48 protein-coding genes (2 of these 48 cut by a window edge) are annotated in these 57671 nt (G+C 65.6%); 31 read left to right on the top strand and 17 right to left on the bottom strand.

Annotated features, from left to right (window positions below):
* The 3 genes from pcaD to H3H39_RS18720 form a co-directional block, all read left to right on the top strand.
* Nucleotides 1-122: the end of a 3-oxoadipate enol-lactonase gene (gene pcaD, locus H3H39_RS18730; RefSeq protein ID WP_182155315.1), read on the top strand. 658 nt of this gene lie to the left of the window's left edge; 122 of the gene's 780 nt are visible here — the last part of the coding sequence; the start codon falls outside the window, past its left edge; its stop codon occupies nt 120-122.
* A 167-nt stretch (nt 123-289) separates the two neighbouring features.
* Nucleotides 290-1504, top strand: a complete 1215-nt coding sequence (locus H3H39_RS18725) for a benzoate/H(+) symporter BenE family transporter (protein WP_182155484.1) — start codon at nt 290-292, stop codon at nt 1502-1504.
* A 62-nt stretch (nt 1505-1566) separates the two neighbouring features.
* Nucleotides 1567-2925, top strand: a complete 1359-nt coding sequence (locus H3H39_RS18720) for an MFS transporter (protein ID WP_182155313.1) — start codon at nt 1567-1569, stop codon at nt 2923-2925.
* A 71-nt stretch (nt 2926-2996) separates the two neighbouring features.
* On the opposite strand, the gene H3H39_RS18715 is transcribed toward H3H39_RS18720, so the two are convergent.
* Complete coding sequence (locus H3H39_RS18715) at nt 2997-3524, bottom strand: cache domain-containing protein (protein ID WP_375540444.1); 528 nt, start codon at nt 3522-3524, stop codon at nt 2997-2999.
* A 75-nt stretch (nt 3525-3599) separates the two neighbouring features.
* On the opposite strand from H3H39_RS18715, the gene H3H39_RS18710 reads away from it, so the two are divergent.
* Nucleotides 3600-4691, top strand: coding sequence for a porin (locus tag H3H39_RS18710; protein WP_182155309.1), 1092 nt, complete (start codon nt 3600-3602; stop codon nt 4689-4691).
* 46 nt (nt 4692-4737) lie between these two features.
* Here H3H39_RS18710 and H3H39_RS18705 read toward each other — a convergent pair whose 3' ends face one another.
* Nucleotides 4738-5580: an IclR family transcriptional regulator domain-containing protein gene (locus H3H39_RS18705; RefSeq protein ID WP_182155307.1), complete on the bottom strand. Its 843-nt coding sequence runs from the start codon at nt 5578-5580 to the stop codon at nt 4738-4740.
* Between the two features lie 137 nt (nt 5581-5717).
* On the opposite strand from H3H39_RS18705, the gene H3H39_RS18700 reads away from it, so the two are divergent.
* The 3 genes from H3H39_RS18700 to pcaF are packed head-to-tail and all read left to right on the top strand — an operon-like array spanning nt 5718 to nt 8253.
* Nucleotides 5718-6383, top strand: coding sequence for a 3-oxoacid CoA-transferase subunit A (locus H3H39_RS18700; protein ID WP_182155305.1), 666 nt, complete (start codon nt 5718-5720; stop codon nt 6381-6383).
* Nucleotides 6383-7027, top strand: a complete 645-nt coding sequence (locus H3H39_RS18695) for a CoA transferase subunit B (protein WP_182155482.1) — start codon at nt 6383-6385, stop codon at nt 7025-7027. Before H3H39_RS18700 ends, H3H39_RS18695 begins: the two co-directional genes overlap by 1 nt.
* A gap of 11 nt (nt 7028-7038) precedes the next feature.
* On the top strand, nt 7039-8253 hold the full coding sequence (gene pcaF, locus H3H39_RS18690; RefSeq protein ID WP_182155303.1) for a 3-oxoadipyl-CoA thiolase: 1215 nt from the start codon (nt 7039-7041) through the stop codon (nt 8251-8253).
* On the opposite strand, the gene H3H39_RS18685 is transcribed toward pcaF, so the two are convergent.
* Both H3H39_RS18685 and H3H39_RS18680 read right to left on the bottom strand, forming a co-directional pair.
* Nucleotides 8237-9094: a substrate-binding periplasmic protein gene (locus H3H39_RS18685; RefSeq protein ID WP_182155301.1), complete on the bottom strand. Its 858-nt coding sequence runs from the start codon at nt 9092-9094 to the stop codon at nt 8237-8239. The two genes, pcaF and H3H39_RS18685, sit on opposite strands and share 17 nt — an antisense overlap.
* Nucleotides 9095-9201: 107 nt before the next feature.
* Nucleotides 9202-10245: a hypothetical protein gene (locus H3H39_RS18680; RefSeq protein WP_182155299.1), complete on the bottom strand. Its 1044-nt coding sequence runs from the start codon at nt 10243-10245 to the stop codon at nt 9202-9204.
* Between the two features lie 182 nt (nt 10246-10427).
* Here H3H39_RS18680 and H3H39_RS18675 point away from each other — a divergent pair, with 182 nt between their 5' ends.
* Nucleotides 10428-12164: a SulP family inorganic anion transporter gene (locus H3H39_RS18675; protein WP_182155297.1), complete on the top strand. Its 1737-nt coding sequence runs from the start codon at nt 10428-10430 to the stop codon at nt 12162-12164.
* Between the two features lie 127 nt (nt 12165-12291).
* Complete coding sequence (locus tag H3H39_RS18670; RefSeq protein WP_182155295.1) at nt 12292-13164, top strand: EAL domain-containing protein; 873 nt, start codon at nt 12292-12294, stop codon at nt 13162-13164.
* A 31-nt stretch (nt 13165-13195) separates the two neighbouring features.
* Here the strand turns inward: H3H39_RS18670 and pdxR are convergent, their stop codons facing one another.
* Nucleotides 13196-14707, bottom strand: a complete 1512-nt coding sequence (pdxR, locus tag H3H39_RS18665; protein WP_182155293.1) for a MocR-like pyridoxine biosynthesis transcription factor PdxR — start codon at nt 14705-14707, stop codon at nt 13196-13198.
* 117 nt (nt 14708-14824) lie between these two features.
* On the opposite strand from pdxR, the gene H3H39_RS18660 reads away from it, so the two are divergent.
* Both H3H39_RS18660 and H3H39_RS18655 read left to right on the top strand, forming a co-directional pair.
* Nucleotides 14825-15445, top strand: coding sequence for an FMN-binding negative transcriptional regulator (locus tag H3H39_RS18660; RefSeq protein WP_182155291.1), 621 nt, complete (start codon nt 14825-14827; stop codon nt 15443-15445).
* Nucleotides 15446-15605: 160 nt separating this feature from the next.
* Nucleotides 15606-15971, top strand: coding sequence for a VOC family protein (locus tag H3H39_RS18655; protein WP_182155289.1), 366 nt, complete (start codon nt 15606-15608; stop codon nt 15969-15971).
* A 9-nt stretch (nt 15972-15980) separates the two neighbouring features.
* Here H3H39_RS18655 and H3H39_RS18650 read toward each other — a convergent pair whose 3' ends face one another.
* Together H3H39_RS18650 and H3H39_RS18645 are read right to left on the bottom strand one after the other, a co-directional pair.
* Nucleotides 15981-16643 carry a LysE family translocator gene (locus H3H39_RS18650; RefSeq protein WP_182155287.1) on the bottom strand — a complete coding sequence of 221 codons (663 nt, stop codon included), beginning with the start codon at nt 16641-16643 and terminating at the stop codon, nt 15981-15983.
* Nucleotides 16644-16679: 36 nt separating this feature from the next.
* The gene (locus tag H3H39_RS18645; RefSeq protein WP_182155285.1) at nt 16680-17303 is read right to left on the bottom strand and encodes a glutathione S-transferase family protein; all 624 of its coding nucleotides are present in this window, start codon (nt 17301-17303) and stop codon (nt 16680-16682) included.
* Nucleotides 17304-17409: 106 nt separating this feature from the next.
* Here H3H39_RS18645 and H3H39_RS18640 point away from each other — a divergent pair, with 106 nt between their 5' ends.
* Nucleotides 17410-18291: a LysR family transcriptional regulator gene (locus H3H39_RS18640; protein ID WP_182155283.1), complete on the top strand. Its 882-nt coding sequence runs from the start codon at nt 17410-17412 to the stop codon at nt 18289-18291.
* An 18-nt stretch (nt 18292-18309) separates the two neighbouring features.
* Here H3H39_RS18640 and H3H39_RS18635 read toward each other — a convergent pair whose 3' ends face one another.
* Together H3H39_RS18635 and H3H39_RS18630 are read right to left on the bottom strand one after the other, a co-directional pair.
* Nucleotides 18310-18780: a cyanophycin metabolism-associated DUF1854 family protein gene (locus H3H39_RS18635; protein WP_182155281.1), complete on the bottom strand. Its 471-nt coding sequence runs from the start codon at nt 18778-18780 to the stop codon at nt 18310-18312.
* A 9-nt stretch (nt 18781-18789) separates the two neighbouring features.
* Nucleotides 18790-21060, bottom strand: a complete 2271-nt coding sequence (locus H3H39_RS18630) for a cyanophycin metabolism-associated ABC transporter (RefSeq protein WP_182155279.1) — start codon at nt 21058-21060, stop codon at nt 18790-18792.
* A 404-nt stretch (nt 21061-21464) separates the two neighbouring features.
* Between H3H39_RS18630 and H3H39_RS18625 the strand changes: the two genes are divergently transcribed.
* The 6 genes from H3H39_RS18625 to H3H39_RS18600 all read left to right on the top strand — a co-directional run bounded on the left by H3H39_RS18625 (nt 21465) and on the right by H3H39_RS18600 (nt 36693).
* Entirely contained in the window at nt 21465-23630 is a 2166-nt protein-coding gene (locus H3H39_RS18625) for a cyanophycin synthetase (RefSeq protein ID WP_182155277.1), read from the top strand.
* A 127-nt stretch (nt 23631-23757) separates the two neighbouring features.
* Complete coding sequence (gene cphA, locus H3H39_RS18620) at nt 23758-26328, top strand: cyanophycin synthetase (protein WP_182155275.1); 2571 nt, start codon at nt 23758-23760, stop codon at nt 26326-26328.
* 538 nt (nt 26329-26866) lie between these two features.
* Nucleotides 26867-27520, top strand: coding sequence for a phage tail protein (locus tag H3H39_RS18615; RefSeq protein ID WP_182155273.1), 654 nt, complete (start codon nt 26867-26869; stop codon nt 27518-27520).
* Between the two features lie 142 nt (nt 27521-27662).
* The gene (locus H3H39_RS18610) at nt 27663-33860 is read left to right on the top strand and encodes an Ig-like domain-containing protein (RefSeq protein WP_182155271.1); all 6198 of its coding nucleotides are present in this window, start codon (nt 27663-27665) and stop codon (nt 33858-33860) included.
* 141 nt (nt 33861-34001) lie between these two features.
* Nucleotides 34002-35468: a catalase gene (locus tag H3H39_RS18605; protein WP_182155270.1), complete on the top strand. Its 1467-nt coding sequence runs from the start codon at nt 34002-34004 to the stop codon at nt 35466-35468.
* Between the two features lie 100 nt (nt 35469-35568).
* A complete protein-coding gene (locus tag H3H39_RS18600; protein WP_229218127.1) occupies nt 35569-36693 on the top strand; it encodes a patatin-like phospholipase family protein in 1125 nt (374 codons plus the stop codon).
* A gap of 80 nt (nt 36694-36773) precedes the next feature.
* On the opposite strand, the gene H3H39_RS18595 is transcribed toward H3H39_RS18600, so the two are convergent.
* Nucleotides 36774-37664, bottom strand: a complete 891-nt coding sequence (locus H3H39_RS18595) for a LysR substrate-binding domain-containing protein (RefSeq protein WP_182155268.1) — start codon at nt 37662-37664, stop codon at nt 36774-36776.
* 99 nt (nt 37665-37763) lie between these two features.
* On the opposite strand from H3H39_RS18595, the gene scpC reads away from it, so the two are divergent.
* The 9 genes from scpC to pqqD all read left to right on the top strand — a co-directional run bounded on the left by scpC (nt 37764) and on the right by pqqD (nt 45297).
* Nucleotides 37764-39266, top strand: a complete 1503-nt coding sequence (gene scpC, locus H3H39_RS18590; protein WP_182155266.1) for a succinyl-CoA:acetate CoA-transferase ScpC — start codon at nt 37764-37766, stop codon at nt 39264-39266.
* Between the two features lie 168 nt (nt 39267-39434).
* A complete protein-coding gene (locus tag H3H39_RS18585) occupies nt 39435-40556 on the top strand; it encodes a M14 family metallopeptidase (protein WP_182155264.1) in 1122 nt (373 codons plus the stop codon).
* Between the two features lie 2 nt (nt 40557-40558).
* The gene (locus H3H39_RS18580) at nt 40559-41023 is read left to right on the top strand and encodes a CYTH domain-containing protein (protein WP_182155262.1); all 465 of its coding nucleotides are present in this window, start codon (nt 40559-40561) and stop codon (nt 41021-41023) included.
* A gap of 152 nt (nt 41024-41175) precedes the next feature.
* The gene (gene pqqE / locus H3H39_RS18575) at nt 41176-42321 is read left to right on the top strand and encodes a pyrroloquinoline quinone biosynthesis protein PqqE (protein WP_182155260.1); all 1146 of its coding nucleotides are present in this window, start codon (nt 41176-41178) and stop codon (nt 42319-42321) included.
* A gap of 103 nt (nt 42322-42424) precedes the next feature.
* The gene (locus tag H3H39_RS18570) at nt 42425-42931 is read left to right on the top strand and encodes a urate hydroxylase PuuD (protein WP_182155258.1); all 507 of its coding nucleotides are present in this window, start codon (nt 42425-42427) and stop codon (nt 42929-42931) included.
* Complete coding sequence (gene serC, locus H3H39_RS18565; RefSeq protein WP_182155256.1) at nt 42928-44016, top strand: 3-phosphoserine/phosphohydroxythreonine transaminase; 1089 nt, start codon at nt 42928-42930, stop codon at nt 44014-44016. The genes H3H39_RS18570 and serC overlap by 4 nt, the downstream gene beginning before the upstream one ends.
* On the top strand, nt 44013-44777 hold the full coding sequence (locus H3H39_RS18560; protein ID WP_182155255.1) for a dihydroorotate dehydrogenase: 765 nt from the start codon (nt 44013-44015) through the stop codon (nt 44775-44777). Before serC ends, H3H39_RS18560 begins: the two co-directional genes overlap by 4 nt.
* A 107-nt stretch (nt 44778-44884) precedes the next feature.
* Nucleotides 44885-44959, top strand: coding sequence for a pyrroloquinoline quinone precursor peptide PqqA (gene pqqA, locus H3H39_RS28530; RefSeq protein ID WP_182155479.1), 75 nt, complete (start codon nt 44885-44887; stop codon nt 44957-44959).
* Nucleotides 44960-45021: 62 nt separating this feature from the next.
* Nucleotides 45022-45297, top strand: a complete 276-nt coding sequence (pqqD, locus tag H3H39_RS18550) for a pyrroloquinoline quinone biosynthesis peptide chaperone PqqD (protein ID WP_182155253.1) — start codon at nt 45022-45024, stop codon at nt 45295-45297.
* A 2-nt stretch (nt 45298-45299) separates the two neighbouring features.
* On the opposite strand, the gene H3H39_RS18545 is transcribed toward pqqD, so the two are convergent.
* From H3H39_RS18545 to H3H39_RS18535, 3 genes are all read right to left on the bottom strand, one after another.
* Entirely contained in the window at nt 45300-45947 is a 648-nt protein-coding gene (locus H3H39_RS18545; RefSeq protein WP_182155251.1) for a response regulator, read from the bottom strand.
* Between the two features lie 16 nt (nt 45948-45963).
* Complete coding sequence (locus tag H3H39_RS18540; protein WP_182155250.1) at nt 45964-47403, bottom strand: sensor histidine kinase; 1440 nt, start codon at nt 47401-47403, stop codon at nt 45964-45966.
* Between the two features lie 212 nt (nt 47404-47615).
* Nucleotides 47616-48884, bottom strand: a complete 1269-nt coding sequence (locus H3H39_RS18535; protein WP_182155248.1) for a DUF2863 family protein — start codon at nt 48882-48884, stop codon at nt 47616-47618.
* Between the two features lie 212 nt (nt 48885-49096).
* On the opposite strand from H3H39_RS18535, the gene H3H39_RS18530 reads away from it, so the two are divergent.
* Together H3H39_RS18530 and H3H39_RS18525 are read left to right on the top strand one after the other, a co-directional pair.
* Nucleotides 49097-49768 carry an RNA polymerase sigma factor gene (locus tag H3H39_RS18530; protein ID WP_182155246.1) on the top strand — a complete coding sequence of 224 codons (672 nt, stop codon included), beginning with the start codon at nt 49097-49099 and terminating at the stop codon, nt 49766-49768.
* A gap of 50 nt (nt 49769-49818) precedes the next feature.
* Nucleotides 49819-50400, top strand: coding sequence for a ferritin-like domain-containing protein (locus H3H39_RS18525; RefSeq protein ID WP_182155244.1), 582 nt, complete (start codon nt 49819-49821; stop codon nt 50398-50400).
* 71 nt (nt 50401-50471) lie between these two features.
* Here H3H39_RS18525 and acnA read toward each other — a convergent pair whose 3' ends face one another.
* From acnA to H3H39_RS18505, 4 genes are all read right to left on the bottom strand, one after another.
* Entirely contained in the window at nt 50472-53183 is a 2712-nt protein-coding gene (gene acnA, locus H3H39_RS18520) for an aconitate hydratase AcnA (protein ID WP_182155242.1), read from the bottom strand.
* A gap of 92 nt (nt 53184-53275) precedes the next feature.
* Complete coding sequence (locus H3H39_RS18515; protein ID WP_182155240.1) at nt 53276-53749, bottom strand: hypothetical protein; 474 nt, start codon at nt 53747-53749, stop codon at nt 53276-53278.
* A 2-nt stretch (nt 53750-53751) separates the two neighbouring features.
* Entirely contained in the window at nt 53752-54753 is a 1002-nt protein-coding gene (locus H3H39_RS18510) for an HpcH/HpaI aldolase/citrate lyase family protein (RefSeq protein WP_182155238.1), read from the bottom strand.
* Between the two features lie 111 nt (nt 54754-54864).
* Nucleotides 54865-55854 (bottom strand): malate dehydrogenase, encoded by a 990-nt coding sequence (locus H3H39_RS18505; RefSeq protein WP_182155237.1) that lies wholly within the window; start codon nt 55852-55854, stop codon nt 54865-54867.
* A gap of 344 nt (nt 55855-56198) precedes the next feature.
* Between H3H39_RS18505 and H3H39_RS18500 the strand changes: the two genes are divergently transcribed.
* A complete protein-coding gene (locus H3H39_RS18500) occupies nt 56199-57008 on the top strand; it encodes a GntR family transcriptional regulator (protein WP_182155235.1) in 810 nt (269 codons plus the stop codon).
* Nucleotides 57009-57255: 247 nt separating this feature from the next.
* Nucleotides 57256-57671: the 5' portion of a succinate dehydrogenase, cytochrome b556 subunit gene (sdhC, locus tag H3H39_RS18495; RefSeq protein WP_182155233.1), read on the top strand. 7 nt of this gene lie beyond the right edge of the window; the window shows 416 of its 423 coding nt (coding positions 1-416); the start codon lies at nt 57256-57258; its stop codon lies off the right edge, out of view.

Below are 57671 nucleotides of genomic sequence, written 5' to 3'. Positions count from 1 at the left end.
GGCAGGCCATGCGCCAGTTGATCCCGCGCGCCGAACTGGTGACGCTGGACGCTTCGCATATTTCGAACATCGAGGCGGCGCGGACCTTCAACCTGACCTTGGCGGACTTCCTCGCCGATTGAACGGCGCGCACCGCCGCGCATGCAGCAGCAAGCAATGGACCGCCACCCATAACCGGCGGCCACACACCACAACAGCAGGAGACAACATGCATCAAGCTGTCCGCCACCAGCAGGACTCGTCACGCCCGGACACGGCGAGGGACACCGCCGGTGCCACCTCGCCGCCCATGGCCAATAATGTGTCCGGCGCGCTCGCCAGCTTCTGGTCCGACTGGTCCGTGTCGGCCGTGGTGGCAGGCTTCCTGGCCGTGCTGGTGTCCCTGTCCGGCCCGCTGACCATCTTCTACCAGGCCGCGCAGGCGGCCCACCTGTCGAACGAGATGTTCGCCTCCTGGGTGTGGGGCATCTGCATCGGCGCCGCCGTGGCGGGCGTTTTCCTGAGCTGGGTGATGAAGGCGCCTGTCATCACGGCCTGGTCGGCGCCCGGCACGGCGCTGTTGATTCCGCTATTCCCCGGCTTGTCGATCAATGAGGCGGTGGGCGCCTACATCACGGCCGCCGCGCTGCTGCTGGCCATCGGCCTGTCGGGCGGCTTCACCCGGCTGATGGCGCACGTCCCCAAGGGCATCGCCAGCGGCATGATGGCCGGCATCCTGCTGCCGTTCGGCCTGAACGCCTTCAAGGGCAGCGGCACACTGCCGCTGCTCACCGGCGGCATGATCCTCTCCTTCCTGGTCTACAAGCGCTGCTTCCCCCGCTATTGCGTGGTGCTGCTGCTGGCGACGGGCGCCGCCATCGCCTTCGCCACCGGCCTGACCCATTTTTCCGGCGTGCGGCTGGAACTGGTCGCACCGCGCCTGATCGCGCCCGCCTGGTCGTGGACCAGTACCTTCAGCCTGGCCTTGCCGCTGGTGCTGACCACGCTGACCGGCCAATACCTGCCAGGCATGGCCATCCTCCGCTCCAGCGGCTATGACAGCCCGGTGCGTTCCATCATCGTCGTCAACAGCCTGGCCTCGCTGGCCACGGCCCTGGCGGGCGGCATCACCATCGCCATCGCCGCCATCACGGCCGCCATGTGCACCGGCCGCGACGCCCATGAAGACCCGGCCCGGCGCTATATCGCCGGCATCGCCAACGGCTTGTTCTACCTGCTGGCTGGCGCTTTCGGCGGCTCCGTCGTGATGCTGTTCGGCGCCTTGCCGCATGAATTGATTGTCACCCTGGCTGGCCTGGCGCTGCTGGGGCCTGTCACCGTCAACCTGGTCCACGTCGCCAACGCACCAGAGCGGGACGCCGCCGTGCTGACGTTCCTGGCCACGGCGTCCGGCATGACCCTGTTCGGGCTGGGCTCCGCGTTCTGGGGCATCCTCATCGGCGTGGTCGCGCACCGCCTGCTGCGTGACGATACGCCCGCCCCGGCCAGTCCCAAGCCAAGTTGATACAACCGTTCCAATGTCCTGCCAACCGTAGTACCCACACTTAAAACAAAAGGGAGACAAACATGCAGCAAATCGATGTCCATACCATCGCGGATGGAGCGCGCTTCAACCGCTTCCATGTTGGCGTGCTGGCCTGGTGCGCCATCATCATCATCTGCGACGGCTACGACCTGGCCGTGGCCGGGATCGCGCTGCCTTCGATCATGAAGGCCATGGGCGTGACGGCCCAGAACGCCGGCTTCATGGTCAGCTCGGCGCTGTTCGGCATGATGTTCGGCGCCATTTTCCTCGGTTCCGTGGCCGACCGTATCGGCCGCCGCTACGCCATCGCCATCTGTCTGGCCCTGTTCAGCGTGTTCACGGCGGCGGCGGGCCTGACGCACGACCCCTACCTGTTCAGCGCCATGCGCTTCCTGGCCGGCCTGGGTATCGGCGGCGTGATGCCCAACGTGGTGGCGCAGATGACGGAGTATTCACCGCGCCGCATCCGCGCCACCATGGTCACGCTGATGTTCAGCGGCTATGCCGTGGGCGGCATGCTGGCGGCGTTGCTGGGCAAGGGGCTGATCGAGTCGTATGGCTGGTCGTCCGTGTTCCTGGCCGCCGGGGTGCCGGTGCTGCTGATCCCCTTCATCCTGAAAAGCTTGCCGGAATCGATGCCGTTCCTGATCCGCCAGCAGCGTTTCGATGAACTGAAGCGGATACTGGCGCGCATGGAGCCGCAATACCTGCCCAGCGCGCGCGACCAGTTTGTGTCGCCGGGCCGGGAGCGGGCCGGCAGCAGTTCGATTCGCCAACTGTTCCAGGATGGCCGCGGCTTCAGCACCACCATGTTCTGGGTCGCGTTCTTCATGTGCCTGTTCATGGTGTACGCGCTCAGCTCCTGGCTGACCAAGCTGATGGCCAGCGCAGGCTACAGCCTTGGTTCGGCGTTGACGTTCGTGCTGGTGCTGAATTTTGGCGCCGTGATCGGCGCCATCGGCGGCGGCTGGCTGGCTGACCGCTTCCACATCAAGTACGTCCTGGTGGGCATGTATGCGCTGGCCGCCGTGTCGATCACCCTGCTGGGCTTCAAGGTGCCCACCGCCACGCTGTTCGTGCTGGTGGGCCTGGCGGGCGCCTCCACCATCGGCACCCAGATCGTCACCTATGCCTACGCAGGCCAGTTCTATCCGGCCGCCACCCGCTCCACCGGCATCGGCTGGGCCTCGGGCGTGGGACGTAGTGGCGCCATCATCGCGCCGATCGCCATCGGCACCCTGGTCGGCCTGGCCCTGCCGCTGGAGCAGAACTTCATGGCGATTTCCATTCCGGCCGTGATCGCGACCATCGCTGTGGCGCTGATCCGGCATGACCGCTCCGCATCGGCCGTCCAGGGCGGGCGCGATGCGGCGGACGGCCTGCGTACGGCGGCCGCTTAGGGGAAGCGAAGCGGGGAGCCGAAGCAGGTGCGCCGTAGCAGGCGCACCGTAACAGGGCCGTCCGTGCAGGCTTATTTGTAGAAACCGGCGCCGACCACGTAGTCGTCGCTGCGCTCGACATAGGATTTTTTCTGTTGCAGCTTGCCGGTGGCCGGGTTGACCCATTTGTATTCGACCCAGCCACTGCCGGACGCCTTGGCGATGCGCGTCATATCGCGGCTGAAGGCGAAGCCGTCGACGTCCTTTAACTCCGTCAGGTCCTTGCCGACGATGCGTGGATTGGAGGGATTGCACACCATTTTGGCGTGCATGTCCTGGATGAAGACGTAGGAGGCGCCCGCCATGTAGCCCTTGGCCGGGTCGCCGAAATCAGCGCATGCCTGCTGCAGGCCGCTGGCCTTCAAATGGCTGATGGCTTTCCTGACCAGTTGCTGGGCACTGTCTTCGGGCGTGGCCAGCGCCGCTGGCGCGAAGATGGCGCCGGCGGCCGCCAGCGTGGCCAGGGCCAGTCGTTTTTGTATCGTCATGGTGATGCTCCTGTGAGGTTGCGGGGGTGAATGGGATTTTTCAAGCAGAGTATTTAAGCGTTTTACCCGCACATGGTAGCTAACTCGTGTGCGATTATCAATCGAATGGGCGTTAATCGCACATCATAATAACTAAAGGAGCAAACAATGAACAACACGATCCGCTGCGCGTGCGCGCTGCTGGCAATGGGCGCCGCGAGTGGCGCCATGGCGCAAAGTTCGGTCACGGTCTACGGGCTGCTCGATACGGGGCTGGCCCACGTGACCAACACCAACGCCGCTGGCGACGCGGTGACGAAGATGCCGTCGCTGACCGGCTCCTTCCCGTCGCGGCTGGGCTTTCGCGGCACCGAGGATCTTGGCGATGGATTGCAGGCCATCTTCACGCTGGAGTCGGGACTGGCGATGGATACCGGCGCCATGGGGCAGGGTAACCGCCTGTTCGGGCGCCAGGCGTCGGTGGGGCTGAAGGGGCGGTTCGGCACCGTCACCCTGGGGCGCCAGATCAACATGAGCTACGTGGCCTTAATGAAGACGGATGTGCTGGGGCCGAACCTGTTTTCGATTAACAGCATCGATCTCTATCTGCCCAACGCGCGCAGCGATAACGCGATCGGCTATCTGGGCAATTTCAACGACGTGGTGCTGGGCGCCACCTACAGCACGGGGCGCGATGGTTCGGCCGCCGGCGGCCCGTCCGCCACCAACTGCCCGGGCGAGGTGCCGGGCAACGCGAGGGCCTGCCGCCAGGTCACCGGGTTGCTGGGCTACGAGACCAAGGCGTTCGGCGTCAATGCTTCCTACGACATCATGTATGGCAATGCCGGCGCGGCCAATGGCTTGACCAGCAGCGACAACAGTGACCGGCGCGTGACCGTGAACGGCTATTGGATGGCTGGCGTGGGCAAGCTGGCGGGCGGCGTGATTGAGCGCACCACGCGGGCGGCCACCGGCGTGACGCGCTCGGACCTGTATTACTTCGGGGGCAGCTATCCGGTGGCGCCGCAAGCCACGCTGGACGTGCAACTGGCCAGGCGCGATGTGAAGGACAGCGATGCCGACGCCACCATGCTGGTGGCGCGCCTGAGCTACTACCTGTCGCGCCGTACGGCTATCCATGGCAGCGTGGGGCGCATGCGCAACGCGGGTGCATCGGCCATCGCGCTTGATGCGGGCGGCACGGTCGGTGTGGGGAAATCGCAGAACGGCGTGCTGGCCGGCTTGCGCCACACGTTCTGAGGAACAGGAACAGGAACAGACAGGCGCCGGCGCGGGCCGGCGTCCGTCAGGGCAGCAGGATGGCCAGTTCCTGGGCGCCGCGCTGCAGCACCGGCAGGAATTCCTGCTCCAGCTGCGCCACGCTGACGCGGGCCGCCTGCGCGCCCACGTTGAGCGCCGCCAGCACCTTGCCCGAGGCGCCGCGCACCGGCACGGCGATCGAACGCAGCCCCAGTTCCAGTTCCTCGTCGTTGACGGCGTAGCCAGCCTGGCGCACGCCGGCCAGGATTTCGCGCAGCCGTTTGACGGAGGTGACCGTGTTGTCCGTCATGGGCCGCAGCCGGGTGCGGGCCAGGTATTGGTCCAGTTCATCGGCCGGCAGGTGCGCCAGCAGCACGCGTCCCAGCGACGTGCAGTAGGCCGGCAGCCGGCTGCCCGTATTGAGCGCCACCGACATCACGCGCGAGGTGGCCGCGCGCGCCACGTACAGCACTTCGTCGTCCTCCAGCACGGCCAGCGAACTCGATTCGTTGAGCGTGCGGCTGATGTTGTTCAGGTAGGGCTGGGCCGACACCGTGAGCGGCGTCGACGACAGGTAGGAATAGCCAAGCGTGAGCACCTTCGGTCGCAGCGAGAAGTTGTTCAGCTCCGCCTCCACGTAGCCCAGCTCGCGCAGCGTGTGCAGGCAGCGCCGCACGGCCGCACGCGGGATGCCCGTCTTCTGGCTGATGTTGGCGATGGTCTGCGGTTTGCGTGAGTCGCTGAACGCTTGCACTACCGCCAGGCCGCGCGCCAGCGAGGTCATGAAACTGGGATCGGTGAGGGCGTCGATCTGCTCGGAAATGGTCGGTTCGCGCGCCGGCGCCGGCTCGGCGGCGGGCGGGTTGTTGGTGGTGGTGGACTTGGACATGGCGTGATTTTAATGCAGCGGGCCATATCGATAGTTGTTTTTTTCTTGACCGCGCCCTCCATGCGTCGTTACACTGGATGTGCGGTAATCAATCATTAGTGCGATTATCGCACAAACGACATAACCAAGGCGGAATCATGATCGACAAAACTTTTGCATCACTCCAGCGTGCCGTGGCCGATGTGCACGACGGCGCGACTGTCATGATCGGCGGCTTCGGCAACGCCGGCATGCCATCGGCGCTGATCGACGCGCTGATCGAACAGGGCGCGCGCGAGCTCACCATCGTCAACAACAACGCCGGCAATGGCGATACGGGGCTGGCCGCGCTGCTGGCCGCGGGCCGGGTACGCAAGATCATCTGCTCGTTCCCGCGCCAGGCCGACTCCCACCATTTCGATGCCCTGTACCGGGCCGGCAAGATCGAGCTGGAGCTGACGCCGCAAGGCAACCTGGCCGAGCGCATCCGCGCCGCCGGTGCCGGCATCGGCGGTTTCTTCTCGCCCACCGGCTACGGCACCCTGCTGGCCGAGGGCAAGGAGACGCGCGAGATCAATGGCCGCATGTATGTGCTGGAGTCGCCCATCCACGCCGACTTCGCGCTGATCAAGGCGCTGCGCGGCGACCGCTGGGGCAACCTGGTGTACCGCAAGACGGCCCGCAACTTCGGCCCCATCATGGCCATGGCGGCCAAGACCACCATCGCCCAGGTGCTGCAGGTGGTGGCGCTAGGTGAACTGGACCCGGAAGTGATCGTCACGCCCGGCATTTTCGTACAGCGCGTCGTCAAGGAGGCAGCATGATGAACCGATACACCCGCGACCAGATCGCCGCCCGCGTGGCGCAGGACATTCCCGAAGGCGCCTACGTCAACCTGGGCATCGGCTTGCCGACCAAGGTGGCCAATTACCTGCCGGCCGAACGCGAAGTGTTCCTGCATAGTGAAAACGGCCTGCTCGGCATGGGCCCGGCGCCCGCGCCAGGCGAGGAGGACGAGGACCTGATCAACGCCGGCAAGCAGCCCGTCACGCTGCTCACGGGCGGCGCCTATTTCCATCACGGCGACTCGTTCGCCATGATGCGCGGCGGCCACCTCGATATCTGCGTGCTGGGCGCGTTCCAGGTGGCCGCCAACGGCGACCTGGCCAACTGGCACACGGGCGCGCCGGACGCCATTCCCGCCGTGGGCGGCGCCATGGACCTGGCGATCGGCGCCAAGCAGGTGTTCGTGATGATGGACCATCAGACCAAGGACGGCGAAAGCAAGGTGGTGGCCAAATGCGCCTACCCGCTCACCGGTGTGGCTTGCGTGGACCGCATCTACACCGACCTGGCCGTGCTCGATGTCACCCCGGCCGGCCTGGTGGTGCGCGAAATGGCGCCCGGCCTCACTTTTGAAGCGCTGCAGGCCGTCACCGGCGCGCCGCTGCTGCCCCCCAACCAATGAACGAGGACATCATGCATCAAGCTTTTATCTGCGACGCCATCCGCACCCCCATCGGCCGCTACGGCGGCGCGCTCAAGGATATCCGGGCCGACGACCTGGGCGCGCTGCCCCTGCGCGAACTGATGCGCCGCAATCCCGGCGTGGCCTGGCAGGAGGTGGACGACGTGATCTATGGCTGCGCCAACCAGGCTGGCGAGGATAACCGCAACGTGGCGCGCATGTCGGCGCTGCTGGCCGGGCTGCCGCAGGAAGTGCCCGGCTCCACCGTCAACCGCCTGTGCGGTTCCGGCATGGACGCGGTGGGCACGGCGGCGCGCGCCATCATGGCGGGCGACGCCAGCCTGATGATCGCCGGCGGGGTCGAGTCCATGACGCGGGCGCCATTCGTGATGGGCAAGGCCGATGCCGCCTTTTCCCGCAGCGCCGCCATCTACGACACCACCATCGGCTGGCGCTTTCCCAACCCCCTGATGCAGCGCCTGTACGGCGTGGACGCGATGCCGGAGACGGCCGAAAACGTGGCCGACGATTACGGCATCAGCCGTGCCGACCAGGACCGTTTCGCGCTGGCCAGCCAGCAAAAGACGGCGCGCGCCCAGCGCGACGGCCTGTTCGCCGACGAGATCGTGCCGGTATCGCTGCCGCAGAGCCGGCGCGGGGCGGCAAGCGAACCTGTCATCTTCGCGCACGACGAGCATCCGCGCGAGACGACGCTGGAGACGCTGGCCAAACTCAAGGGCGTGGTGCGCGCCGACGGCAGCGTCACCGCCGGCAATGCCTCGGGCGTCAACGACGGCGCCTGCGCGCTGTTGCTGGCCAACGGACAGGCCGCCAGCCGCCATGGCCTGACGCCGCGCGCGCGCATCGTCGGCATGGCCACGGCCGGCGTGGCGCCGCGCGTGATGGGCATCGGACCGGCGCCGGCCAGCCAGAAGCTGTTGCGCCAGTTGGGCATGACACTGGATCAGATGGACGTGATCGAATTGAACGAGGCGTTCGCGTCGCAGGGGCTGGCCGTGCTGCGGGCGCTGGGACTGCGCGACGACGACCCGCGCGTCAATCCGTATGGCGGCGCCATCGCGTTGGGCCATCCGCTGGGCATGAGCGGCGCGCGGCTGGTGACCACGGCCATGTACCAATTGCAGCGCAGCGGCGGACGCTACGCCTTGTGCACCATGTGTATCGGGGTGGGGCAGGGCATCGCCATCGTCATCGAACGGGTGTAGAAGCGCGGCGCGGAGGGCGGCCCAGACCCGGATCGGTGATGCCGTATTTGGCCGCCAGCCGCCTCGCATCGCCGCCGCGGCCGAGTGACTCGATGCCGTCGTCGAGCACCTCCAGCAGTTCGGCCGCATACGGCACGTTGCGGCTCACCATCATGTGGAACGGCGACGGTTGCAAGTCCGGCAGGGCGCCGTAGGAGATGCCCAGCACCTTGAAATCGATTTTGCCCAGTGCCTGGTAGCCGAGCGCGATTTCCAGCCGCTCCGGCACGGCGTCGCAGCGGTTGTTCTTGAGCTTGAGCAGCGATTGCATCAGGTCTTGCGAGCCGGTGTCGATCTGCGCCGGGTTCAGGCCGAACGCCGCATAGGTGTAGCCGTTGACGGCGCACAGCCGCAGCTTTTTCAGGTCGGCCGCTGTGTCGATGGCAGGCCGGGGACGCGACATGTCGAAAAAATAGACCAGGTGCTGGGTGTAGTACGGTTTGCTCACCAGGTAGGTCTTGGCCCGGTAGGGGTCGTTGGCGAGGTCGGTCATCATGTCATGCATGCCTAGCCGGACGGATTCCGTACAACGCCGCCAGGGCAACATGTCCAGCGTGTAGCGCAAGCCCTTGCGTTCCAGGCTCAGTTGCAGCATTTCGGCGGAATAGCCGATCACGTCATCCGTGGGGCCGCCCTGGTCGCGCCTGAAATACAGATAGGGCGGCCATTCCGCGACCTGGCCGCAGACCCGGATCACCTGTTCCGGGGCCAGCGGCGTGGCGTGTGTGTTCACGGCCGCGCCCACGCCCGCCCAGCCAAGCAGCAGCGCGATAGTGGTGTGGGCGATTGATGTCATGCTCATGCGGGTTCCTGGACGTCCGGAAGCCCAATCTTACTGGACGGCTTTTTAACTTTCCAGCCATCAATAGGTTGTTTAAACAAGAAATGTCGAAATGACATTGCTGCCCGTCAGTGTTCATCACGTTGATCCCGGTCGCGCCGTCCTTCGTTCTGTTTGGCCGGCGGGCCCTTGCGCTCCTCGCCACGCTCGGGACGTCCCGCCCCCTCGTGCGGTGGCGCCGCATGGCCTTGCGGCATCGCCTGTTGGCGTGGAGCGGGTGCAGGCTCGCGCTCCGGTGGCGGGCGGTTGGTTTCCATGCGGCCCGGTGGCGGCGAAGGCATCGGTTGTGGCGCATGGGACTGCGCGCCATAGTGCGGCGCGGGCTGCTGGCGCTGCTGCGCTGGGTGCTCCTGCTGATGTCGCTCCTGTTGTCGCTGCTGCTCTTGTTGCCGCTCCTGTTGGCGCTGCTGTTGCTCCTGTTGCCGCTCTTGCTGCCGCTGCTGTTGCCACGGCTGCTGCTCCTGCCGGCCCGACGCAGCATGCTGGCGTTCCGGCACCGGCTGGCTGAGCTGGGCCGGCCGTGTATCCCGCGCTTCCTGTGTGGTCAGCGGCGCCTGGAAGTGCTGTTGCGCCACCGCGTCGTGAGGGCGATAGCGGTAGTGCTGACCTTGCAGGCTTTGCTGCTGGGCCGGCTGTGGATAGCGGTTGCCCGTGTACTGGCGCTGGTAAGTGGGCAGCGGCGCCGGGCGCGGCGCGGCATGGCGGTCCCAGTGTTCCCACCCTTCGTGGCGGCGTTCCCAGTCCGGCCCCCAGTGGCGATCCCACCTCGGCGGCCCATCGCGGCGCCAGTCCACGAAATAGGCGGGCGGTGCCAGGTAGTAGCGTACCGGCACGCGCAGCACGAACAACGGCACGGCGTCTGGCCCCACGTAGGACCAGGGGCCGTTATACCAGGAGCTGACGTACCAGTTGTCGCCGCTCAGCAGCCAGTACAGGCCATCGTAAAAGAAGAAATTGGCCCGCAGGCGGGGCGCGTAATACACCGGGTAGCCCGGCACCGGCACCAGGTCGGGATAGGTGGACAGGTTGAGGTTCACGCTGACATAGGTGGCCGCGCCACCCAGCAGGGGCGTGCCGGCCAGCAGCCAGCACAAAAGTAGTCGGTTTTTCATGATCATTCCTTTGGGCAGCTTTTCTGCGTCTCTACAGTATTTTCAGGCTAGCAGAATCCGCCGCGCCCTGTATTGAACGTGCCAACCGTGCGCGGGCATGGGTTCGGGTCGCCCACTTTGACGCGCCGCTGTCGTATCATGGACAGCAACGGCCCGTAGTTCAGCCCCAGCCAAGGATAAGCATGATCAGTATCGTCGCGGCGCACCGCGCCGGATTGTTTGCGCGCAGCCAGTTGCTGCGCAATGTGGTGGCCGGCGTGATCGTCGGCGTGGTGGCGCTGCCGCTGGCTATGGCCTTCGCCATCGCTTCCGGGGCGCGGCCCGAGCAGGGCTTGTACACGGCCATCGTGGCTGGCGCGCTGGTATCGGCCTGCGGCGGCACCCGGGCCCAGATCGCCGGCCCCACGGGCGCCTTCATCGCCATCCTGGCCGGCGTGACGGCCCGCTACGGCATCGACGGCTTGCAGGTGGCCACCCTGATGGCGGGCCTGATGCTGGTCGCCATGGGTTTCGCCGGCATGGGCGCCGTGATCCGTTTCATTCCCGCGCCGGTGATCGTCGGTTTCACGGCCGGCATCGGCGTCATCATCTGGGTGGGGCAGTGGAAGTATTTCTTTGGCCTGCATCCGGTCGAGGCCAGCCACTTCCACGAAAAACTGTGGAATCTGATCCAGATCCTGCCGCAGTTGCATCTGGCCACCACGGCGCTGGCCGTACTGAGCCTGCTGCTGGTGTTGCTGTCGCCCCGCGTCCCGGGCCTGCGCCACGTGCCGGGGCCGCTGGTGGCGATGGTGGTGACCACCTTGGTCTACGTGATCTTCCGCTTCGATGGCGTGGCCACCATCGGCAGCGCGTTCGGCGGCATTCCTCAGCAGCTGCCCGGCTTCAAGCTGCCGTCGGTGACGCTGGCCCGCTTCTTCGAACTGATCAGCCCCGCCTTCACCATCGCCATGCTGGGCGCTATCGAATCGCTGCTGTCGGCCGTGGTGGCCGACGGCATGGCCGGCACCCGGCACGACTCCAACCAGGAGCTGATCGGGCAGGGGCTGGCCAACATCGCCGCGCCCCTGTTCGGCGGTTTCGCCGCCACGGGCGCCATCGCCCGCACCGCCACCAGCATCCGCAACGGCGGCTCCAGTCCGCTGGCCGGCATCGTCCATGCGGCCACGCTGGTGCTGATCATCCTGGCGCTGGCGCCGTTGGCGGCCAGTGTGCCGCTGGCCGCGCTGGCCGCCATCCTGTTCGTGGTGGCCTATAACATGAGCGAGATCAAGCACTTCGCCCGCATGGTGCGGCGCGCGCCGCGGGCCGACGTGGTGATCCTGATCATCACCTTCCTGCTGACCGTGTTCGCCGACCTGGTGGTGGCCGTCAACATCGGCGTGATCATGGCCACCATGCACTTCCTGCGCCGCATGTCGACGTCCGTGGAAGTGCAGTCGCAGACGGACAAGCAACTGGCCCAGGAACTGGCCGAGCAGGGCTTGCCGGCGCTGCCGCCGGGGGTGCTGGTGTACGGCATCGAAGGGCCGGTGTTCTTCGGCGCGGTGGAGAATTTCGAGCGGGCCCTGATCCAGACCCATACCGAGCCGCACATCCTCATCATCCGCCTGCGTCATGTGCCGTTCATGGACATCACGGGCATCCAGACGCTGGAGGAAGTGGTGCGCAAGATGCAGACGCGCGGCGTGCGCGTGCTGCTGTGCGAGGCCAACGAGCGCGTCAAGGCCAAGCTGGACAAGGCCGACCTGTTCTCCGTGCTGGGGCCATCGGACTACCAGCAGGAATTCGGCGCGGCGCTGGAGCGCTGCAAGGCTGAAATCGGCGAGGGCGGGCGCAAGCGCTCGGCCGTGACCTTGCAGGCGGAAAAGCTGGTCAACGTCAGCAAGCACTTCTTCGCCGACAAGCATGATTCGTAGTCGCTGAGACGCCGAAGCGTGGCGGGGCGTTTATGTAAAAAATGCATAACGATGGCCGAAACGATTCGTTCAGTTCGCATCACCGGCGCGCTACTCTGCCGGCATGACAAAGAGCATGGAGTCACTGATGCGTTTTCCGATACTGGATCAATATCTGGCCCGCCTGCCCGAACGCGGCGGCGCGTCGACCAGCATCTGGCTCGATGAGCAGGGCCGCGCGCTGGGCCGTTTTTTCAATTGCACCATGACCAGCGCCTTCCAGCCGGTGCGCGCGCTCGATGGCGGCGCGGTGCGTGCGCATGAGGGGTTGGCGCGTAGTGTGGCGGCCGCCGACGAGGGCTTGTCGCTGTGGAAATTGCTGGACCATGCCGCCAGCGATGATGAATCCGTGGAGCTGGACCGGCTGTGCCGCATGCTGCATGCGATCAATTTTTTCCGCCAGGGCGGTGACGGCGACGCCGACCTGTATCTGAACGTGCACGACCGGCTACTGAGCGCGGTCAGCAGCAATCACGGCCATGCATTTCAGCGCATTGTCGAGGCGCTGGGGTTGCCGATGGCGCGCATTGTGCTGCTGTTGCCACTGGCGACTGAACGGCAAGGCTGGTTATTGAATTATGTGGCCGACAATTATCGGCGCAACGGCTTCCGCATCGCCGTGCAGGCGGCCAGCGCGGCCGACGGCCTGCACTTGCTGGAACGGGTGCGGCCCGATGTGATCCGGCTCGATGTGCGCACGCTGGGTGGCGATGCGGCCGCCGAGGCGGCGGCCGTCGCGCTGCTGCAGCATGGCCGGCAGGCCGGGACGGCGGTCGTATTCAAGCGGCTCGATACGGCGCAGGCGTTGCGCGCGTTGCGGCGCGTCGGCGACGCGGCGGGCATGGCGCCGCTGGCGCAAGGCTTGCTGTTCGATGCGCCGCGCGCCCGCTTGCACGCCGGCGAAGCCGCGCCGCGTGCCGCCGCCGGGGGCGCGCTGCCCGATACGCCATGCGCCGCTTAAGCCGGCGCTGGACAGTCATTTGGAAAAGACGCTATTCGGCAATAAGCGTGCAGCCAGGGGGCGGTCTTACCTGGAAACCTTTTTCAAGCACTTGGCGTAGCCTTCGCACCGCATCCCTCAGCTGCTCATTCGTGAAGCCACCGAAGCCAAGCATCAATCCGGATAGCGGTAGATTGTCGGAGCACATCGGCGACAAGGCGCGTAGCGCAACTCCAGCCTTGTTGGCTGCCTTCGCAACGGCTACATCATTTAGTTCATCGGGAAGCCAGACAATGATATGCATGCCCTGGTCGGCCGGCTGGATGCGCAACTCGGGCAGTTCAACTTGCAGCGCATCCATCAGCGCCTGGCGTCGCTCGCCGTAGATAGCGCGAATCCGCCGGATATGGGTCTCGAAGTAGCCCTCTTTCATGTAGGCCGCGATGACATGCTGTTCAGTCAGTGGCGAACCTCGGCCCATCAGCGCACGCGCCCCGGCAAAGGCTGGCGCCAGGCAATCGGGCGCCACGACGTAACCCAGCCGGAGTGAAGGCGCCAGGACCTTGCTGAACGTCCCGAGGTAGACGACCCGGCGACTATCCAAGCCTTGTAGGGCAGGAAACGGTTGTCCGGCATAGCGCAACTCACTGTCGTAGTCGTCTTCAACAATCCATCCGCCAGACTGTTTGGCCCATTCCATGAGCGCCAGGCGTCTGGGCATGCTCAGTGGCATCCCCATCGGATATTGGTGCGAAGGGGTCACAAAGGCAGCCTTGGCCGCTGGGCACATCTCCAGGGCTCTGGCAACATCGAAACCTTGGCTATCCACCGCGATACGCTGCATGGCGATGCCGCGCTCTTCGAGCACCGAAGTCAGGCCCGGGTAGGCAGGGTCCTCAGCCCAGGCAGCGTCGCCTGGGGACATCAATACCCTGGCCGCCAGATAGAGTCCCTGCTGGGTACCTTCGGTGATGATGATGTTCTCTGGGCCACAACGGACAGCGCGAGCCTTGCGGAGATATGCCGCAATAGCTTCCCGCAAGGTCAGCAGGCCTCTGGGGTCGCTGTAACCAGATGGCGCCGCCACTTGCGATGCCCGGACGCGGTTGCTGAGCCTGCGCCAGTGGTCATCCATCGCTACGGCCCCCTCTGGCACAGCGACAGAGAACGGTACCGAGGGTAGCGGCGCCATGCGCTCAGCAATGGCTGCATAGCGTGCGGCGGACTTCGGGGGAGATGGCGCGCAGTCCGCATCAATCACTGCACTGCGTTGATCGGCCGAATTCGGCGCATGCAGCGTAGCGGCTACCCGCGTGCTGGCGCCAGGCTGCGCATCCAGGCAGCCCTCGGCCATCAACTGCTCGTAGGCTTCCGTCACGGTCCCCCGCGACACGCCCAAGGACTCGGCTAGTGCCCTGGTGGATGGCAGCTGCTCGCCGGCGGCCAACTCCCCTCTGGAAATAGCGCTGCGCAGCGCTTCGGCCAGTTGCCGGCCAATTCTGCCTCGGGCGCGGTCTATCGCTCCCAGGGCGGGAATCTCTATCAACAGCTGGCGACGCGGCATGGGCATGCTCCCTTACGTGAAATACTGGACCATTAAATTTATCGATATCTGGCTCTTCATGATAATCCGGTTTGGCGAAAAAATGCACACACGAATTAACCCCTGAAAGGACCTGATATGCACTGCCGATCCGCGTTTCGCGAAGAACGCCTCGATGTTCTCCATGGCCTGATGACCGCACACCCTTTAGCTACGCTGATCACTGCAGGGAGCAATGGCCTGGAGGCCAACCTGATGCCATTCACGCTGCACGCCGGCGGGGAACACGGGATACTGCGTGCTCATCTGGCACGGGGACACAGCCAACTGGATGCGCTCCAGGGAGGCGCTGAAGCGCTGATCGTCTTCCAGGGGCCCGAATGTTATGTGACGCCGGCGTGGTATCCGTCCAAGGCTGAGCACGGCAAGGTTGTGCCCACCTGGAATTTCGCGATGGTCCAGGCACGCGGCAAGCCGGTAATCCTTGATGACGCGACTTGGGTGCGAGCCCAAATCGAGGAGTTGACTAACAACCATGAGGGGCAACGTGCATCGCCATGGAAAGTCGCTGATGCCCCAGATGACTTTATCGCGGCGCAACTCAAGGCCCTGGTCGGCATTGAGATTCCCATACGCTCCATCGAAGGGAAATGGAAAGTAAGCCAGAACAGGCTGCCAGCCGACCGTCAGGGCGTTATTGACGGATTACGGAGCGAGCAGGTTTGTCCGTCGATGTTGGCCACGATGGAGGCACGGTAGGAAACCGGGGGAGCCGGTACCGCAAGTGGCAGCCGCCAGACGGACGGCGGGCCTCCCGCCTTCCCGAACGCTACTGACAGAAAATGACAGCGCTTGCCATTAACATCATGTTTCGCGATATCACAAGCGCGCAACAATTTGAACTTAAGCGGAGAGCGTCATGATCGACCCCAATTTCATCCTGCTGTATGTGGACAACCCGCAAACCAGCGCCACCTTCTACACTGAGCTGCTGGGCGTGGCGCCGGTGGAAGCATCGCCCACCTTCGCCCTGTTCGCGCTCAAGTCGGGCCTGAAGCTGGGCCTGTGGGCGCGCCACACGGTGCAGCCGGTGGCCCTGGCCTCCGGCGGCGGCGCGGAAATTGCATTCGCCCAGGCCGACCGCAGCGCCGTCAACGACATCTATGCGGACTGGGTGGAGCGGGGCGTGACCATCGCCCAGCGTCCGGTGCAGATGGATTTCGGCTACACCTTCGTGGCGCTGGACCGCGATGGCCACCGCCTGCGCGTGTTCGCGCCGGAGTAAAGGTAGCGTTCACGCATGGCGCTGCAGCGTTAACATCGACAGCCCCAGCCCGATCAGCAGCAGGCCCGTGGCGCCGTTGAACAGGCGCGCGCGGCGCGGGCTGTCCATGAAGCGCAGCACAGGACGGGCCAGCGCGATGTAGGTCAGGTGCGACAGCATGGCGCACGTGGCGAAGGTGGCGGTGAGCAGCATGAAACGCGCGCCGCCGCCGTTCTCGTCGCCCATGAAGCGCGGGAACAGCGCGATGAAGAACATCAGGCTTTTCGGATTGGTGAGCGCCACCAGCAGCCCTTGCCCCACCGATTGCCAGCCGCCCTGGTCGGGCGGCACGGCGGCATGCGCCTGCTGGTGTGCGTCCGTACCCGCGCCCGCACCCGCACCCGCGAACGACGGCTTGCGGCACTGGCGCCAGCCAAGCAGGATCAAATAGCCGCCGCCCGCCAGCCGCAGCGCCAGGAAGGCCGTGGCCGATGTCTTGAACAATACTCCCACCACTGTCACGGACAGCATGGCGACCATCAGGATACCCAGCGCGTTACCCAATGAACTGCACAGCGCCTTGCGCGGCCCCAGCGTCGCGCAGTTGGCGATCGCCAGCAGCACGCCGGGGCCGGGCGAAAAGGTGGTGAGCAGGGAGATGGTGAGGAACAGCAGCCAGGTCGATATGGTCATGATGTATGCGCGGTCGTCAAGTTAGGTGCGAGGGCGTCAAGGCAAGCCATTGGCGCCATGGGTGATAAAGCCAGGCCGTTGCAGCAGCCGTTGGTAGTAGGCCGCGACGGCGGGCAATTCCGGGCGCACGATGGGCGACAGCAGCCAGCGGTTCACGGACAGGCCGATCACCACGTCGGCCAGCGAGAAGTCCGATCCCGCCACATAGGCGCCCGTGTGCGCCAACTGCGTGTCGAGGATGGCCATGCGGCGATTCCAGTCCTGTACGCTGGCTTCGGCCGCCGCCGCGTCACCGAACCCCGGGTGACGTCGCACCAGATGCATGAAGGCGTAGCGCCATGCGCTGTTGAGGTCCGTGGCTTGCCAGTCCATCCACTGTTCCACTTGCGCACGCGGCGCGGCGGCGGCCGGCAGCAGCGCGCCATCGCCGTAGCGCGCGGCCAGGTAGCGGCAGATCGTGTTCGATTCCCACAGCACCAGATCGCCGTCCACCAGCACCGGCACGGTGGCGTTCGGATTGAGTGCCAGGAACGCTGGCGCAGCGGTGGACTGGCCGGCGCCACCCCATGCTTCGAGCGTGTACGGCAAATCCAGTTCGGCACAGGTCCACAGCACTTTGCGCACATTGATCGACACGGCATGGCCCAGGATGGTCAGCATGTTCAGATACTCCTCGGTTTCGAATAGTGGACAGTATGGCAGCGAATGGCCGGCAGATAAATAATCTATAATTTTCAATACTATTAACCATCGATTCGTAATCCGCATGGACAAATTGCGCAGCATGGAGGTATTCGCGGGCGTGGTAGGGGCGGGCAGTTTCACGGCGGCCGCGCGCCAGTTCGAGATGTCCACCGTCATGGTGGGCAAGCACATCGCCAGCCTGGAGCAGCAGCTGGGCGCGTGCCTGCTCACGCGCACCACGCGCCGCCAGGCGCTGACCGAGATCGGCGCCCGCTACCACCAGCAATGCCTGCAGATCCTGGCCCTGGTGCGGCAGGCCGATACGGGCGCCGAAGCCATGCGCAGCGGGGCGCGCGGCACGCTCAAGGTGAGCGCGCCGGTGGCCTTTGGCAGCGAATGCCTGGCGCCGGCGCTGGCCGACTACCTGGCGCAGCACCCCGAAGTGTCGGTTGATCTGGACTTGGGACCGCGCGTGGTGAACATCGTCGACGAGGGCTTCGACGCGGCCATTCGTATCGGCGCGCTCGACGATTCGGCGTTGGTGGCGCGGCCGCTGCGGGCCTACGGGATGGTGATCTGCGCCGCGCCATCGTATCTGGAACGGCATGGCTGGCCGCGCACGGCGGCTGATCTGGCGCAGCATCAGTGCCTCGATTTCCTGCACTGGAAGCGGCTGCTGCGTTGGCGTCTGGACGGGGACGATCAGCAATGCACGCCGCCGCCAAGCCGCTTCCGCTCCAACAACGGGCAAGCGCTGAAGCGCGCCGCGCTGGCCGGGCTGGGCATCGTAATGCAGGCCGAGATCGTGCTGCAGGAGGAGTTACGCAGCGGCCAGCTGGTGCGGCTGCTGCAAGAACACGTGCCGCCCGCGCGCCCCATGCACCTGGTCTACCCGCGCGACCGCCAGGCTACGCCCAAGCGGACCAGCTTCATCGAATTTGTGATGGAGCGCTTTGGCAAGTAGCTGGCGATGGCGTGGCGCTTACAGGAAGCGGTCCAGGATCTTCTTGCTGTGCTTGTCGAGCTCGTGCGCGTCGCGGATCAGGAAGTGGATGCCGTGGATGTCTGATACCAAAAGGGTATCAGGACCGATGCGGCGTATGTCTTCCTCGCCGCGCAGCACGAATTCCGTGTCGCCGCGATCCGTGTGGACTTTCCACGTGCACGGCGTGGCATAGCTGGTCACGCTGAGGATGCGCGAAATCTCGGGCATGAACTCGCGTCCTCCCAGTTCCTCGCGCACCAGCGCGGCGATGGCCGGCGGCAGGTCGTCGAGCTTGTCGATCCAGCCCACCTCCTTGCCATCGGTGCACACCAGGGCGATGCCCTCCTGCGGCGCCTGCACGGGGAAGGCGCGCGCCGGCGCCACGTTTTCGAACACCTGGCCATCCTCGGTGGTGAGCACCAAACGGCCAAAGGTATTGCGGACTAATTCAAAGCGGGTAGTGGTCATGATCTGTTCTTAATCGGAGCTGCTGTCGTCGGGATCGACGTCCACGTTGCGGGCCTGGGCCGTGTACAGGCGGTGATAAGCGCCTTCGCGCGCCATCAGGTCGTCGTGCGCGCCTTCCTCCACCACCACGCCGCGGTCCAGCACCACCAGCCGGTCGGCCTTCTGCAGCGTGGACAGACGGTGGGCGATGGCGATCGTGGTGCGGCCGTGCACCAGGTTGTCGAGCGCCTTCTGGATTTCCTTTTCCGTTTCCGAGTCGACCGAGGAAGTGGCTTCGTCCAGGATCAGGATCTTCGGATCGATCAGCAGCGCGCGCGCGATGGAGATGCGCTGGCGCTCGCCGCCCGACAGGCCCTGGCCCCGTTCGCCCACCATCGAGTCGTAGCCTTGCGGCAGGCGCAGGATGAATTCGTGCGCGTGCGCGGCGCGGGCGGCGGCGATGATCTGCTCGCGCGTCGCTTCCGGCTTGCCGTAGGCGATGTTCTCGGCGATGGTGCCGAAGAACAGGAATGGCTCCTGCAGCACCAGGCCGATGTTGCGGCGGTAGTCGGACACGGGGAAGGCGCGGATATCCACGCCATCGAGCATGATGGCGCCTTCGGACACGTCGTAGAAGCGGCAGATCAGGTTGACCAGCGTGCTCTTGCCGGAACCGGAATGGCCCACCAGGCCGATCATCTCGCCGGCCTTGATATCGAGGCTGATGCCGCGGTTGACGGCGCGGTTACCGTAGCGGAAGCCCACTTCGCGCAGCGTGATATTGCCTTCCACCTTGGCCAGCTTGACCGGGTTGGTGGGTTCTGGGACGGACGATACGTGGTCCAGGATGTCGAAGATGCGCTTGGCGGCCGAGGCGGATTTCTGGGTCACGGACACGATCCGGCTCATGGAATCGAGCCGGCCGTAGAAGCGGCTGCTGTAGGCGATGAAGGCCGACAGCACGCCGACCGTGATGTGGCCATGGGCCACCTGCCAGATGCCGAACACCCAGATCACCAGCAAGCCCAGCTCCGTCAGGAACGACACGGTGGGCGAGAACAGCGACCAGATCTTGTTCAGTTTATCGTTGACGGCCAGGTTATGCTTGTTGGCGGTGCGGAAGCGGGACGCTTCGCGCGCTTCCTGGGCGAACGCTTTCACCACGCGGATGCCGGGGATGGTGTCGGCCAGCACGTTGGTCACTTCGCCCCATACGCGGTCGATTTTCTCGAAGCCGGTGCGCAGTTTGTCGCGCACCACGTGGATCAACCAGGCGATGAAGGGCAGCGGCAGCAGCGTGACGGCGGCCAGCCAGGGGTCGATCGAGCACAGGATCACGCCCGTCATGATGATCATCAGCACGTCGGAAGCGAAGTCCAGCAGGTGCAGCGACAGGAACACGCAAATGCGGTCGCTCTCGCTGCCGATGCGCGACATCAGGTCGCCGGTGCGCTTGCCGCCGAAGTATTCCAGCGACAGCTTGAGCAAGTGTTCATACGTGGCCGTGCGCAGGTCGGCGCCGATGCGCTCGGACACCAGGGCCAGCACATAAGTCTTGCCCCAGCCCAGCGCCCATGCCAGCACGGCCGCGCCTACCAGCCCGCTCATATACATGGCCACCAGCATGGGGTCGACCGGCTTGCCGTTCTGATAAGGAATCAGCACGTTATCCATCAGCGGCATGGTCAAGTAGGGCGGGATCATGTGCGCGCTGGTGCTCAGCAGCATGAGCAAAAAGCCCAGGCCCAGCTGGCCCTGGTAAGGCTTGGTGAAGCGCCACAGGCGGAACAGGGTCCAGGTCGAGGGTGGCGTGTATACCACCTTGGTGCAGATCGGGCATTCCTCCTGGTCCGGCTCCAGCGGCGCCTTGCAGCTGGGGCAGACGTGCTGCTCGTCGCGCACCACGGGCTGGCCCGTGATTTTACTTTGCAGCAATACTTCGAATTGTTCCACCAGCCGGATCGCGTGCAGGTTCTGGCCCAGCGTGAAGCGCCAGGCGCCCAGCCGGCCCGTTTCGTCCACCAGTTCCAAATGGCCCACGCCCGCGTGGTCGTGGTGGCGCAGGGTCATGCCGGGGCGGTAGGGCCATTGTTGCCAGTCTTTGGCGCCCGGCGCGCGGCTCAAAATACGTTGCGGTGTGACCAGCACCAATCCCTTGGAGAAATGTAGTTGATGATCCAAGTCAACCTCCAGGGCACTTGCAACGTTCTCTCCTGAAGATAGTTGCGCCTGTACCTCGGAGCGCCACGCTTCTGGCACGTCGGGCTGGCTGGTCGGCGAGGAAAGTTGTGTGCTTGTCATTATGTGACGTACTCCGGGTCGGTCATTGCCAAATGGCAAAACTGTGAACTAAAGGGAAAATGGCGGACCGCGCGGCCTGCCCGGAAATAAACGCGCTCGGCGGGCCTGGATGCGGCTGTTGGAAGCAGTTATTTACGGTATTCTGTCAGTGGGTGACCATTTGACGGAAATCAAGGCGAATGGGCGGCATGCGTGAGCGGCGAGTATACCGCAAGAGCGCAGGCAGCAGACGAGCGAAAGTGCCCCCAAGAAAATTCGATGCCTGGCCGGCACAGATTTTTCTGGCAGCAAGCTTGACCCGGCGGTGGCAGTCCAGGACTGGAATTTGCAGTGCGTAACGGCGTAGGGATTACAATACGGCGCGGGCTGGCCACGGCTGATAACAAAGATACAAGAATTGAAACATGACCAAGAAGAAAGACATTGAAGTTCTCCGTGTAACGCATTTGCGCGGACCAAATATCTGGACCTACCGCCCAGTGATCGAGGCGTGGCTGGATATCGGCGCGCTGGAAGATTCTCCCTCGAATGCACTTCCTGGTTTGTATGAACGCCTGACGGCCTTGCTGCCCAACCTGCTCGAACACCGCTGCGGCGTGGGCGAGCGGGGCGGCTTCCTGGAGCGCCTGCGCGAAGGCACGTATGCCGGCCACATCCTCGAACACGTGGTGCTGGAGCTGCAAAACCTGGCTGGCATGAAAACCGGTTTCGGCAAGACCCGGCAAGTGGCCGAAGGCAGCGGCATCTACAAGATGGCTTTCCGCACCCGCCAGGAGCAGGTGGGCCGCGCCGCGCTGGCCGCCGGCCGCGATCTGCTGATGGCCTGCATCGAAGACCGTCCCTACGACCTGGCCGCCACCGTGGCCACGCTGACTGACATGGTCGATTCGCTGTGCCTGGGCCCCAGCACGGGCAACATCGTCGACGCGGCCACCGAACGCAAGATCCCGTTTATCCGCCTGACCGACGGCAACCTGGTGCAACTGGGCCATGGCGCCCGCCAGCGCCGCATCTGGACCGCCGAGACGGAACAGACCAGCGCCATCGCCGAAGGCATCGCCAGCGACAAGGATTTGACCAAGACCCTGCTGGCCTCGTGCGGCGTGCCCGTGCCCGAAGGTGAGCTGGTCACCAGCGCCGAAGCGGCGTGGGAAGCGGCCAAGGATATCGGCCTGCCCGTGGTCGTCAAGCCGTATGACGGCAACCATGGCCGCGGCGTGTCGCTCAACCTGATGACCCAGCCCGACGTGGAGAAAGCCTACCACCTGGCCGCGCGCAAGGGCGGCAGCAAGAGCGTGATCGTGGAGCGCTTCATCGCCGGTAACGAACACCGCCTGCTGGTGGTGGGCAAGCGCCTGATCGCGGCCGCCGCCGGCGAAGCGCTGTGGGTGACCGGTGACGGCACCTCCAACATCAACGCGCTGGTGGACAGCCAGATCAACACCGACCCGCGCCGCGGCACGACGGAGGAATCGCCGCTCAACGTGATCTGCGCCGACGTCGGCGCCGAAGTGATCCTGGAACTGGAACGCCAGGGCATGACGGCCCTGTCGGTGCCGGCCGCCGGCCAGCAGGTGCTGATCCAGACCAATGGCAACGTCGCCTTCGATGTGACCGACCAGGTGCATCCATCCGTCGCGGCCATGGCCACCCTGGCCGCCCGCGTGGTGGGCCTGGACATCGCCGGCATCGACCTGGTGGCGGCCGACATCGGCCGTCCGCTGGAAGAGCAGGGCGGCGCCGTGATCGAAGTGAACGCCAGCCCCGGCCTGCTGGCCCATTTGAAGCCGGCCAGCGGCAAGCCGCGCAATGTGGGCGCGGCCATCGTCGACCACCTGTTCAGCGTCACCGAAACGGGCCGCATGCCCATCGTTGGCATCGCTGGTGGCCACGGCAGCACCATGGCCGCGCGCCTGATCGCGTGGCTGCTGCAGATCGGCGGCCAGAAAGTGGGCCTGACCTGCCAGGACGGCTTGTTCGTCAACGGCCGTTTGCTGCCCAAGGATGGCTTCAGCGACTGGGAAACGGGCGAACGCCTGCTGCTCAACAAGAATGTGGACGCGGCCGTGTTTGAAAGCAGCGCGCGCATGATCCTGACGGAAGGCCTGGCCTACGACAAGTGCGCCGTGGGCGTGGTGATGAGCGCGACCAGCGAGGAACAACTGGGCGAGTTCTACATCGACAGCCCGGAGCGCCTGTTCGGCGTGCTGCGCACCCAGGTCGACGTGATCCTGCCCGATGGCGCGGCCGTGCTGAACGCGGCCGACGCGCAAGTGGTGGAGATGGCCGACCTGTGCGACGGCGAAGTGATTTTCTACGGCGTGGACGAACAACTGGCGGCACTGGCCGCGCACCGGGCCCAGGGCAAGCGCGCCGTGTTCCAGCGCGCCGACCGCATCGTGCTGGCCACCGGCATGGACGAAACGGCGACCTTGCCGCTGTCGCCGCTGGTGCCGCCCGAAGCCGTGCTGGCCGCCATCGCCGCCGCCTGGGCGCTGGACCTGACGCCGGACCTGATCGGCGCCGGCCTGCGCACCTACGACGCCCACGCGCAGAAGCAGCAGCACTGACAGGCACGCGACAGGAACAAGAACACTATGCAAGCGGCAAGCGGCGCCCAGGCGCCACCTGCCGGCACCAGCGATGGCGTCAACCGATAGCCGCCACGACGTACAATACGACAGGATAAGCAGATTTATGGAAGTCATACGCACCCGCGCGCTGCGCGGACCGAATCTTTGGAGTCACCACACGGCTGTCGAGGCCATCGTGTCGTGCACCACCGAAGAGCAGAATATTGAACTGCTGTCCGGTTTCGAAGCCCGCTTGCGGACCCGCTTCCCGGCTCTCAGCGCGCTGCAGCCCACCGGCCATACGGAAGCTGTGCCCATGGCCCATGTGCTGGAACTGGCGGCCCTGAGCCTGCAGGCGCAAGCCGGTTGCCCGGTCACCTTCAGCCGCACCACGCCCACGCTGGAAAAAGGCATCTACCAGACCGTGGTCGAGTACACGGAGGAGGCGGTGGGCCGGCTGGCGCTGGAACTGGCCGTGAACCTGATCAATGCCGCCGTGGCCGATACCCCGTTCGACCTGACGGGCGCGCTGGCCGAGCTGCGCGACCTGGACGAGGACGTGCGCCTGGGCCCCAGCACGGGCGCCATCGTGTCGGCCGCCGTGGCCCGCAACATCCCGTTTCGCCGCCTGACGGAAGGCAGCATGGTCATGTTTGGCTGGGGCAGCCGCCAGCGCCGCATCCAGGCCGCCGAAATGGATTCCACCAGCGCCATCGCTGAATCCATCGCGCAGGACAAGGAACTGACCAAGAAGCTGCTGCACGCGGCCGGCGTGCCGGTGCCCATCGGCCGCTCGGTGGAAGACGCCGACGACGCCTGGGCCGCGGCCCAGGAAATCGGCCTGCCGGTGGTGGTCAAGCCCAAGGACGGCAACCAGGGCAAGGGCGTGACGGTCAACGTCATGACCCGCGAACAGCTGACCAAGGCTTACCACACGGCGCGCGAATTCCGCGACGACATCATGGTCGAGCGCTTCCTGCCCGGTAACGACTTCCGCCTGCTCGTCATCGGCGACAAGCTGGTGGCCGCCGCCCGCCGCGATCCACCTCAGGTGGTGGGTGATGGCGTGCACACCGTGCGCGAGCTGGTGCAGCAGGTGAACGCCGATCCGCGCCGCGGCAGCGGCCATTCGACCTCCCTCACCAAGATCAAGTTCGACGACATCGCCCTGGCCCGGCTGGCGCTGCAGGACCTGGAGGCGGACTCGATTCCGTCCAAGGGCCAGCGCGTCATCCTGCGCAACAACGCCAACCTGTCGACCGGCGGCACCGCCACCGACGTCACCGACGACGTGCACCCGGAAGTGGCGGCGCGCGCGGTGGAAGCGGCGCAGATGATCGGCCTCGATATCTGCGGCGTGGACGTGGTGTGCGACGGCGTGCTGCAACCGATCGAAGACCAGCGCGGCGGCGTGGTGGAAGTGAACGCCGCGCCCGGCCTGCGCATGCACCTGTCGCCGTCCTACGGCAAGGGCCGCGCCGTGGGCGAAGCCATCGTCAACAGCATGTTCCCGGAAGGTGAGGACGGCCGTATTCCCGTGGTCGCCGTCACCGGCACCAACGGCAAGACCACCACCGTGCGGTTGATCGCCCACCTGCTCACGGCCTCCGGCCTGCGCACCGGCATGACCAACACGGACGGCGTCTACATCGAAGGCCGCCGCACCGACAGCGGCGACTGCAGCGGCCCGCGCAGCGCGCGCAACGTGCTGCTGCATCCGGACGTGGACGCGGCCGTGTTCGAGACGGCCCGTGGCGGCGTGCTGCGCGAAGGCCTGGCCTTCGACCGCTGCCAGGTGGCCGTGGTAACCAACATCGGCACCGGCGACCACCTCGGCCTGAACTACATCACCACGGTGGAAGACCTGGCCGTGCTGAAACGCGTGATCGTGCAGAACGTGGCCGAAGCGGGCTTCGCCGTGCTCAACGCGATGGACCCCATCGTGGCCGGCATGGCCGCCAATTGCCGCGGCAAGGTGATCTTCTTTGGCGCCGAGCGTGGCCATCCCGTGATCGCCACCCACGTGGCACAGGGCCGCCGCACCATCTACGTCGAGAACGGCCACCTGGTGGCTGTCGAGGGCAAGCAGATGCACCAGGTCGACCTGACCCAGGTACCCATCACCCGCAACGGCACCATCGGCTTCCAGGTCGAGAACGTGATGGCGGCCGTGGCCGCCGCGTGGGGCGTGGGCATCAGCTGGGACGCCATCCGCCTGGGCTTGAAGACTTTCGCCAACGACAGCGACAACGCGCCCGGCCGCTTCAATGTGTTCGATTACAAGGGCGCCACCCTGATCGCCGACTACGGCCACAATCCAGACGCCATCCTGGCCCTGGTGCAGGCGGTGGAAACCATGCCGGCCAAGCGCCGCTCGGTGGTGATCTCGGGCGCCGGCGACCGCCGCGACCAGGATATCTCGCAGCAGACGGAAATCCTGGGCCGCGCCTTCGACGACGTGGTGCTGTACCAGGACCAGTGCCAGCGCGGCCGGGTCGATGGTGAAGTGGTGGCGCTGCTGCGCGCCGGCTTGAACGGCGCGCCGCGCACCAGCCACATCGCCGAGATCACGGGCGAATTCCTCGCCATCGACACGGCGCTGGCGCGCCTGCAGGAGGGCGACCTGTGCCTGATCCTGGTCGACCAGGTGGAGGAGGCGCTGGCCCATATCGCCAAGCGCATCGCGGAAGCCTGACCGGCGCCGATCCAGCCTGATCGCGACGGCCGCTGTGGCACCGGAATTTCCGGCGCCACAGCGGCCGTTGGTTTTTCCTGCCCGCGTAGCTTGCATGCTTCAATTATATAAACTGGCGAGTTGATATTAACTTGCCGCTCCGTTTATATTCAACCATGGCTGTGATTTTTTCTGTCTCATTTATTATTAAAGCGACTCCGGCCGATCGCGCCGGTGGCGGCCGGGCGGGCTGTCGTTTTCCATGTTGTCCGTTGTGCTGCCGGGCGATAGCCCTTGCTGGTACGCCATAAATGGCATGCGATATATTATCTGTTCCTTGCAAAATAAATCTCTCTGATTATCACTCGTTAAATTAATCGAATCAAAAGACATACATATATTTTATATGTCTCGCACATTAATTTAATTGTCTATGGCATTATGTTTCGGCGGGCGGAAAGTTATATGATTTCATCCTGCTGTTAATGCTGGTTGCGGTTTGTTTGCGCGCTATATACCGGGTTTTCCCTGAGGCAATCGAACGAATGAGGAGCAAGCAATGGATCCATTTATTGGGCAGATCATCCTGTGGCCGGGCCTGTGGGTGCCGGAAGGCTGGGCGCTGTGCGATGGCACGGTGGTCAACGTCTCCGACTACCAGGCGCTGTTTTCCCTGATCGGCAACACCTACGGTGGCAATGGCAGCAGTACTTTCGCGCTGCCGGATCTACGCGCCAAGGTGCCGGTGGGGACCACCGCCATGAACGCGGTGGGCCAGAAGACGGGCGCCGCCACCGCGACCGTGAACGCCGTCGGCAGCGGCAGCGTCACCATCGGGGTGAACAATCTGCCCAGCCACTCCCACACGGCCACCTTCACCCCCGGCGGCGGCAGCTCGTCGGTCAGCATCGCCATTCCGGCCGACAGTGCGGGTGAAACGGACAACGTGCCCGGCACCGGGCTGGTGATGGGGAAAGCCTTGACCGGCACGGCGGCCACCAAGATCTACAGTTCCAACGCGGCCAACACCACGCTCAAGCCATTCTCCGTCAATGTCCCGGCCGGTGGCGGCACGGTGAGCAATGCCAACACGGGCGGCGGGGCGGCACTGGCCGTCTCGGTTAACGTGCCGGTCACCGTGAGCACCGTGCAGCCTTCGTTGTCGCTCAATTACATCATCGCCACCAACGGGATCTATCCGACCCGCCCTTAAGCGGCCAACGTTACGTCATGCGAATCGCGGTGCGGGCTTGCCTGCGCCGCACTTTCGCCGGATCGGCGCCGTGTGCCCGCGGGAGCGGGGCGGCGCGCGCGGCGCGCCAGCGCTATCCGGCTTACCTGAACAGGATGAAGCCATGTATCGCTCGCCAGAATTCACCGTTCCGTCGTCCAGCCACCTTGCTCGCGCGGCCTGTGCTCCGTCGCCCCGCCAGGAGCTGGTGTTCATCGATAGCGCGCTTGATGATCTTCCCACGCTGATGGCGGGGCTGGCGCCAGGGCTGGAAGTGCGCCTGCTCGATCCGGCGGGAGATGGCCTGACGCAAATGGTGCGAGCGCTGGCGGGTCGGCGCGGCATCGACGCTGTGCACCTGCTCACCCATGCGGCGCCGGGGGCGCTGGCGCTGGGCACGCTGACGCTGGATGCCGCGCAGGCGGCGGTGCGGGCGGACGAGCTGGCGCGTATCGGACAGGCGCTCCATCCCGGCGCCGACTTGCTGGTGTATGGCTGCCGGGCCGGCGCCGGAACCCGTGGCGCGGCGCTGCTCGACGCGCTGGCGCGGACCACTGGCGCAGCGGTGGCGGCATCGGACAGCTTGACGGGCGCCGCCAGCCTGGGCGGCAACTGGTCGCTGGAAGTTCGGCTCGGACCAGTCGTTACGGCGCCGCTGGGGAGCGACGGTGCGCTGGCCCATTATGCGGGCGTGCTGAGCGTCCCATCTTCCTTCTTCGGTTTCGAGTCGGGCGTGACGGGCGCGACCAACATTTATGGTCCGGGTAATCGGGTCACCAGCCAGCTGGTTGGCAGCGACACGCTGACCCTGACGTTCGACGTGCCCACCGAGCCGGACACGGGCCAAGGCTGGGTCGCCACCGCGCTTGATCTGGGGCTGGTCACCCCGGTCACGAACTTCAGTGGCCATGTTTTCGGCATGAACCTGATTGACTGGACCACTGGCCTGACCTTCACGCTGGATGCCGGCAAGACGTTCGACCTGGCCTCTTTCGACATCATGGATCTGGTCTCGGAAGGCGGCTCCACCACCTGGCACCTGAGCAGCAACAAGGACACCGAGGGCACGGACTTCTCGTTCATCAGCGGCCCGGGCGCTGCGGCCTACAAGACCTTCTCGGCCAGCTACCTGACCGGTGTGAGCTGGTTCAAATTAACGGCCCAGAATGGCTCCGATCCGATCTACATCGCGCTGGACGACATCGAGCTGGCGAATATCACCTCACCCAACGTCTCGCCCACGTTCGTCGGCGCCACCACCACGCTGTCGGTGACAGAGAACGCCAGCGCCACCGGCATCACGGGCCTGCTGCAGGTGAGTGACACGGATAGCAGCCAGACCCTGACCTGGAGCCAGAACAGCGCTCCCAGCCATGGCACGCTGGCCTTTGCCAGCGCCACGGCCGCCAGCGGCAGTACTTCCATTACCAGCGGCGGTACCATCAGCTACACCCCCACGGCCGGCTACGCGGGCACGGACAGCTTTGTCGTCCGGGTGTCGGACGGCGCGGCCACGGCCACCCGTACCATCACCGTCAGCGTCAATCCCGGCACGCCCGGCACGCCCGACCTGGCCAGCGCCAGCGACACGGGAACCAGCAACACGGACAATGTGCTCACCGGCGGCAGCATCGCCTTTTCCGGCACCAGCGCGTCCGGCGACAGCAGCAGCACAGTGCGCGTGTTCCTCGACGCGGACCGCAGCGGCGACTTCTCGGACGGCGACCCCACGGCCACGGCCACCGTCAGCAATGGCAGCTGGAGCGTCACCGGCCTCAGCACCAGCGGCGTGATCGATGGCAGCTATGACGTGTATGCCGTGGTCACCTCGGCCACGGGCAACCTGCACAGCACCAACAGCGCCGCTCTCAGTGTGACGCTCGACCACACGGCGCCCACCCAGACCGTGAGCGGCATCGCGCTGTCGGCCGACACGGGTGGCAGCGCCTCGGACCTGATCACGCGGACGGCCGCGCAGACGGTCAGCGCCACGCTGAGCGCCACCCTGGGTGGCACCGACGTGCTGTACGGCTCGACCGACAATGGCGGCAGCTGGACCGACATCACCGCCATGGTCAGCGGCACGGACGTCACCTGGACCGGCGTCACGCTGGCCGGCAGCAGCAACCTGAAATTCAAAGTGACGGACCTGGCCGGCAACGACGGCACGGTGACCAGCCAGGCCTACGTGCTCGACACCATGGCGCCCACCGTCACGGTCGGGATGAGCGACGCGGCCCTCAAGATCAACGACACGTCGGTCGTCACGTTCACCTTCTCGGAAGCCGTGACGGGCTTCACCACGGCCGATATCACGGCCGCCAACGGCGCCGTGAGCGGCCTCAGTTCGTCCGACGGCGGCACCACCTGGACCGCCACCTTCACGCCCACCGCCAGCATCGAGGACGCCACCAACGTCATCACGGTGGACAAGACCGGGGTGAACGACGTGGCCGGCAACGCCGGCAGCGGCAGCACCAGCAGCAGCAATTACACGATCGACACGGCGCGCCCCACGGCCACGCTGGTTGTGACGGATACCGCGCTCAAGGCCGGCGAAACGTCGCTGCTGACGATCACCTTCTCGGAAGCCGTGACCGACTTCACGACGGCCGACCTGACTGTGGCCAACGGCACCGTGAGCGGCCTGAGTTCCGCCGACGATGGCGTGACCTGGACGGCGACCCTGACGCCCACGGCCAGCGTGACAGACGCCACCAATGTCGTCACGCTGGTGAATACGGGTGTGACCGACCTGGCCGGTAACGCGGGCAGCGGCAGCACCGATTCCAACAACTACGGGATCGACACGGCCCGCCCCTGGTCCACCATCGCGCTGGCCGACGATGCGCTGGCCACGGGCGAGACTTCGCTGGTCACCATCACCTTCTCGGAAGCGGTGACGGGCCTGAACAGCGCCGCGCTCACGGTGGGGCACGGCACGGTGGGCACGCTCAGCTCCAGCGACGGCGGCGTCACCTGGACCGGCACCTACACGCCCACGGCCAGCGTGAACGAAGCCACCAACGTCATCACGCTCGACAATTCCAGCGTGACCGACGCGGCCGGCAACGCCGGCAGCGGCACCACCAGTTCGGGCAATTACACGATAGACAGCACGGCGCCCACGGCCACCATCGTGGTGGCGAACAATGCGCTGCAAGGCAGCGGCACCTCGCTGGTGACGATCACGTTCTCGGAAGCGGTGACCGGTTTCACGACGGCCGACCTGACAGTGGCCAACGGCACCGTGAGCGGCCTCAATTCTGCCGACGGCGGCGTCACCTGGACCACCACCCTGACGCCGAACCTGAGCGTTCTCGATGCCACCAATGTCATCACGCTGGCCAATACGGGCGTGCGCGACATCGCCGGCAACGCCGGCAGCGGCACCACGGATTCCAACAACTACACCATCAACACCATGGTGCCCACGGCCACCATCGCGCTGAGCGATTCGGCGCTCAAGATCGGCGACACGGCCACCGTCACCATCACCTTCTCGGAGGCCGTGACGGGCTTCTCCAATGCCGACCTGGCGGTGGACAACGGCACGCTGACGGCCGTCAGTTCCTCCGACGGCGGCGTCACCTGGACCGCCACGTTCACCCCGGCGGCGGCCACCACGGACGCCACCAACATCATCCGGCTCGACAACACTGGCGTGGCCAACGCGGGCGAGATGGCCGGCGTGGGCCACACGGATTCGGCCAATTACACGGTCGACACGGTGCGGCCCACTGCCACGGTGGAGCTGTCCGACAGCGCGCTGCTGGCTGGTGAAACGTCGCTGGTGACGATCACCTTCTCGGAAGCGGTGACCAACTTCACGACGGCCGACCTGGCGGCGCCCAATGGCGCGCTCACCGGCCTCAATTCCGCCGACGGCGGCATCACCTGGACCGCGACCCTGACGCCGACGGCCGGCGTGACCGACGCCAGCAACGATCTGCTGCTGGACCTGTCGGGCCTGACCGACCTGGCCGGTAACGCCGGCGCCGACATGGCCAACTCGGGCAATTACACGGTCAGCACGGTGCGCCCCACGGCCACCATCGCCGTGGCCACCACCACGCTGGGCGTGGGGGCCACCAGCGTGGTCACCATCACGTTCTCGGAAGCGGTGACGGGCTTTAATAACGGCGACTTGACGGTGGGCCACGGCACCTTGAGCGAGGTCTCCTCCAGCGACGGCGGCGTGACCTGGACCGCCACGCTGACCCCGGGCAGCGCCGTGAACGCGGCCGGTAACGTGATCACGCTCAATGGCGCGGGGGTGCACAATGGGGCCGGCAACGCGGGCAGCGGCAGCTTCTCGTCCAACACCTACACGGTCAGTACGGCGCCGGAGACGCCCGGACAGCCGTCCGTGCCCGGCACCGTCGATGGTGTGCCGGTGAGCACCGTCACCACCACGGATCCGGCCACCGGTCTGGCCAACCACCAGGTGACGGTGCCCGTGGTGCTGCCGACCCGGCCGGACGATCCCGCCACCCCCAATCCCGGCCTGGCCGACATTCCGCTCGGCGTCACGCCATCTGGCGGCCATGGCACCACGCTCACGGTCAGCCTGCCCGTCGGCACCGGGCTGGAGGCCAGCGGCCCCACCGGGCTGTTGAGCAATGAGCAGGCGTTGCTGGACCTGATCCGCCGCATCGAGCAAAAGACAACCGACGGTTCCAACGTGCAGCTGGACATGACAGGGCAGGGCACCAGCTTCCTGCACGACCTGACCGGCAGCACCATGCTGCAGACCCAGACCCTGGTGCCCACCGTGGCCGACAGCGCCGGCCCGCAGACCATCCACATCAACGGCAGTTCCACCACCCCGGCGCCGGGCCAGCCGGCCAACGGCACGGCCATCGGTATCGTGATCGACGCCAGCCACCTGTCGCGCGGCTCGACCATCGAGCTGAACAACGTGGACTTCGCGGCCGTGGTGGGCGCGGCCACGCTGCGCGGCGGCGACGGCCGCAACTTCGTGGTGGGCGACGACGCGGCGCAAAACATCATGCTGGGCGCCGACGACGATCTGTTGTACGGCGGCGGCGGCAACGACATCGTGGGCAGCGCTGGCGGCAACGATACCCTGGATGGCGGCAGCGGCGACGATATCGTGGCCGGCGGCATCGGCAACGATACCCTGCAGGGTGGCACCGGCAACGACGTGCTGCAGGGCGGGCGCAGCGACCAGGGGGCGTGGCAGTTCTACCTGGGCAGCGATGGCGCCGTGTCGGCCCGCCACCAGTTGGCCGTGTTCGCGCCGGGCCAGACGGAAACGCTGGCCCCGGCCGATTTGAATGGCGCCAGCGCCGGCCTGGCCTTCCTGGGCGGCGCGCGGGAACAACTGACCGAACTGGCGCTGCTGTACCACGCGGCCCTGGGCCGCGCGCCGGACCTGGGGGCGCTGAACGCCTGGCTGGACAGCGGTAATACGCTGGACGGCGAAGCCCGGTTCCTCATGAGCTCGACGGAATGGCTGGCCGCCGGGCACGGCCAGCTCAGCGATAGCGCGCTGGTGACCACCCTGTTCCAGCAAGCCCTGGGCCGCGCCCCGACGGCGGCCGGCCTGGCTTACTGGACGGGGCGGCTGGCGGGCACGGACGGTACGCCAGCCGAGAGCCGCTCGCAACTGCTCCGCGACATCGCGTTCAGCGCCGAGCACCGGACGCTGGAAAACGGCAGCGCCGGCCTGCTGATCGGCAACGGCACGGTAGCCCGTGAGCAGGGCTGGATCAAGGCCAGCGGCGACGATCGGCTCGATGGCGGCGCCGGCAGCGATGTGCTGGTAGGGGGCGACGGCACCGACACGGTGGTCTATGGCGGCGCGCTGGCTGGCTACAAATTCCTGCTGGCGGCCGACGGCACGGTCAAGGTGGCCGACCGGGCCAACACGGATGTGGACAGCATCAGCGGCATCGAGCAGGGCGCCTTCAGCGACGGGACGGTGGACCTGCACTTCACCCAGACCGCCACCGCTAACCTGCGAACGGTGGGCTTGCTGTATGAGGCCGTGCTGGACCGGGCCGGGCGCGTGGCCGGCGTCAACTGGTGGACCGACCAGCACATGAGCGCGGCCCAGCTGGCGCAAGGCTTCGCCGGCACCATCGAGTTCAAGGCCCGCTACGACGGCATGGACGATGCGGACTTCGTTCACGCCTTGTACGCCAACAGCGGGCTGGCCGACAGCGCCGCCGGCGGCAGCGCGCAGTGGACCGCGTTCCTGGGCAGCCACACGCGCGCCGAACTGGTGGGATCCTGGGTGGCGCAGCAGGATGTCGTCAACGCGCAGTTCGGCACCCAGGGCTTGTGGGTGGTGTGAGCGGGGCGGCGGGATGTGGGAACAGGGGCACGTGCATGGTTATTTATATTTTCTATCGATTCCATATAAATTTATAGCTTTTGTTTATGGATGACGACGCTTAGACTGGCTTCATTGCTCAAACAGACCAGGAGTCCAGCCATGCGCCACCAACCACCCGTCACCACCGCTTCCGGCATTCCCGCCGCCGACAACCAGAATTCGGCCAGCGCCGGCCCGCGCGGCCCGCTGCTGCTGCAGGACTTTCATTTGATCGAAAAACTGCAGCACTTCAACCGCGAGCGCATCCCCGAGCGCGTGGTGCACGCCAAGGGCTCGGGCGCCTACGGCACTTTCACCGTCACGCACGATATCTCGCGTTACACCAAGGCCAGGCTGTTCGCCGGCGTGGGCAAGCAGACCGCCACCTTCGTGCGCTTTTCCACCGTGGGCGGTGAGCGCGGCAGCGCCGACACCGAGCGCGATCCACGCGGCTTCGCCGTGCGCTTCTACACGGAGGAAGGCAACTGGGACCTGGTGGGCAACAACACCCCCATGTTCTTCATCAAGGACCCCATCAAGTTCCCCGACTTCGTCCACACCCAGAAGCGCGATCCGCAGACCAACCTGAAATCGGCCAGCATGATGTTCGATTTCTGGAGCAAGGCGCCCGAGAGCCTGCACCAGGTGACGATGCTGTTCTCGGACCGTGGCACGCCGGACGGCTACCGCCACATGGACGGCTTTGGCAGCCACACCTATAGCCTGATCAACGCGGCCGGCGAGAAGGTCTACGTCAAATGGTATTTCAAGACGCGCCAGGGCATCCGCAACCTGAGCGCGGGCGAGGCAGGGCGACTGGCCGGGGCCGATCCCGATTACGCCCAGCGCGACCTGTTCGGCGCCATCGCCGAAGGGCGCTTCCCGCAGTGGGAAGTGAAACTGCAGGTGGCCACGGAACAGCAACTGGTCGAGTGGGAAGCGCGCACCGGCTGGAATCCGTTCGACCTGACCAAGGTCTGGCCGCACCAGGACTTCCCGCTGTTGCCGGTGGGCGTGCTGGAACTGAACCGCAATCCCGACAACTACCATGCGGAAGTGGAGCAGGCCGCTTTCTCGCCCGCCAACGCGGTGCCGGGCATGGGCTACTCGCCGGACAAGATGCTGCAAGGCCGTTTGTTCGCCTACCATGACGCGCAGCTGTATCGGGTGGGCACCAACCACCAGCACCTGCCCGTGAACGCGCCGCGCTGCCCGTTCCACAACCACCAGCGCGACGGCGCCATGGCGATCCAGAACGGCGGCGCCGCGCCCAACTATGCCACCGTGGCGGCCGAAGGCAGCCATCCGTCCGGCCTGGGGCATGGCGAACCGGCGCTGGCGCTGCACGGCGGCGCCGGCCGCTACGACGGACGCGGGCAGGAGGACGACTTCACCCAGGCCGGCAACCTGTTCCGCCTGCTGCCTGCCCAGGAGCGCCAGAACCTGTTCGACAACCTGGCCGGTCCCTTGAGCCAGGTGCCGTCGGAGATCGTGCTGCGCCAACTGGCCTTGTTCGACCGTGCCGATCCGGCCTATGGCGCCGGCGTGCGGGCCGCGCTCAAGGCGCGCGGCGTCGAAGTGGCGTAATGCGCTGGCGTGGTACGCCTGTCGATGGACAAGCGCCTCCGCGCGGAACTGCACTACAATCAGGTTTCCCACTGATCGCAGTCAGCCGCGCGGAGGTCGCATGAACCGAACGCCCACCCGTCATTCCCATCCGTCCATGCCGGGCCAGGTGGTGCTGGTGCTGCAGGGCGGCGGTGCGCTGGGTGCTTACCAGCTGGGCGTGTACCAGGCCATGCACGAGGCGGGCGTGGAGCCGGACTGGGTGATCGGTACGTCGATCGGCGCCGTCAACGCCGCCATCATCGCCGGCAATCTGCCCCACCACCGGCTCGACCGGCTGCGCCAGTTCTGGGGCCAGATGGAGCAGAACGCGCTGGGTGCGCTGGGATTTTCGGCCATACCGCGTGCGCTGGCCAACCTGGTGACGATGGGGCAGGGCATCCCGGCCTTCTTCGAACCCAACCTGGCAGCGTGGTGGGGACCGGAAGTGAAGCTGGGCGTGGAGCAGGCGGCCTACTACCGCACGGCGCCGCTGCGCACCACGCTCGACACGTTGGTCGATTTCGATTACCTCAATGGCGGCCACACCCGCCTGACGGTGGGCGCCGTCAACGCCCGCAGCGGCGCCATGCGCTATTTCGACACCCGCAGGGAGACGTTGAACGCTTCGCACGTGATGGCGTCGGGCGCCATCCCGCCCGCGTTTCCGGCCGTGCGGGTAGACGGCGAACCGTATTGGGATGGCGGCATCTATTCCAACACCCCCATCGAAGCGGTGCTGGACGACGAACCGCGCCGCAGTTCCGTGATTTTTTCCGTACAGGTATGGAACCCGGACGGCAGCGAACCGCAAAGCGTGCTGGAGGTGCTCGACAAGCACAAGGAGATCCAGTACGCCAGCCGCGCCGGCAATGTCGAGCAGCAGCGCAAGCTGCACCGGCTGCGCCACGTGATCCGGCAACTGACGCTGCACCTGTCGGACGAGGCGGCCGGTTCGCCCGAGGTGCGCGAGCTGGCAGCGTGGGGTTGCGGTACCACCATGCACATCGTCGCGCTCAAGGCGCCACGGCTGGGCGGCGAGGACCATACCAAGGATATCGACTTCAGCGCGCAGGGCATACGCCAGCGCTGGCAGGCCGGCTACGACGACACCCAGCGCTTCATCGCGCTCAAGCCGTGGGAACACGAGGTCGATCCGATCGAAGGCGTGGCCATCCACGAGCTGCCGCCGGCGCCCTCGGCTTGATCCCGCATCGCTGATCCCATACCGCGACCACAGACACTGCGTCGCGCCCCGGCATCGCGGCCCCGCATCGGCGCGTGCCGTCAGGGCGTGGGCGCGCCCAGTACCTGGCGGCACACGTCCAGCCAGGCGCGCGCGGCATGCGACAGGTAGCGGCCGTTCCATACATGCGCCACCTGCCATTGCAGGCGCGGCTCCACCAGCGGCAGCGCATCGAGCTTGCCGATGGCGAGGCGGTGGATGAACGGTTCCGGCACCAGCGCCACGCCCATGCCGGCCGAGGCCATCGCCACCAGCCAGTCCCACTGGCCGCTCTGGGCCGCCACCTGCGGTTCGAAGCCGGCTTCGCGGAACGCCGCGCGCAGGTTGCGGGTGAGCGCGAAATCATCCTTGAGCAGCACCAGCGGCAGCCCGGCCAGGGCCTTGAACGGTAACGCGCTGCGTTTCCTGGGGAAGGTGCCGGCCGCCGCCAACGCCCACAGCGGGTAGCTGGCGATGCGTACCGTTTCCAGCGGCAGCGCCGGATCGGCCGGCAGCACCGTCATGCCGATTTCCAGTTCGCCGGCCGCCACCTGGCGTTCGATATCCTGGCCCGTGCCTTCGTGCAGCGTGAGCACGATGTCGGGGTGGCGCTGGCGGAACGCTTTCAGCACGGGCGTAAACAGCAAATTGATCATGGGCGGAATGCCCACCGTCAGGCTGCCCGTTTTGGCGCTCTGGATGTCGCGCAGTTCCAGGTTCAGCTGGCGCATGGCGGCCAGCATGTCCTCGCCGCGCGCGTACACCACCTGGCCGGTGTCCGTCAGCGACAGTTTGCGGCCATCGCGGACCAGCAACTGGGCACCCACCTCGTCCTCCAGCTGGCGCACCATCTTGCTGATGGTCGATTGGGTCACGTGCAGCGATTCGGCCGCCAGCGTGAAGCTGTTCAGTTTGACGGTTTCGACGAAGTAGCGCAGCGAGCGGAGGTCCATGAAAAATCCGAATGAAAGTAGGGAATATAAGTCATAAAACGCATACAGCTCCAATTCTATACTTGTTCGTATCCAATCAAAAAGAGCGAGGAGCACCGCATGTACCAAGACCGTATCCGCCATCCGGCGCTGATGGAAAAACTGATGACGGCCCAGCAGGCCGCCGCCCTGTTCCGCACCGGGATGACCGTGGGCATGAGCGGCTTCACCCGCGCCGGCGACGCCAAGGCGTTGCCGCTGGCGCTGGTGGAACGTTCGCGCCAGGAAGCGCTGCAACTGACGCTGGTGACGGGCGCCTCGCTGGGCAACGACAGCGACGGCCTGATGGCCAACGCCGGTGTGGTGGCGCGCCGCATGCCGTTCCAGAGCGACGCCGCGCTGCGCCGCAAGATCAACAGCGGCGAAGTGATGTTCATCGACCAGCACCTGTCGGAGACGGCCGAACAACTGCGTTCGGGCGACCTGCACGGCATCGATATCGCCGTGGTGGAAGCGGTGGCCATCACCCCCGAAGGCGGCATCGTGCCCACCATGTCGGTCGGGAACAGCGCCAGCTTCGTGCAGCAGGCGCGCCAGGTCATCGTCGAGATCAATTTGAGCGCGCCGCTGGCGCTGGAAGGCCTGCACGACATCTACCTGCCGGCGGCCCGTCCGCACCGGGGCGCCATTCCCATGCTCACGCCGTGGCAGCGTATCGGCTCGACCACCATTCCCGTCGACCCGTCGCGCATCGCCGCCATCGTCATCACGGACAGCCCGGACAGCCCGTCCAACGCGCTGCCGCCGGACGCGGAGACGGACGCCATCGCGCGCCACGTGATCGCGTTCCTGGAAGGGGAAGTCAAGGCCGGGCGCATGGGGCCGGAGCTGCTGCCGCTGCAGGCCGGCATCGGCACCATCGCCAACGCCGTGCTGCATGGGCTGGTCGATTCGCCGTTCCGTAACCTCACCATGTATTCCGAAGTGCTGCAGGACAGCGCGCTGGAGCTGCTCGATTCGGGCCAGCTGGCGATGGCGTCGGCGTCCTCGATCACCTTGTCGGCCCCCATGCACGACAAGTTCATCCGCGAACTGGAACACTACCGCCAGCGCGTGATCCTGCGGCCGCAGGAGATCAGCAACCATCCGGAAGTGGTGCGGCGGCTCGGCATCATCGCGCTCAACACGGCGCTGGAATTCGACATCTACGGCAACGTCAACTCCACCCACGTGGGCGGCACGCACATGATGAACGGCATCGGCGGCTCGGGCGACTTCGCCCGCAACGGCGCGCTGTCCATCTTCGTCAGCAAGGCGGCGGCCAAGGGCGGCAAGATTTCGAGCGTGGTGCCGATGGTGTCCCACGTGGACCACACGGAACACGACGTGGACGTGCTGGTGACGGAATGGGGCCTGGCCGACCTGCGTGGCTTGGCGCCGCGCGAGCGCGCGCCGCTGATCATCGAACGCTGCGCCGATCCCGAGTACCGTCCGGCGTTGTGCGCCTACGTCGAACAAGCCTTGCTGCGCGGCGGGCAAACGCCGCACGTGCTGGAGCAGGCCTTGTCGTGGCATACGCGCTACCGCGAGACGGGCGACATGCGCCCGACGACCTCGATCTGACCGATTTTGAAGTGGCTTTAGCCCGGTGATGAATAATCGCCGGGCTTTTTTTTATTCGCAGTATGAATATTTTGCATGTGGCCAAAACTGGCCGGCGGCACGCTTGGAGAATCGCGCCAAAACCGGGAAAATAGCGGCATCGGTAACTCCATTCTTACGGAACCAGCAATGACCATCAAAATCAGCCAAAACTTCGACTCCGGCGCCATCGAAGTGCTGCGCGCGGACAGCGCCGCCACCATCGAACTGAATCTGCGCCAGGACAACAGCGCCGATATCCGCCAGTGGTTCCACTTCCGCCTGCAGGGCGCGCGCGGCCAGGCCTGCACCATGAAGTTCCTGAACGCCGGCGCCGCCACCTACGCCAAGGGCTACGAGGACTACCAGGCGCGCGCCAGCTACGACGGCGAGAACTGGTTCCAGGTGCCCACCTCGTTCGACGGCCAGGTGATGACCATCCACCATACGCCGGAACTGGACAGCGTGTACTACGCCTATTTCGAGCCGTACTCGTTCGAACGCCACCTGCGCCTGCTGGGCGAAGTGGCCGAGAATCCGGTGGCGCGCGTGCTTGACCTGGGTAACACGGTCGATGGCCGCGACATGAATCTGGTCGTGATCGGCGACCCCAAGGCGGAAAAGAAGATCTGGTTCATCGCGCGCCAGCATCCCGGTGAATCGATGGCTGAATGGTTCATCGAAGGCATGATCGATGCGCTGCTGGACGACGCCAACCCGATCGCCCGCAAGCTGCTGCAACGCTGCGTGTTCTACGTGGTCCCGAACATGAACCCGGACGGCTCGGTGCGCGGCAACCTGCGCACCAACGCGGCCGGCGCCAATTTGAACCGCGAGTGGATGACGCCGACCGCCGAACGCAGCCCGGAAGTACTGGTAGTGAAGCAGAAGATGCACGAGACGGGCATCGACATGTTCTTCGACATCCACGGCGACGAAGCGCTGCCGTACAACTTCGTGGCCGGTAACGAGATGCTGGAGAACTTCAGCGATGAACGCCGTGGCGCGCAGCAAGCGTTCATCGACCGCTACAAGCAGGCCAGCCCGGACTTCCAGGACAAGTACGGCTACGCGGCCAGCAAGTACAAGGAAGACATGCTGACGCTGGCGTCGAAATACGTGGGCCACCATTTCGGCTGCCTGTCACTGACGCTGGAAATGCCGTTCAAGGACAACGCCGATCTGCCGGATGCGCACGTGGGCTGGAACGGCGCGCGCAGCAAGGCGCTGGGCGCGGCCATTCTGCAACCGATCCTGCTGTCGCTGGACTGAGCATGGGCGTCGAGATCGAACGCAAGTTCCTGCTGCAAGGCGAGGGTTGGCGCAGTTTGGGCCAGCCCGTGTTGCTGCGGCAGGGCTATCTGTCCTCGCACAAGGAGCGGGTGGTACGGGTCCGCATCGAAGGCGAGCAGGCGACGCTGACCATCAAGGGCCGCACGGTGGGCGCCAGCCGGGGCGAGTGGGAGTATCCGATCCCGCTGGATGAGGCGGCCGAGCTGCTGGATGGCCTGTGCGAGCAGCCGCTGATCGAAAAGTACCGCAGCCGCATCGCCATCGGACCGCATGTATGGGAAGTGGATGAGTTCCTGGGCGCCAACGCGGGCCTGGTGGTGGCCGAGATTGAGCTCGGTAGCGAAGACGAGGCGTTCGACAAGCCGGACTGGGTGGGCGAGGAAGTGACGTCCGATGTGCGCTACCTCAACGCCAACCTGATCCGCCATCCCTACACCCGCTGGTAAACGCTGGCACTAGCGAAAATCGCTAGCCCGCGCCGCAGCCGATCACGAGTGCCGATTCGCTGTTTTCCCGTATTGCCGCCGCGCGCGGCGCCCGATAATTGGTGCCAGGTCCGGATGTGCCGGACCGCTTCCAACTCGAAAGGGCCCGCGCCATGCCGCAAGATTCGACCGCACTGCGCCTCGATGGCCAGGGCAAGCCGCTGTGGCTGGCTCTGGAACTGACCTACCGCTGCCCCCTCAAATGTTCGTGGTGCAGCAATCCCCTCGATTTCGACGATTACGCCGAACGTGAGCTGAGCACGGAGGAATGGTGCCGTGTGATGCGCGAGGCGCGCGCGCTGGGCGCCTTGCAGATCGGCTTCACCGGCGGCGAACCCTTGCAGCGGCGCGACCTGGAACAATTGGTGGCTTACGCCGAGCAGATCGGCCTGTACACCAACCTGATCACCTCCGGCGTGGGCCTGACCGATGAACGGCTGCTGGGCCTCAAGCAGGCCGGACTCCGGCAGATCCAGCTGTCCATGCAGTCCACCGATGCCGCCCTGACGGACGAACTGGTGGCTGCCAAGGCGCATCAGCTCAAGCTCGACGCGGCGCGCCGCATCAAGGCGCTGGGGATGCCGATGGTGCTCAACATGCCGGTCGGTCGCCAGAACATCGGCCAGGTCGGCGCCATGATCGAATACGCGGCCGAACTGGGCGCGGAATACCTGGAGCTGGCCAACCTGCAGTACTACAACTGGGCCCTGATCAACCGCGATGAACTCATGCCCACGCTGGCAGCCTTGCGCGAGGCCGAGGCGGTGGTGCAAGCGTGGCGGGAAAAGCTGGGCAAGCGCATGGCCATCTACTACGTGATCCCCGATTACTACGAAGGCCGGCCCAAGGCCTGCATGAACGGCTGGGGCGCCATCCACCTGACCATCGCGCCCGATGGTGTGGCCATGCCGTGCCAGGAATCGCGCTCCGTGCCAGGTCTGGATTTCGTCTCGGTGCGCGAACGGCCGCTGGACTGGATATGGAACGAATCGCCGCTGTTCCGCAAGTACCGTGGGCTGGACTGGCTGCCCGAACCTTGCCGCAGCTGCGACGAGCGCGAAAAGGACTTCGGCGGCTGCCGCTGCCAGGCTTTCCTGCTGACCGGCGACGCCGCCAACACCGACCCGGCCTGCGACCGCTCGCCGCATCACCACCTGATGCAGGCGGCCGTGCACAGTGCGACCAAGCCGCTACGTTTTCGCAAACCCCTGGTCAAGCGCGTCGCCGGCGTCATGTCCACCGCCTTTATGGAGGATTGAATGCGCTCTCCCTTCGATCATGCCCTCAGTACCCTGCTGTGCGGGGCGCTGCTGACCGCCGTGCTGGTGGCGCTGCTGCGCTACGGCGCGCAGTGAGGCCGGTATGGACGCCGCGACGTTCGCCCTGGTCCTGCGCTGGGCACACTTCCTGGCCGGTGTGGTATGGGTCGGCCACAATTATTCGAGCGTAGTGCAGCGCCCGAACTATGTGCCGCTGCAGGCATCCGACTTGATCGGCGACACCAGCGCGCGCTTCCAGGCCATGCTCAATCGTGAACACGGCGTGTTCCGCTGGGCATCGGTGGTGACCTGGAGCGCGGGGCTGCTGATGCTGTGGCAGCGAGGCGCGCTGCCGGCCGCCTTGCACCTGCATGGCGGCCAGGCGCCGATCGGCATCGGCATGTACATCGGCACCCTCATGATGCTGAACGTCTGGTTCGTACTGTGGCCCCATCAACGCAAGGTGCTGGGCCTGGTGCCGGCACCCGTCGAGGAACGCTTGCGCTGCTCGCGCATTACCCATCTTTCGTCGCGCACCAATACCATGCTTTCCGTGCCGCTGCTGTTCTTCATGGCGGCCGGTGCGCACGGTGGCGTGCCGTTCGCATGAGCGCCCGCTACAACTTCGCGGCCGGCTCGTCCGAAATGCCGGCCGCCGTGCTCGAACGCGCACGCACGGAGCTGTTCGCGCGGGCGGATGACGACGGCAGCACCGCGTTCGAGCGGCCGTTCACCGGCGCCACGTTCGGCGCCACGCTGGCGCACGCGCGTGCGCGCCTGAAGGATTTGCTGGCGGTGCCGGACAACTATCACATCCTGTTCCTGGCCGGCGGCGCCACCCAGCAGTTTTCCATGGTGCCGCTCAACTTGCTGGGCAACGCGGCGCACGTCGCCTACGCCGACTCCGGCCACTGGTCGCAGCGCGCAATCGGCGAGGCGGGCCGCTACGCCGCCGTCACCATCGCCGCCCGCTACCAAGGCGAGCGGCCACTGGCGGCGCCGCCGCTGTCGCCCTGGCGTTTGCCGGACGACTGCGCGTACTGCCACATCACGCCCAACGAAACGGCGGACGGTATCGCCTATCCGGCGCTGCCCGATTGCGGCGCGGTGCCGCTGGTGGCCGACGCCACCTCCTGCCTGTTGACGGCGCCGCTGGACGTGAGCCGCTTTGGCCTGTTGTACGCGGCGGCGCAAAAGAACCTGGGCATCGCCGGCATGACGGTGGTGATCGTGCGCGACGACCTGCTGCGGCGCCCGGCCCTGCTGGTGCCGTCCAGCTGCGATTACCGCGTGCAGGCCGCGCAAGGCAGTCGCGCCAATACGCCGCCCACCATCGCCATCGTACTGGCGGGCATGATGTTCGACTGGATCGTGCAGCAGGGCGGGCTGGCCGGAATGCAAGCGTGCGGCCAACGCAAGGCGGCCTTGCTGTATGACGCGATCGACACCAGCGCCGGGTTCTTCCGGGCCCCCGTCGCGCCCGGCCACCGTTCGCCCGTCAACGTCCGTTTTGAGCTGGCCTATCCCGCACTGACCACGCCATTCATTGAATACGCGGCGCAAAACGGACTGCACAATCTGCGGGGCCATGGCGCGTTTGGCGGTGTGCGCGCCAGTTTGTATAACGCCATGCCGGAGGAGGGCTTACGCGCGCTGATCGCCTGCATGGCCGATTTCACGAGGAATCACGGATGAACGATTGGCTGCGCGCCCTGCGCGAACGACCGGGGCTGGCCGGCGGTGTTGACCGCGACGGCAGCCGTGCCGCGTCGCTGCTGGCTTGCGGTTTCGCCGGCGTTGAATTCGGCACCGCCGCGCCGCTGCCCGGCGAAGGCGGACAGCCCGGTGTGGCGGCGCTGGTGCAACGGCTGACGGCGGTGGTGGCGCAGCCGGGCCGGGCCCGGATCGGCATTGGTCTGGGGATGAACGCTGGTATGGCGCCCGAGGCGTTGGGCGCGCAATGGCTGGCGGGGATGCGCGCCGCCTGGCCGGTGGCCGATTACCTGTGCTTCAACCTGAGCGCCGCCGCCTATCGTCCCTTGCTGCGCCCCGAGTACGACGGCGTGATCGCGGGCGCGCTGGCGACTGTGGCCGCCGAGCGTGCCCGGTTGACGGCGCGCATGGGCCGGCGCGTTGGCTTCGTGCTGAAGTTGCCGCTTGACGGCCCACGTCCCAGCGCACCCGCGCGTGCGGCGCTGGAGTCGGGCTTTGATGCCTTGGTCACGGTGTTGCCGGAACATGCAGCGCGGCTGGACTGGTTGCAGGGCTGGGCCAGGGCCAAGGGCCGCGCCACGCTGATCGCCGTGGGCGGCATGCGCAGCGCGGCGGATGTACGGGCCGCGCTGCAGGCCGGCGCCGGCGGCATCCAGGTCCATCGCGCCTTCGTCGAGCACGGTGACGCATGCATCGCGCCGCTGCGGGCCGGGTTGGCATCGGCGCCATCCGTGAACTCATGATAATCGCGAGGCGTATCTGGCTGGCCGCCGTTGGCGTGCCGGCCTGGTGGCCGCGATACTGATCACAGGTGCAGCATATCGCTGGCCATCCATCGAGGAGATACACAATGAACTGGGAAACCCCCGCCTACTGCGAAATCCGTCTTGGCTTTGAAGTGACGGCTTACGTCTACACCCGCTGAGCGTGACGGGAGGCGGCACCTGCGCCGCCTCCTTTCCTTTACTGTTTTTTTGCGAGCGCATCATGTCCCTGTCCGATCACGCCATTCCCCGGCTCGCGCCGCACTATGTATTTCGTTGGGAGGAGAGCCAGGCCGCCTGGCTGCTGCTGTATCCCGAAGGACTGGTCAAGCTGAATGGCTCGGCCAGCGAAATCCTGCAACGCTGCGACGGGCAACGCGACGTGGCGGCCATCGTGGCCGACCTGCGGCTAGCCTTTCCCGGCACGCCGGACGAGGTGCAACGGGGCACGCTGGCCTTTCTCGATGTGGCGTGCGGCAAGGGCTGGCTGCGGCTCTGAGATCACACGTCCAGCAAGCCGCTGCGCAGCGCCACCATCGTCATTTCGGCCGCGTTGCTGATGTTGAGTTTTTGCTTGATGTGATACAGGTGGGTGCCCACCGTGCTGGGACTGAGGTGGAAGTCCTGCGCCACCGCGTTCACGGAACGCCCTTGGGCCAGTTGCAGGAAGACCTGCATTTCCTTCTCCGTCAGGGCGCCGGCGGGATCGGCGTCGCCGGACAGATTGGCCAGCGCCACGGCCTGCGCCAGTTCCGGATCGAGGTAGCGCCGTCCCTGGCTGACCTGGTGCACGGCCCGTACCAGTTCGTCGGGCTGGCAACGTTTGCTCAGGTAGCCCAGCGCGCCGGCCTTGAGTGCGCGCATCGGCACGATGCTCTCGTGATAGGCCGACAGCATCAGCACCCGCGCGCCCGGCCGGTGCGCCAGCAAACGTGACAGCGCGGCCAGGCCGCCCATGCCGGGCATCGAGATATCCATCACCAGCACGTCCGGCGTGGCCTGCTCGAACTGGACCAACGCCGCTTCGCCACAGTCGGCCTCCAGCACCCGGGCGGCGCCGGCGCCTTCCAGCAGCAGCCGGAATCCCATGCGTACGATGGCATGGTCGTCGGCCAGCAGGATCGTCAGCTTGTTCAATAATGTGTTCATCGATGTCGCTCCGGTGTCAGCTTCCATTGGTTTCGTCGAGCCGCACGCCTAGCGCCGGCAGCCGCGCGCACAGGCGCACGCCTTGTCCGGCCTGGCTCGTGATCGACAGTTCGCCCCTGAGCGCGAGGGCGCGCTCGCGCATGCCGCGCAATCCAAAGCCGCGCGGCTGGGCGGCGCCGGGCGGCAGACCGCGTCCATCGTCGGCCAGCGTCAGTTCCAGCCAGTCGCCATCGTGCTGGCGGCACAGCCGCAGCGCCACTTGCACCTGCGCGGCGCCCGCGTGGCGCGCCACGTTGGTCAAGCCTTCCTGCAGGATGCGCAGCAGCGCCAGGGCCACCGTGTCATCCACATGCGCGCTGTCGCCACAGACGTCCACTTGCAGCGCCAGTTGCGGGTAATGCCGGTGCCATAGCGACAGGTGGCGTTGCATGGCCAGGTTCAGGTGTTCCGTGTCGCCGCATGACGGGCGCAGTTGCTGCAGGATGTGGCGTATGCCTTGCTGGATGTCGTTGGTGACGGCGATGATGCTTTGCGCATGGCCGTGCAGCGCGGCCTGGCCGGCCGTGCGCTGGACGATGGCGCCGGCCAGCGCGCGCACGGCCGTGATGCCCTGGGCCAGTTCGTCGTGCAGCTCCTGGGCGATGCCGCGCCGCTCGCGTTCGAGGCGGCTCTGCATCAGCTGCGCCAGCTCGCATTCGCTGTACAGGCGCACGTTGTCGCTGACGGCCAGCTCGAGGCGGTCGGCCATGCCGTTGTAGGCGTGCGCCAGCAGGTTCAGTTCACGTGCCGCGTAGACCGGCAGGCGCAGGTCGTGCCGTCCGCGCCCGGTGCGTTCGAGCGCGCCGCGAATCTGCTCCAGCGGCGCCAGGGCGCGGTCGAGCAGGCGGCGGATGGCCAGGAACAATAGCGCCAGCAGGGCGCAGGCCCATAGCATGATGTTCTGCGCGCTGTCCCATGCGTCCACGCTGGCGCGCGAGGGATCGGGTGTCAGGATCAGGGTCAGTCCACCGGCGACGATGCGGCGTGGCTGTACGTGCGGATCGATCAGGCGGGCGAACCAGGCTGGCGCGGCGCGTCCGGCCTTGTAGCGCGGCCCTGGCGACACGTACAGCACCTGGCCGCTGGCGTCGAACGCGCTCAAGGCATTGGCCCGGATGCGCCCTGCGGCCCGCACCCGCGCCAGCAATTGCTTGTTTGCAGCGGCGTCCGGCCTGGCATTCAGCTCGCCGGCGAGGACGGTCAGCCATTGTTCGCAGACCCGGGTGCCGGCCGTGATTTCCTCGTCGATGCTGGCGCGCGTGTCTTGCAGCCAGAGCGCACCGAGTGCCAGCGTCAGGCAGGCCGAGACGGCCGTCAACAACAGGCTGATACGGGTGCGCAGACTCAGCTGCCCGAAGCGTGCCGGCTGGCGTCGTGTTTTCGCTGTCTTCGCTGTCTTCGCAGTTGTATCGCCCATCGCAGCCTCCTTCCAGTGGAGGGGCATGCAAGATTTGTACCGTTGGATTCAGGCGGGGCAGGGGGGGAGGTTTGTGCCAATTCGTCTCAGCACCTTGTTCAGTTCCGGCACATCGCTTGCGCCGCGGGACAGGATGGGCTGGCCAGTATGCTGGCCGCAAAAACAAACCCCCGCGACACGGCGGGGGTTTGTGGTACCTGCCCGGCGGCCGGTCAGTGGAAGTGCTCGGTGCCCGTGGGCGCGTCTTCCGGCATTTCCGCGTGGGCCAGTTCGCCCGTGGGGTCGGCGAACAGGGGCGCGCCGCAGTCGTCGCAGAACTCGACCACGTAACGCTCGTTGTGCTTCTTCACCACCGTCACGCCAGCCTCGTTCAGGCAGCGCACGATCTCGTCCACCGGCGTCACCGGCTTGCCCAGCAGCCCTTCGGCGCCGGCCTGGCCCGGACCTTCGGGCGGCGTGCCTTCCTCGTCTTCCTGGCCGTACAGCGGCCACACCACGCCGTAGATCACGTCCGTGGCCTGGCGCTGAGTGAAGGCGATGCGGTACTCGTCGATCTGGCCATCGGCCGATTCCTCGCCGAAGCCGGCGATCACGGCGCGCAGCTCGGACGGTTCCAGCGACAGCGTGTGGGTCAGGTAATGCACGGCGGCGCGGATCGACACCGGGCGGATCAGCTTGTCCGCTTCACGGCAGCCCATGTAATACGCTTCCGGCAGCAGCAGTTCGATGCCGCAGCCGGGCAGCAAGCGTGCCACGGTCGGCATGGCCTGGCTGCGCCACTGTTCCAGCGCGGTCGCGCGTTCGGCGCTGAAGTTGGCCTGGTTGGCCGGCATCTGCCAGCGGAACAGGGGGGCGCCGGTGGGCGCCACCACGGCCACCAGCAGGTAGCGGGTGTCGGCCAGAAAGGGCGCCGTTTCCGGGATCTTGGTTTCCGCCTTCAGCGTGGAACCCTTGAGCGCGGCCTGGCCCAGCTTGAGCGTCTTGCCGTAGGTTTCCACGTGGGTGCGCGGCAGCTGGTCGATCGAATACAGCGTGGGCGACATGGCCATCTGCGTGCCATCGGCCAGCAGGTGGGCCGAGAAGTGGGTCGACAGCGTGCCCAGAATATCGGCCGGGATGGGGCCGGAGGCGATCGCGAAGCGGGTCCAGGCCAGGATGGGGGCGGCCACCAGCAGCACGTCATACTGATGCGGCACACCTTCCACGTCCTGGGTGATGGTGACGGACTCGCTGACCGCCTCCACGCCATCCATCAGCACGTCGTAGGCGTTCAAGTCTTCCTTGAACAGGCTGCTCAACGTGGTGTCGATGGTGTCCTGGTGGCCGGTCTTGAGGAGTTTCTGGAGCTGCGCATCGAGGCTGTGTTCCCAGGCCCGCTCTTCGATACGGCTGGCCGCCTGCCCCACTGCCTGGGCATAGGCGACGAGGCGTTGGCTCTCGGCAGACAATTTATGGGATGAATCTTTTGATGGACGACGCATAGCGCAATAAAGCTCTCGATAAGGTGAAAAAAAGCGGAGGAGATATCAGTCAGGCAAATGATAACCCTTATCCCCCGTATTGTAGTGGATTCGCTGGATAATCCAGCAATAGTACCCGGCCCGGCGGAAATTTTCAGGCGGCCGGGAACGCAGCGCCCGCGCCGTGCATCTAACGTGGCATGAACCCCAACCAGCTGACAGGAATTTCCACCATGCAGCCAGACCTGAAACCGCCGCCGCCCGGCTGGTCCGACGCCGAACTGGCGCACCGCGTGGCCGCCGGCGAACGCGAAGCCTTCACCGTGCTGATGCGGCGCCACAACCGCAGCCTGTACCGCGCCGCGCGCAGCATCCTGCGCGACGATGCCGAAGCCGAGGATGCGCTGCAGGATGCCTATCTGCTCGCGTTCGGCGCCATCGGCCAGTACCGGGCCGACGCCAAACTGGGCACCTGGCTGACCCGCATCGTCGTCAATGAAGCGCTGGCCCGCGCCCGGCGCGGCCGCCGGCGCGCCGAAGTGATCCAGTTGGATGGCATGGCCGAACCAGGGGAGGAACAGGATATGAGCAACGGCGAGCGCGAATCGCCCGAAAACGCCGCCATGCGGGCCCAGATGCGGTTGTTGCTGGAGCAATCCATCGACCAGTTGCCGGACGCCTTCCGCACCGTGTTCGTGCTGCGCGCGGTGGAGGAGATGAGCGGCGAGGAGGTGGCGGCCTGCCTGGGCATCCCCGAAGCCACCGTGCGCAGCCGCTTTTTCCGCGCCCGCAGCCTGTTGCGCGCGGCGCTGGCGCAGCGGGTCGATGTGGCGCTGGAAGACGCCTTCGCCTTCGACGGCGAGCGCTGCGACCGCATCGTGGCGGGCGTGCTGGCGCGCCTGTAGCGAAGCGCCTGTAACGATTTCACGTAGTACGTTCACCAAGGAGAATCACCATGTCTTTTCTGACCAACCATGATGGCGATGTGCTGTCCCAGCCCAAGCCCCGGCGCCTGTTCCTGGGCCAGTCCGGCCTGTTGTTGTCGGGGGCGGCCGTGGCCCTGCTGGCCGGGCGCGACGCGCTGGCAGCCAAGGGCGCCGCCACCCCGTCCGACATCCAGATCCTCAACACGGCGCTGGGCGCGGAGCTGGAGGCGGTGGCCGCCTACCAGCTGGGCGCCGACAGCGGCCTGCTGCTCAAGCCCACGCTGGACCTGGCCGTCACGTTCCAGGGCCACCACAAGGCCCACGCCGGCATCCTGTCGTCCACCATCATCAAGCTGGGCGGCAAGCCGGTGGAAGCCAAGGCCAAATACAACTTCCCGGTCGATACGCTGAAAACCCAAACGGACGTGCTGCGTTTCGCCGCCGGGCTGGAGAAGGGCGCCGTGAGCGCCTACCTGGGCGCGGTGCCGCTGTTCCGCGACCGCGAATTGGCCAAGGCTGCCGCCAGCATCCTCGGCGACGAGGCCATGCACTGGGCCGTGCTGCGCAACGCGCTGGGCGAGGAACCGGTGCCAGCCGCCTTCATGGGCTGATCCCAAACGCTGCCCCCAAACGAAAAAACGCCGGACGAATCCGGCGTTTTTTACGTGGCGACTGGCGCCGATCAGGCGACCAGCAACTGGCGCAGCACGAATGGCAGGATGCCGCCGTGCTTGTAGTAGTCGACTTCGATCGGGGTGTCGATGCGCAGCAGCAGCTGCACTTCCCTGGTCGAGCCGTCGGCGCGGTGGATCACCAGCGTGGCTTGCTGTTGCGGCTTGATTTCGCCTTCCAGGCCCTTCAGGTCGAAGGTTTCCTTGCCGGTGATGCCCAGCGATTCCACACTGTCGCTGCCGAGGAACTGCAGCGGCAGCACGCCCATGCCCACCAGGTTGGAACGGTGGATGCGCTCGAACGAACGGGTGATCACGGCCTTCACGCCCAGCAGCTGGGTGCCCTTGGCGGCCCAGTCGCGCGACGAGCCGGTGCCGTACTCTTCGCCGCCGAACACCATGGTCGGCGTGCCTTCGGCCACGTACTTCATGGCCGCGTCGTAGATCGACATCTGTTCGCCGGATGGCTGGTGGATCGTGATGCCGCCTTCCACGGCCGAACCGTCGGCCTTGGCCGGGATCATCTTGTTCTTGATGCGCACGTTGGCAAAGGTGCCGCGCATCATGATCTCGTGGTTGCCGCGGCGCGAGCCGTAGGAGTTGAAGTCGGCCTTGGTCACGCCGTTGGCCAGCAGCCATTTACCGGCCGGGCCGTCTTCCTTGATCGAACCGGCCGGCGAGATGTGGTCGGTGGTGATCGAATCGCCGAACACGCCCAGCGCGCGCGCGCCCGTGATGCCGGTGGCGGCCGCTTTCGGGGTCATCTCGAAGCCGTCGAAGAACGGCGGCTCGGCGATGTAGGTCGAGGCCGGCCAGTTGTACACCTGGCCTTCGGTGGAGGATACGTTCTCCCACAGCTTGCCCGGATTGCCCTTGACGTCGGCGTAGTTAGCCTTGAACACTTCCGAGTTCATGGCGAACTTCATCAACTTGGCGATCTCGGCCGAGGTGGGCCAGATGTCGCCCAGGTAGACGTCGTTGCCGTCCTTGCCCTTGCCCACGGGCTCGGTCATCAGGTCCACCGTCATGTTGCCGGCGATGGCGTAGGCGACCACCAGCGGTGGCGAGGCCAGGAAGTTGGAACGGATGTTCGGGTGGATGCGCGCTTCGAAGTTGCGGTTGCCCGACAGCACGGCCGAGGCCACAATGTCGTTGGCGCTGATGGTGGCGTTCAGTTCCGGGGTCAGGTCGCCGGCGTTACCGATGCAGGTGGTGCAGCCGTAGGCGGTGACGCCGAAGCCCAGTTGCTCCAGGTAGGGCAGCAGCTTGGCGGCCGTCAGGTATTCGGTCACCACGCGCGAGCCGGGGGCCAGCGAGGTCTTGATGTGCGGCGCCACCGTCAGGCCCGCTTCCACGGCCTTCTTGGCCAGCAGGCCGGCGGCCAGCAGCACGCTCGGATTGGAGGTGTTGGTGCAGGAAGTGATGGCGGCGATCAGCACGTCGCCGTTCTTCACGTTCACGCCATTGCTGGTGGTGTAGGTCTGGCCCAGGTCGGCGGCCTTCTTGTTGAAACCATTTTCAGTGGTCGGTTTGGAGAACAGTTCGATGAAGTTGTTCTTGACGTTGCCGATTTCGATACGGTCCTGTGGGCGCTTGGGGCCGGCCAGCGATGGCGTCACGCTGCCCAGGTTCAGTTCCACCACGCGGGTGTAGTCGATCTGGCCCGCTTTGGGCACGCCGTACAGGCCCTGCGCCTTGAAGTAGCTGGCGAAGGCGTCGATTTCAGCCTTGGTGCGGCCGGTGCCTTCGAAGTATTCGACGGTGGCGTCGTCCACCGGGAAGAAGCCCATGGTGGCGCCGTATTCCGGGGCCATATTGGCGATGGTGGCGCGGTCGGTCAGCGACAGCGTTTCCGTACCTTCGCCGAAGAATTCGACGAACTTGCCGACGACTTTCTCTTTGCGCAGCAGTTCGGTGATGGTCAGCACCAGGTCGGTGGCGGTGCAGCCTTCGCGCAGCGCGCCCGTCAGGTTGACGCCGATCACGTCCGGAGTCAGGAAGTAGACTGGCTGGCCCAGCATGCCCGCTTCGGCCTCGATGCCGCCCACGCCCCAGCCGACCACGCCGATGCCGTTGATCATGGTGGTGTGGGAGTCGGTGCCGACCAGGGTATCGGGGTAGTAGACGCCGTCATTGGCCTTGTGCACGCCGCGCGCCAGGTATTCCAGGTTGACCTGGTGCACGATGCCGAAGCCCGGCGGCACCACGCCGAAGGTGTCGAACGCTTGCATGCCCCACTTCATGAACTGGTAGCGCTCGTTGTTGCGCGAGAATTCCAGCTTCATGTTCAGGTCCAGCGCGCCTTTTTCGCGGAAGTGGTCGATGGTGACCGAGTGGTCCACCACCAGGTCGACCGGCACCAGCGGTTCGATCTTCTTGGCGTTGATGCCCATCTTGTTGGCCACGTTGCGCATGGCGGCCAGGTCGGCCAGCAGCGGCACGCCGGTGAAGTCCTGCAGCACCACGCGGGCCACGACGAAGGGGATTTCATCGGTGCGCTCGGCGGTGGCGCCCCAGCTGGCCAGCTGCTTGACGTGTTCTTCCGTCACCTTCTTGCCGTCGCAGTTGCGCAGCACCGATTCCAGCACCACCCGGATCGACACCGGCAGGCGCGAAATGTTGGTGCCCAGGCTCTTTTCCAGGGCCGGCAGCGAGTAGAACTTGCCTTTCTTGCCGGCGGAAATGGTGAAATCCTTCAGCGTGTTCAGAGTGTTGCGGGACATGACTTCTCCTTCGGGGGTTCGTCTATTATTGATCGCAAAAAAAAGGTACAGCGCGGCGCCAGAGTTGGCGCCGCCAGTGCTCAAGGCGTGGATTACAGCTTGGCGTCGTTGGCTGGCGTGGCCAGGCCGACGGTCTTGCTTTGTTCAGCGTTGCGGCATTCGTTGGCCAGCTGGTGGCCGCCCTTGGAGTCCAGCAGCATGCTCTTGGCGGGGATGCCGATCCACACCAGGCCCAGCAGCTTGTTCTCGAAGCGCTGGGCGCCGGTGGTGGTGCCCACGCGGGTCAGGCGCAGCAAGCGCTTTTTCCAGCGCAGCGCGATGTGGCCGTCGTCGGCATCATTCTTGTACAGGGTGACCTTGTTGCCCAGTTCGCAATCGAAATCGACCACGGTGGAGCCGGAGACGGACGGTTCGTCCGCATCCTCGTCGCCGGTTTTCGGCGCGGCCGCTTCGGTCTTGCTGACTTTGTGCTTGGCGGGCTTTTTCACTTCGGCCTGGGCACTGGTGGCCAGGGTCAGGGAGGCCAGCGCGAGGCTGCATGCCAGGAAAAGTTTAGAGATGGACATGTTTATGCCTCCTTCGTAAGGTCGCTGGGACCATTGTTGATCATGGCGGCGACCGACTCGGGCAGGGTCAGCCCGGCCAGTTTAGCTCGCTGTAAAACGGTCCAATAATATCGGTAGCTGGCACGGTCGTGCAAGCGTCCATTCAACGAGATCGGCCCCCATTGCACCTGGGCCGCCTCGTGCAGGATGGCGGCCGCCTCGTGCACTTCCGACACCCGCGGCGTAAACGCCTTGATCACGGGCTTGATCTGGCTCGGATGGATGCTCCACATGCGGGTGTAGCCGAATTCGGCCGCCGCGCGCTGGGCGTCGTTGGCCACCACGGCCGTGTCCTTGATTTCCGTCGTCACGTTGTGCGACGGCACCTTGCCGTGGGCGTGGCAGGCGGCGGCGATTTCCAGCTTGGCGCGCACCACCAGCGGGTGCACGAACTGGCCGGGCGTGCGCATGGCGTTGCCGGGCACGGCGCCGTAGTGGGCCGAGACAAAGTCCATGATGCCGAACGACAGGCATTCCACCTGGGGCAGGGCGGCGATGGCGTGCACGTCGTGCAGCGCGCCGTGGGTTTCGATCAGCACATGGATCGGCAGGCCGGTGCGGCCGGCCGCCTTGGCGTGGCGGTTGACGAGGGCGATGGCGTCCTTGGTTTCGCGCGCGCTGTTGACTTTGGGCAAGACCAGATAGGCCAGCTTGGAGGCGGCGGCGCAGATGATGGCCACGTCGCGCGCGAAGTGGGGGCTGGCCACGTCGTGCACGCGGGCGCCGATGCGGTTGAACTTGTTGTCGTCGGAAGCGAGCAGTTCGGCCACCAGGCGCGCGTGCGCCTCCTCGTTGCCGGCGCTGGCGCCGTCCTCGCAATCGAGGGTGATGTCGAACAGGGGGCCAAGCTCTTGTTGCAAAGCAATCGACTTGCGCATCAGCTTTTCGGAGCCGGCGTAATGGTCGCAAACGGGCAGCAACAACGGCTGGCGATTGCCCTGGAATAAAACCTCGGATGGATGCATGCGGGTGGGGGGAGTGGAAGAAGGGGAGTCTAAATGCAAACCCGCCGCGTCGCTCGGGGCGGCGCGGCGGGTGCGGCGGATCGGTTGTTTAACCGGGTCCACGGGAGAGCATTACGGCAGCAGGTGCTTGACGCCTTCGCGCTCTTCGGTCAGTTCCTTCAGGGTCAGGTTGATGCGCTCTTGCGAGAATGCATCGATTTCCAGACCTTGAACGATCTTGTATTCGCCGTTTTCCGTGGTGACAGGGAAACCGAACACGGTGCCTTCAGGGATGCCGTAGGAACCGTCCGAAGGAACACCCATGGTGGTCCACTTGCCGGCCGTGCCCAGTACCCAGTCGTGCACGTGGTCGATGGCGGCGTTGGCGGCCGAAGCAGCCGACGACAGGCCGCGCGCTTCGATGATGGCGGCGCCGCGCTTGCCCACGGTTGGCAGGAAGGTGTTGGCGTTCCATTCCTGGTCGTTGATCATGTCCTTGACCGATTTGCCGCCCACGGAAGCGAAACGGTAATCAGCGTACATGGTTGGCGAGTGGTTGCCCCACACGCACAGCTTCTCGATGTCCTTGACGGCGGTGCCGGTCTTGGCGGCCACTTGCGACAGGGCGCGGTTGTGGTCCAGGCGCAGCATGGCGGTGAAGTTCTTCGCTGGCAGCGAAGGGGCCGATTTCATGGCGATGTAGGCGTTGGTGTTGGCTGGGTTGCCGACCACCAGCACTTTCACGTTGCGCGAAGCGACGGCGTCCAGCGCCTTGCCTTGCACCGTGAAGATCTGGGCGTTCGCTTCCAGCAGGTCCTTGCGTTCCATGCCTGGACCACGAGGACGGGCGCCCACCAGCACGGCCACGTCGGCGTCCTTGAAGGCGGTCATTGGGTCGGCGTGGGCGGTCATGCCGGTCAGCAGCGGGAACGCGCAGTCGTCGATTTCCATCATGACGCCTTTCAGCGCTTTCTGGGCTTTCTCGTCATTGATTTCCAGCAGTTGCAGGATCACAGGTTGATCCTTGCCGAGCATGTCGCCGTTGGCGATACGGAACAGCAGGGCGTAGCCGATCTGGCCGGCGGCGCCGGTCACTGCAACACGCATTGGGGTTTTAGCCATGATGAATCTCCAAGTTGGGAATGAAAACGTTCTGTCTAAGCTGGTGACAAGCTGACGCCGGTCCGGGAAAACAGTAATGATACCAAAACCTGCGCCGTTCACGGGGCCATTGTTGCTGCCGTGCCTGGCGGTGTTCAGCTGTGCATGGCGGCGGTCGGGCGTTGCTTTTCGGGATGCCTGGGCCGGGTCGATGGGGGCGTCGGCACAGGTCCTGAAAACGCTAGCCTGGCGAGTGTAGGCGCGTCGAAAGCATCTGTCAATCCTATCTTATGTCTTATATAAGACACATAACTCGGAGTGGTTTTGCTGGACGAATAGGGGGTTTTGTGGTGAAATCGTGGTCTATGAACCCCGTCCCGCCCAACCAAAACCAGAACAACACAGCCGCCAGCGGGACGGCCAGTCCGGCCGCGAGCCCGGCGTCGGCAACGGGCAGTTCGCCCACGTTTTCGCCACTTTACCAGCAAATCAAGGCGCTTATCACGCAAAGCCTGCAGTCGGGCGAGTGGAAGCCGGGTGAGCTGATCCCCAGCGAGGTGGAACTGGCCAACCGTTTCAAGGTCAGCCAGGGCACCGTGCGCAAGGCCATCGACGAGCTGGCCGCCGAGAACCTCGTCATGCGGCGCCAGGGCAAGGGCACGTTCGTGTCCACCCACCACGAGGCGCGCGCCCATTTCCGCTTCCTGCGCTTGATGCCCGACGAGGGCGTGCCGCACTATCCGGAAAGCAAGATCATCGAAGTCAAGCGTATCCGCGCCCCGGCCGATGTGGCCCGGCTGCTGGACCTGAAGACTGGCGACGCCTTGATCTTTATCAAGCGCGTGCAATCTTTTGACGGCGTGCCCACCATCGTCGAGGAATTGTGGCTGCCGGGGCAAACCTTCAAGGGCCTGACGGCCGAACGCCTGATGGAATACAAGGGCCCCATGTACGGCCTGTTCGAATCGGAATTCGGCACCCGCATGATCCGGGCGGCAGAAAAGATCCGCGCCGTGTGCGCCGACGGCGCCGCCGCCGAGCTGCTGGGGATCGCGGAGGGCACGCCCTTGCTGTGCGCCGAGCGGGTGTCATTCACCTACGGCGATAAGCCGGTCGAGCTGCGGCGCGGTTTGTACCTGACGGCGCACCACCATTACCAGAATGAGCTGAACTAAGAATGAGCTGAACCCAGCGACCAGAATCGAGACAGGGGCGCCGTTCGCGGCGCCTAACCAGCCAGCCGCGCCGGTCATTCAAGGTGTTGCTGGACTGATAATACGATGAGCTACCAAAGGTGGCCGCCCGACAGTGTTTTAAAACACTATTTTCGTTATATGTAGGAATAGATATTGGTGGTTGCTGCGAAATAAGCGAAAATCGCAGTCTCGCAACATTTTGTCTAAGATCAAAGGGAGGTTTGTTATGTCAGAAGCCGTCAGGGAAGCGCCTAAAAAGGAACGGCCCGAATTTCGTAATATCCACGTTACGGAATTGTCCAACTACCGTATGCCTTTAGCCAGCATCGTCTCCATCCTGCACCGCATCAGCGGCTTCATGATGTTTGCCCTGCTGCCTTTCGTGCTCTACCTGCTGCAGCAAAGCCTGCTGTCTGAAATGACGTTTGCCTACCTGCAAGGCATCGCCTCGCAACCGATCGTCAAACTGATCATCCTGGCCCTGGTCTGGGGTTATATGCACCACTTCTGCGCCGGCGTGCGCCACCTGTTCATGGACCTGCACTTCGGCCTGGACAAGCTGTCGGCCCGCCACTCGGCCGCTGTCGTGCTGGCAGTGAGCCTGTCCCTGACCGCCCTGGTCGCCCTCAAATTGTTCGGAGT

The organism is Rugamonas apoptosis (assembly GCF_014042355.1).
Classification (GTDB): domain Bacteria; phylum Pseudomonadota; class Gammaproteobacteria; order Burkholderiales; family Burkholderiaceae_D; genus Rugamonas; species Rugamonas apoptosis.
The sequence above is the reverse complement of the archived record's forward strand: the minus strand, read 5'-3'. Positions and strand labels throughout refer to the sequence as shown.

What these genes read in the sequence shown, in the direction of transcription:
- H3H39_RS18725 (WP_182155484.1), top strand. Translation starts at nt 290, where the DNA reads ATGGCCAATAATGTGTCCGGCGCGCTCGCCAGCTTCTGGTCCGACTGG.
- H3H39_RS18720 (WP_182155313.1), top strand. Translation starts at nt 1,567, where the DNA reads ATGCAGCAAATCGATGTCCATACCATCGCGGATGGAGCGCGCTTCAAC.
- H3H39_RS18710 (WP_182155309.1), top strand. Translation starts at nt 3,600, where the DNA reads ATGAACAACACGATCCGCTGCGCGTGCGCGCTGCTGGCAATGGGCGCC.
- H3H39_RS18705 (WP_182155307.1), bottom strand. Translation starts at nt 5,580, where the DNA reads ATGTCCAAGTCCACCACCACCAACAACCCGCCCGCCGCCGAGCCGGCG.
- H3H39_RS18700 (WP_182155305.1), top strand. Translation starts at nt 5,718, where the DNA reads ATGATCGACAAAACTTTTGCATCACTCCAGCGTGCCGTGGCCGATGTG.
- H3H39_RS18695 (WP_182155482.1), top strand. Translation starts at nt 6,383, where the DNA reads ATGAACCGATACACCCGCGACCAGATCGCCGCCCGCGTGGCGCAGGAC.
- pcaF (WP_182155303.1), top strand. Translation starts at nt 7,039, where the DNA reads ATGCATCAAGCTTTTATCTGCGACGCCATCCGCACCCCCATCGGCCGC.
- H3H39_RS18685 (WP_182155301.1), bottom strand. Translation starts at nt 9,094, where the DNA reads ATGAGCATGACATCAATCGCCCACACCACTATCGCGCTGCTGCTTGGC.
- H3H39_RS18680 (WP_182155299.1), bottom strand. Translation starts at nt 10,245, where the DNA reads ATGAAAAACCGACTACTTTTGTGCTGGCTGCTGGCCGGCACGCCCCTG.
- H3H39_RS18675 (WP_182155297.1), top strand. Translation starts at nt 10,428, where the DNA reads ATGATCAGTATCGTCGCGGCGCACCGCGCCGGATTGTTTGCGCGCAGC.
- H3H39_RS18670 (WP_182155295.1), top strand. Translation starts at nt 12,292, where the DNA reads ATGCGTTTTCCGATACTGGATCAATATCTGGCCCGCCTGCCCGAACGC.
- pdxR (WP_182155293.1), bottom strand. Translation starts at nt 14,707, where the DNA reads ATGCCGCGTCGCCAGCTGTTGATAGAGATTCCCGCCCTGGGAGCGATA.
- H3H39_RS18660 (WP_182155291.1), top strand. Translation starts at nt 14,825, where the DNA reads ATGCACTGCCGATCCGCGTTTCGCGAAGAACGCCTCGATGTTCTCCAT.
- H3H39_RS18655 (WP_182155289.1), top strand. Translation starts at nt 15,606, where the DNA reads ATGATCGACCCCAATTTCATCCTGCTGTATGTGGACAACCCGCAAACC.
- H3H39_RS18650 (WP_182155287.1), bottom strand. Translation starts at nt 16,643, where the DNA reads ATGACCATATCGACCTGGCTGCTGTTCCTCACCATCTCCCTGCTCACC.
- H3H39_RS18645 (WP_182155285.1), bottom strand. Translation starts at nt 17,303, where the DNA reads ATGCTGACCATCCTGGGCCATGCCGTGTCGATCAATGTGCGCAAAGTG.
- H3H39_RS18640 (WP_182155283.1), top strand. Translation starts at nt 17,410, where the DNA reads ATGGACAAATTGCGCAGCATGGAGGTATTCGCGGGCGTGGTAGGGGCG.
- H3H39_RS18635 (WP_182155281.1), bottom strand. Translation starts at nt 18,780, where the DNA reads ATGACCACTACCCGCTTTGAATTAGTCCGCAATACCTTTGGCCGTTTG.
- H3H39_RS18630 (WP_182155279.1), bottom strand. Translation starts at nt 21,060, where the DNA reads ATGACAAGCACACAACTTTCCTCGCCGACCAGCCAGCCCGACGTGCCA.
- H3H39_RS18625 (WP_182155277.1), top strand. Translation starts at nt 21,465, where the DNA reads ATGACCAAGAAGAAAGACATTGAAGTTCTCCGTGTAACGCATTTGCGC.
- cphA (WP_182155275.1), top strand. Translation starts at nt 23,758, where the DNA reads ATGGAAGTCATACGCACCCGCGCGCTGCGCGGACCGAATCTTTGGAGT.
- H3H39_RS18615 (WP_182155273.1), top strand. Translation starts at nt 26,867, where the DNA reads ATGGATCCATTTATTGGGCAGATCATCCTGTGGCCGGGCCTGTGGGTG.
- H3H39_RS18610 (WP_182155271.1), top strand. Translation starts at nt 27,663, where the DNA reads ATGTATCGCTCGCCAGAATTCACCGTTCCGTCGTCCAGCCACCTTGCT.
- H3H39_RS18605 (WP_182155270.1), top strand. Translation starts at nt 34,002, where the DNA reads ATGCGCCACCAACCACCCGTCACCACCGCTTCCGGCATTCCCGCCGCC.
- H3H39_RS18600 (WP_229218127.1), top strand. Translation starts at nt 35,569, where the DNA reads ATGAACCGAACGCCCACCCGTCATTCCCATCCGTCCATGCCGGGCCAG.
- H3H39_RS18595 (WP_182155268.1), bottom strand. Translation starts at nt 37,664, where the DNA reads ATGGACCTCCGCTCGCTGCGCTACTTCGTCGAAACCGTCAAACTGAAC.
- scpC (WP_182155266.1), top strand. Translation starts at nt 37,764, where the DNA reads ATGTACCAAGACCGTATCCGCCATCCGGCGCTGATGGAAAAACTGATG.
- H3H39_RS18585 (WP_182155264.1), top strand. Translation starts at nt 39,435, where the DNA reads ATGACCATCAAAATCAGCCAAAACTTCGACTCCGGCGCCATCGAAGTG.
- H3H39_RS18580 (WP_182155262.1), top strand. Translation starts at nt 40,559, where the DNA reads ATGGGCGTCGAGATCGAACGCAAGTTCCTGCTGCAAGGCGAGGGTTGG.
- pqqE (WP_182155260.1), top strand. Translation starts at nt 41,176, where the DNA reads ATGCCGCAAGATTCGACCGCACTGCGCCTCGATGGCCAGGGCAAGCCG.
- H3H39_RS18570 (WP_182155258.1), top strand. Translation starts at nt 42,425, where the DNA reads ATGGACGCCGCGACGTTCGCCCTGGTCCTGCGCTGGGCACACTTCCTG.
- serC (WP_182155256.1), top strand. Translation starts at nt 42,928, where the DNA reads ATGAGCGCCCGCTACAACTTCGCGGCCGGCTCGTCCGAAATGCCGGCC.
- H3H39_RS18560 (WP_182155255.1), top strand. Translation starts at nt 44,013, where the DNA reads ATGAACGATTGGCTGCGCGCCCTGCGCGAACGACCGGGGCTGGCCGGC.
- pqqD (WP_182155253.1), top strand. Translation starts at nt 45,022, where the DNA reads ATGTCCCTGTCCGATCACGCCATTCCCCGGCTCGCGCCGCACTATGTA.
- H3H39_RS18545 (WP_182155251.1), bottom strand. Translation starts at nt 45,947, where the DNA reads ATGAACACATTATTGAACAAGCTGACGATCCTGCTGGCCGACGACCAT.
- H3H39_RS18540 (WP_182155250.1), bottom strand. Translation starts at nt 47,403, where the DNA reads ATGGGCGATACAACTGCGAAGACAGCGAAGACAGCGAAAACACGACGC.
- H3H39_RS18535 (WP_182155248.1), bottom strand. Translation starts at nt 48,884, where the DNA reads ATGCGTCGTCCATCAAAAGATTCATCCCATAAATTGTCTGCCGAGAGC.
- H3H39_RS18530 (WP_182155246.1), top strand. Translation starts at nt 49,097, where the DNA reads ATGCAGCCAGACCTGAAACCGCCGCCGCCCGGCTGGTCCGACGCCGAA.
- H3H39_RS18525 (WP_182155244.1), top strand. Translation starts at nt 49,819, where the DNA reads ATGTCTTTTCTGACCAACCATGATGGCGATGTGCTGTCCCAGCCCAAG.
- acnA (WP_182155242.1), bottom strand. Translation starts at nt 53,183, where the DNA reads ATGTCCCGCAACACTCTGAACACGCTGAAGGATTTCACCATTTCCGCC.
- H3H39_RS18515 (WP_182155240.1), bottom strand. Translation starts at nt 53,749, where the DNA reads ATGTCCATCTCTAAACTTTTCCTGGCATGCAGCCTCGCGCTGGCCTCC.
- H3H39_RS18510 (WP_182155238.1), bottom strand. Translation starts at nt 54,753, where the DNA reads ATGCATCCATCCGAGGTTTTATTCCAGGGCAATCGCCAGCCGTTGTTG.
- H3H39_RS18505 (WP_182155237.1), bottom strand. Translation starts at nt 55,854, where the DNA reads ATGGCTAAAACCCCAATGCGTGTTGCAGTGACCGGCGCCGCCGGCCAG.
- H3H39_RS18500 (WP_182155235.1), top strand. Translation starts at nt 56,199, where the DNA reads ATGAACCCCGTCCCGCCCAACCAAAACCAGAACAACACAGCCGCCAGC.